General features: G+C 63.5%; 50 protein-coding genes. 31 read left to right on the top strand and 19 right to left on the bottom strand.

Annotated features, from left to right (window positions below; translation table 11 throughout):
* Nucleotides 1–121: 121 nt before the first annotated feature.
* From ACT9T4_RS14935 to ACT9T4_RS14950, 4 genes are all read left to right on the top strand, one after another.
* Nucleotides 122–358 carry a DUF1653 domain-containing protein gene (locus tag ACT9T4_RS14935; RefSeq protein ID WP_042555817.1) on the top strand — a complete coding sequence of 79 codons (237 nt, stop codon included), beginning with the start codon at nt 122–124 and terminating at the stop codon, nt 356–358.
* A 267-nt stretch (nt 359–625) separates the two neighbouring features.
* The gene (gene topA / locus ACT9T4_RS14940; protein ID WP_179538584.1) at nt 626–3,232 is read left to right on the top strand and encodes a type I DNA topoisomerase; all 2,607 of its coding nucleotides are present in this window, start codon (nt 626–628) and stop codon (nt 3,230–3,232) included.
* A 54-nt stretch (nt 3,233–3,286) separates the two neighbouring features.
* The gene (locus tag ACT9T4_RS14945) at nt 3,287–3,808 is read left to right on the top strand and encodes a DUF6586 family protein (RefSeq protein ID WP_499117698.1); all 522 of its coding nucleotides are present in this window, start codon (nt 3,287–3,289) and stop codon (nt 3,806–3,808) included.
* Nucleotides 3,809–3,920: 112 nt separating this feature from the next.
* Nucleotides 3,921–4,157 carry a hypothetical protein gene (locus ACT9T4_RS14950; protein ID WP_042555598.1) on the top strand — a complete coding sequence of 79 codons (237 nt, stop codon included), beginning with the start codon at nt 3,921–3,923 and terminating at the stop codon, nt 4,155–4,157.
* An 83-nt stretch (nt 4,158–4,240) separates the two neighbouring features.
* Here ACT9T4_RS14950 and sulA read toward each other — a convergent pair whose 3' ends face one another.
* Together sulA and lexA are read right to left on the bottom strand one after the other, a co-directional pair.
* On the bottom strand, nt 4,241–4,699 hold the full coding sequence (sulA, locus tag ACT9T4_RS14955; RefSeq protein ID WP_499117701.1) for an SOS-induced cell division inhibitor SulA: 459 nt from the start codon (nt 4,697–4,699) through the stop codon (nt 4,241–4,243).
* A gap of 10 nt (nt 4,700–4,709) precedes the next feature.
* A complete protein-coding gene (gene lexA / locus ACT9T4_RS14960) occupies nt 4,710–5,321 on the bottom strand; it encodes a transcriptional repressor LexA (protein WP_042555600.1) in 612 nt (203 codons plus the stop codon).
* Nucleotides 5,322–5,584: 263 nt separating this feature from the next.
* Here lexA and ACT9T4_RS14965 point away from each other — a divergent pair, with 263 nt between their 5' ends.
* Together ACT9T4_RS14965 and nagZ are read left to right on the top strand one after the other, a co-directional pair.
* On the top strand, nt 5,585–6,289 hold the full coding sequence (locus tag ACT9T4_RS14965) for a TetR/AcrR family transcriptional regulator (RefSeq protein WP_042555601.1): 705 nt from the start codon (nt 5,585–5,587) through the stop codon (nt 6,287–6,289).
* Between the two features lie 310 nt (nt 6,290–6,599).
* Nucleotides 6,600–7,598, top strand: a complete 999-nt coding sequence (gene nagZ, locus ACT9T4_RS14970) for a beta-N-acetylhexosaminidase (RefSeq protein ID WP_499117741.1) — start codon at nt 6,600–6,602, stop codon at nt 7,596–7,598.
* Nucleotides 7,599–8,139: 541 nt separating this feature from the next.
* Here the strand turns inward: nagZ and mfd are convergent.
* Nucleotides 8,140–11,583: a transcription-repair coupling factor gene (gene mfd / locus ACT9T4_RS14975; RefSeq protein ID WP_042555603.1), complete on the bottom strand. Its 3,444-nt coding sequence runs from the start codon at nt 11,581–11,583 to the stop codon at nt 8,140–8,142.
* A 152-nt stretch (nt 11,584–11,735) separates the two neighbouring features.
* Between mfd and ACT9T4_RS14980 the strand changes: the two genes are divergently transcribed.
* The 10 genes from ACT9T4_RS14980 to sthA all read left to right on the top strand — a co-directional run bounded on the left by ACT9T4_RS14980 (nt 11,736) and on the right by sthA (nt 22,164).
* Nucleotides 11,736–13,184: a glyceraldehyde-3-phosphate dehydrogenase gene (locus ACT9T4_RS14980; RefSeq protein ID WP_042555604.1), complete on the top strand. Its 1,449-nt coding sequence runs from the start codon at nt 11,736–11,738 to the stop codon at nt 13,182–13,184.
* A gap of 352 nt (nt 13,185–13,536) precedes the next feature.
* Nucleotides 13,537–14,874: a Na(+)-translocating NADH-quinone reductase subunit A gene (locus tag ACT9T4_RS14985; protein WP_179538583.1), complete on the top strand. Its 1,338-nt coding sequence runs from the start codon at nt 13,537–13,539 to the stop codon at nt 14,872–14,874.
* A gap of 3 nt (nt 14,875–14,877) precedes the next feature.
* On the top strand, nt 14,878–16,089 hold the full coding sequence (locus ACT9T4_RS14990) for an NADH:ubiquinone reductase (Na(+)-transporting) subunit B (RefSeq protein ID WP_179538582.1): 1,212 nt from the start codon (nt 14,878–14,880) through the stop codon (nt 16,087–16,089).
* Complete coding sequence (locus tag ACT9T4_RS14995; RefSeq protein ID WP_042555607.1) at nt 16,082–16,867, top strand: Na(+)-translocating NADH-quinone reductase subunit C; 786 nt, start codon at nt 16,082–16,084, stop codon at nt 16,865–16,867. The genes ACT9T4_RS14990 and ACT9T4_RS14995 overlap by 8 nt, the downstream gene beginning before the upstream one ends.
* 3 nt (nt 16,868–16,870) lie before the next feature.
* On the top strand, nt 16,871–17,539 hold the full coding sequence (locus ACT9T4_RS15000) for an NADH:ubiquinone reductase (Na(+)-transporting) subunit D (protein WP_179538581.1): 669 nt from the start codon (nt 16,871–16,873) through the stop codon (nt 17,537–17,539).
* The gene (nqrE, locus tag ACT9T4_RS15005; protein WP_042555609.1) at nt 17,540–18,148 is read left to right on the top strand and encodes an NADH:ubiquinone reductase (Na(+)-transporting) subunit E; all 609 of its coding nucleotides are present in this window, start codon (nt 17,540–17,542) and stop codon (nt 18,146–18,148) included.
* A gap of 10 nt (nt 18,149–18,158) precedes the next feature.
* Nucleotides 18,159–19,382, top strand: a complete 1,224-nt coding sequence (gene nqrF, locus ACT9T4_RS15010) for an NADH:ubiquinone reductase (Na(+)-transporting) subunit F (RefSeq protein ID WP_042555610.1) — start codon at nt 18,159–18,161, stop codon at nt 19,380–19,382.
* Nucleotides 19,379–20,413 (top strand): FAD:protein FMN transferase, encoded by a 1,035-nt coding sequence (locus ACT9T4_RS15015; protein WP_499117704.1) that lies wholly within the window; start codon nt 19,379–19,381, stop codon nt 20,411–20,413. The genes nqrF and ACT9T4_RS15015 overlap by 4 nt, the downstream gene beginning before the upstream one ends.
* Nucleotides 20,410–20,643, top strand: coding sequence for a (Na+)-NQR maturation NqrM (gene nqrM / locus ACT9T4_RS15020; RefSeq protein WP_042555612.1), 234 nt, complete (start codon nt 20,410–20,412; stop codon nt 20,641–20,643). The genes ACT9T4_RS15015 and nqrM overlap by 4 nt, the downstream gene beginning before the upstream one ends.
* Nucleotides 20,644–20,769: 126 nt before the next feature.
* A complete protein-coding gene (gene sthA / locus ACT9T4_RS15025; RefSeq protein ID WP_042555613.1) occupies nt 20,770–22,164 on the top strand; it encodes a Si-specific NAD(P)(+) transhydrogenase in 1,395 nt (464 codons plus the stop codon).
* Nucleotides 22,165–23,307: 1,143 nt separating this feature from the next.
* Here sthA and ACT9T4_RS15030 read toward each other — a convergent pair.
* From ACT9T4_RS15030 to ACT9T4_RS15040, 3 genes are read right to left on the bottom strand one after another with little or no spacing between them, the layout of a single operon-like run.
* Nucleotides 23,308–24,027 (bottom strand): glycerophosphodiester phosphodiesterase, encoded by a 720-nt coding sequence (locus ACT9T4_RS15030; RefSeq protein WP_042555614.1) that lies wholly within the window; start codon nt 24,025–24,027, stop codon nt 23,308–23,310.
* A 9-nt stretch (nt 24,028–24,036) separates the two neighbouring features.
* The gene (locus ACT9T4_RS15035) at nt 24,037–24,333 is read right to left on the bottom strand and encodes a phosphodiesterase (RefSeq protein ID WP_499117707.1); all 297 of its coding nucleotides are present in this window, start codon (nt 24,331–24,333) and stop codon (nt 24,037–24,039) included.
* Nucleotides 24,330–24,902 (bottom strand): PilZ domain-containing protein, encoded by a 573-nt coding sequence (locus tag ACT9T4_RS15040; protein WP_499117709.1) that lies wholly within the window; start codon nt 24,900–24,902, stop codon nt 24,330–24,332. The genes ACT9T4_RS15035 and ACT9T4_RS15040 overlap by 4 nt, the downstream gene beginning before the upstream one ends.
* Nucleotides 24,903–24,997: 95 nt before the next feature.
* On the opposite strand from ACT9T4_RS15040, the gene ACT9T4_RS15045 reads away from it, so the two are divergent.
* The 11 genes from ACT9T4_RS15045 to murB all read left to right on the top strand — a co-directional run bounded on the left by ACT9T4_RS15045 (nt 24,998) and on the right by murB (nt 35,138).
* Entirely contained in the window at nt 24,998–26,248 is a 1,251-nt protein-coding gene (locus tag ACT9T4_RS15045) for a lipoprotein-releasing ABC transporter permease subunit (RefSeq protein WP_042555617.1), read from the top strand.
* Nucleotides 26,241–26,945, top strand: coding sequence for a lipoprotein-releasing ABC transporter ATP-binding protein LolD (gene lolD / locus ACT9T4_RS15050; protein WP_042555618.1), 705 nt, complete (start codon nt 26,241–26,243; stop codon nt 26,943–26,945). The genes ACT9T4_RS15045 and lolD overlap by 8 nt, the downstream gene beginning before the upstream one ends.
* The gene (locus ACT9T4_RS15055) at nt 26,945–28,189 is read left to right on the top strand and encodes a lipoprotein-releasing ABC transporter permease subunit (RefSeq protein ID WP_042555619.1); all 1,245 of its coding nucleotides are present in this window, start codon (nt 26,945–26,947) and stop codon (nt 28,187–28,189) included. Before lolD ends, ACT9T4_RS15055 begins: the two co-directional genes overlap by 1 nt.
* Before the next feature lie 91 nt (nt 28,190–28,280).
* Nucleotides 28,281–30,503, top strand: coding sequence for a DNA internalization-related competence protein ComEC/Rec2 (locus tag ACT9T4_RS15060; RefSeq protein ID WP_499117743.1), 2,223 nt, complete (start codon nt 28,281–28,283; stop codon nt 30,501–30,503).
* 72 nt (nt 30,504–30,575) lie between these two features.
* Nucleotides 30,576–31,232, top strand: coding sequence for a flagellar polar localization protein PocA (locus ACT9T4_RS15065; protein ID WP_042555620.1), 657 nt, complete (start codon nt 30,576–30,578; stop codon nt 31,230–31,232).
* Nucleotides 31,229–31,657, top strand: coding sequence for an ExbD/TolR family protein (locus ACT9T4_RS15070; RefSeq protein ID WP_499117711.1), 429 nt, complete (start codon nt 31,229–31,231; stop codon nt 31,655–31,657). The genes ACT9T4_RS15065 and ACT9T4_RS15070 overlap by 4 nt, the downstream gene beginning before the upstream one ends.
* Nucleotides 31,657–32,664 carry a tetraacyldisaccharide 4'-kinase gene (lpxK, locus tag ACT9T4_RS15075; protein WP_179538579.1) on the top strand — a complete coding sequence of 336 codons (1,008 nt, stop codon included), beginning with the start codon at nt 31,657–31,659 and terminating at the stop codon, nt 32,662–32,664. The genes ACT9T4_RS15070 and lpxK overlap by 1 nt, the downstream gene beginning before the upstream one ends.
* Before the next feature lie 42 nt (nt 32,665–32,706).
* Nucleotides 32,707–32,892, top strand: coding sequence for a Trm112 family protein (locus ACT9T4_RS15080; RefSeq protein WP_042555623.1), 186 nt, complete (start codon nt 32,707–32,709; stop codon nt 32,890–32,892).
* Between the two features lies 1 nt (nt 32,893).
* On the top strand, nt 32,894–33,658 hold the full coding sequence (gene kdsB, locus ACT9T4_RS15085; protein ID WP_042555624.1) for a 3-deoxy-manno-octulosonate cytidylyltransferase: 765 nt from the start codon (nt 32,894–32,896) through the stop codon (nt 33,656–33,658).
* Entirely contained in the window at nt 33,658–34,122 is a 465-nt protein-coding gene (locus ACT9T4_RS15090; protein ID WP_042555625.1) for a low molecular weight protein-tyrosine-phosphatase, read from the top strand. The genes kdsB and ACT9T4_RS15090 overlap by 1 nt, the downstream gene beginning before the upstream one ends.
* Nucleotides 34,119–35,138: a UDP-N-acetylmuramate dehydrogenase gene (gene murB, locus ACT9T4_RS15095; protein WP_499117715.1), complete on the top strand. Its 1,020-nt coding sequence runs from the start codon at nt 34,119–34,121 to the stop codon at nt 35,136–35,138. Before ACT9T4_RS15090 ends, murB begins: the two co-directional genes overlap by 4 nt.
* Nucleotides 35,139–35,356: 218 nt before the next feature.
* On the opposite strand, the gene rne is transcribed toward murB, so the two are convergent.
* Nucleotides 35,357–38,584: a ribonuclease E gene (gene rne, locus ACT9T4_RS15100; protein WP_499117717.1), complete on the bottom strand. Its 3,228-nt coding sequence runs from the start codon at nt 38,582–38,584 to the stop codon at nt 35,357–35,359.
* 742 nt (nt 38,585–39,326) lie between these two features.
* On the opposite strand from rne, the gene rluC reads away from it, so the two are divergent.
* The 3 genes from rluC to sppA are packed head-to-tail and all read left to right on the top strand — an operon-like array spanning nt 39,327 to nt 41,935.
* Entirely contained in the window at nt 39,327–40,280 is a 954-nt protein-coding gene (gene rluC, locus ACT9T4_RS15105) for a 23S rRNA pseudouridine(955/2504/2580) synthase RluC (protein WP_042555819.1), read from the top strand.
* Nucleotides 40,273–40,968 carry an HAD-IA family hydrolase gene (locus tag ACT9T4_RS15110; RefSeq protein ID WP_499117719.1) on the top strand — a complete coding sequence of 232 codons (696 nt, stop codon included), beginning with the start codon at nt 40,273–40,275 and terminating at the stop codon, nt 40,966–40,968. The genes rluC and ACT9T4_RS15110 overlap by 8 nt, the downstream gene beginning before the upstream one ends.
* Nucleotides 40,958–41,935 carry a signal peptide peptidase SppA gene (gene sppA / locus ACT9T4_RS15115; RefSeq protein ID WP_499117721.1) on the top strand — a complete coding sequence of 326 codons (978 nt, stop codon included), beginning with the start codon at nt 40,958–40,960 and terminating at the stop codon, nt 41,933–41,935. The genes ACT9T4_RS15110 and sppA overlap by 11 nt, the downstream gene beginning before the upstream one ends.
* A 217-nt stretch (nt 41,936–42,152) precedes the next feature.
* Here the strand turns inward: sppA and ACT9T4_RS15120 are convergent, their stop codons facing one another.
* Together ACT9T4_RS15120 and fnr are read right to left on the bottom strand one after the other, a co-directional pair.
* The gene (locus ACT9T4_RS15120) at nt 42,153–42,701 is read right to left on the bottom strand and encodes an adenine phosphoribosyltransferase (protein ID WP_499117723.1); all 549 of its coding nucleotides are present in this window, start codon (nt 42,699–42,701) and stop codon (nt 42,153–42,155) included.
* Between the two features lie 245 nt (nt 42,702–42,946).
* The gene (fnr, locus tag ACT9T4_RS15125) at nt 42,947–43,681 is read right to left on the bottom strand and encodes a fumarate/nitrate reduction transcriptional regulator Fnr (RefSeq protein ID WP_042555631.1); all 735 of its coding nucleotides are present in this window, start codon (nt 43,679–43,681) and stop codon (nt 42,947–42,949) included.
* A 141-nt stretch (nt 43,682–43,822) separates the two neighbouring features.
* Between fnr and ACT9T4_RS15130 the strand changes: the two genes are divergently transcribed.
* A complete protein-coding gene (locus tag ACT9T4_RS15130) occupies nt 43,823–44,308 on the top strand; it encodes a hypothetical protein (protein ID WP_052493846.1) in 486 nt (161 codons plus the stop codon).
* Between the two features lie 32 nt (nt 44,309–44,340).
* Here the strand turns inward: ACT9T4_RS15130 and hemN are convergent, their stop codons facing one another.
* The 10 genes from hemN to ACT9T4_RS15180 all read right to left on the bottom strand — a co-directional run.
* A complete protein-coding gene (hemN, locus tag ACT9T4_RS15135; RefSeq protein ID WP_499117726.1) occupies nt 44,341–45,723 on the bottom strand; it encodes an oxygen-independent coproporphyrinogen III oxidase in 1,383 nt (460 codons plus the stop codon).
* A gap of 121 nt (nt 45,724–45,844) precedes the next feature.
* On the bottom strand, nt 45,845–46,528 hold the full coding sequence (locus ACT9T4_RS15140; protein ID WP_499117728.1) for a sulfite exporter TauE/SafE family protein: 684 nt from the start codon (nt 46,526–46,528) through the stop codon (nt 45,845–45,847).
* A complete protein-coding gene (ccoS, locus tag ACT9T4_RS15145) occupies nt 46,521–46,721 on the bottom strand; it encodes a cbb3-type cytochrome oxidase assembly protein CcoS (RefSeq protein WP_179538571.1) in 201 nt (66 codons plus the stop codon). Before ccoS ends, ACT9T4_RS15140 begins: the two co-directional genes overlap by 8 nt.
* Entirely contained in the window at nt 46,718–49,123 is a 2,406-nt protein-coding gene (locus tag ACT9T4_RS15150) for a heavy metal translocating P-type ATPase (protein ID WP_499117730.1), read from the bottom strand. Before ACT9T4_RS15150 ends, ccoS begins: the two co-directional genes overlap by 4 nt.
* A gap of 23 nt (nt 49,124–49,146) precedes the next feature.
* On the bottom strand, nt 49,147–49,653 hold the full coding sequence (locus ACT9T4_RS15155) for a FixH family protein (protein ID WP_042555635.1): 507 nt from the start codon (nt 49,651–49,653) through the stop codon (nt 49,147–49,149).
* 134 nt (nt 49,654–49,787) lie between these two features.
* On the bottom strand, nt 49,788–51,197 hold the full coding sequence (ccoG, locus tag ACT9T4_RS15160; protein ID WP_179538569.1) for a cytochrome c oxidase accessory protein CcoG: 1,410 nt from the start codon (nt 51,195–51,197) through the stop codon (nt 49,788–49,790).
* A gap of 180 nt (nt 51,198–51,377) precedes the next feature.
* Complete coding sequence (ccoP, locus tag ACT9T4_RS15165) at nt 51,378–52,325, bottom strand: cytochrome-c oxidase, cbb3-type subunit III (RefSeq protein WP_042555637.1); 948 nt, start codon at nt 52,323–52,325, stop codon at nt 51,378–51,380.
* Nucleotides 52,322–52,513 carry a cbb3-type cytochrome oxidase subunit 3 gene (locus tag ACT9T4_RS15170; RefSeq protein ID WP_499117733.1) on the bottom strand — a complete coding sequence of 64 codons (192 nt, stop codon included), beginning with the start codon at nt 52,511–52,513 and terminating at the stop codon, nt 52,322–52,324. Before ACT9T4_RS15170 ends, ccoP begins: the two co-directional genes overlap by 4 nt.
* A 4-nt stretch (nt 52,514–52,517) precedes the next feature.
* Nucleotides 52,518–53,126, bottom strand: a complete 609-nt coding sequence (gene ccoO / locus ACT9T4_RS15175; protein ID WP_499117735.1) for a cytochrome-c oxidase, cbb3-type subunit II — start codon at nt 53,124–53,126, stop codon at nt 52,518–52,520.
* Nucleotides 53,123–53,614 (bottom strand): cbb3-type cytochrome c oxidase subunit I (locus ACT9T4_RS15180; RefSeq protein WP_499117736.1); only part of this gene is annotated, 492 nt, incomplete at its 5' end. The genes ACT9T4_RS15180 and ccoO, both read right to left, overlap by 4 nt.

Consider the following 53,614-nt stretch of genomic DNA (forward strand, 5'->3'; position numbering starts at 1 on the left):
TGCCCCGGTTTTTGTTTTTTGGTCCTGCGCCCAGGATGCAGGTCATTGCGGTTCGGTTCGCTGCCTGAAATGCAGCCCGAGCCTTTTTATCGAACGAAAAATATTTCCAGGAAATTGAATGATGTCGCTGCAGCCCGGTCTCTACCGTCACTACAAAGGTCCCGAGTACCGTGTACTGGGTGTGGCCCGGCATTCCGAGACGGAAGAGGACGTGGTCGTCTACCAGGCGCTGTACGGCGAATACGGCCTGTGGGTACGCCCGTTGGAGATGTTCCAGGGCGAGGTCGAACTGGACGGCAAGCGGGTTCCGCGCTTTGCTTTTATCGAGGGCGAACCGAGCGTTTTGCGTCGTCCCTGAGGCGGCGGCAAAAAACACTCGCCCTTGACCTCGGCTTGACCGCCACTATATATAGCGGGGCCAAAGCAGGTCGCAGGGCACTCGTGGTCCGTTGGATGACGACAGGATCGATGTGGTACAAGCGGCAGCGCCACGTTTTTTCGGTGTTCGCTCTGTCGAGCGGACGCTTTCATCGTCGATGCAGCGTGCGTCGAACCGAGACACCCAATAGTTCTTTCAGGCGCTAGCCCGCCTTTCAATTACCGAATTTCAGGAATTTTCCAATCCATGGGTAAATCGCTGGTCATCGTGGAATCCCCGGCCAAGGCCAAGACCATCAACAAGTATCTGGGCAGCCAGTACGTGGTGAAGTCGAGCATCGGCCACATCCGCGACCTCCCCACCAGTGGCGGGGCGGCAGCCAAAGAGCCTGCCAAGCGCGGCAAGGCTGCAGCTGGCGAAACGCCGGCCCTGTCGCCCAAGGAAAAGGCCAAGCGTCAGCTGTTCAACCGCATGGGCGTCGATCCCGAGCACGGCTGGAAGGCCAAGTACGAGATCCTGCCCGGCAAGGAAAAGGTGGTCGAGGAACTGCGTCGCCTGGCCAAGGAAGCCGACACCATCTATCTCGCGACCGACTTGGATAGAGAGGGGGAGGCGATCGCCTGGCACCTGCGCGAGTCCATCGGTGGCGACGACAGCCGCTACAAGCGCGTGGTGTTCAACGAAATCACCAAGAAGGCCATCCAGGAGGCGTTCTCCGCCCCGGGCGAGCTGGATATCAATCGGGTCAATGCCCAGCAGGCGCGCCGCTTCCTCGATCGCGTGGTGGGCTACATGGTTTCGCCGCTGCTGTGGGCGAAGATCGCCCGTGGCCTGTCCGCCGGCCGGGTGCAGTCCGTTGCCGTGAAGCTGGTGGTCGAGCGTGAGAAGGAAATCCGCGCGTTCGTCCCTGAAGAATACTGGGAAGTGCACGCCGACCTGGGCACCGCCAAGGGTGCCAACGTGCGCTTCGAAGTGGCCCGCGAGAACGGTGCGGCCTTCAAGCCGCTCAACGAAGCCCAGGCCATGGCAGCGCTGGCGACCCTCAAGGCGTCGAGCTACAGCATCGCCAAGCGTGAGGACAAACCGACCAGCAGCAAGCCGTCGGCACCGTTCATCACCTCCACGCTGCAGCAGGCCGCGAGCACGCGCCTCGGTTTCGGTGTGAAGAAGACCATGATGATGGCCCAGCGTCTCTACGAGGCGGGCTACATCACTTACATGCGTACCGACTCCACCAACCTGTCGGCCGATGCCATCGAAATGGTGCGCGGCTTCATCGATGGGGAGTACGGCAAGAAATACCTCCCGGAGAAGCCCAACGTCTACTCCAGCAAGGAGGGCGCCCAGGAGGCGCACGAAGCGATTCGTCCTTCCGACGTCAATCTGCGGCCGACCCAGCTGTCCGGCATGGAGCGCGATGCCGAGCGCCTGTACGAGCTGATCTGGCGCCAGTTCGTTGCCTGCCAGATGCTGCCGGCCGAATACCTGTCGACCACCGTCACCGTCACTGCCGCCCAGTTCGAGCTGCGTGCCAAGGGCCGTATTCTCAAGTTCGACGGTTACACCCGCGCATTGCCGCAAATCAGCAAGCCGGGCGACGACGCCGTGCTGCCGGAAATGAAAGAGGGCGAGGCGCTCAAGCTGATCAAGCTCGACCCCAGCCAGCACTTCACCAAGCCGCCGGCACGCTACTCGGAAGCCAGCCTGGTCAAGGAAATGGAGAAGCGCGGGATCGGTCGTCCGTCCACCTACGCAGCGATCATTTCCACCATTCAGGATCGTGGCTACGTGGCGTTGCACAACCGCCGCTTCTATTCGGAAAAAATGGGCGACATCGTCACCGAGCGCCTTTCCGAGAGCTTCTCCGACCTGATGGACTACGGCTTCACCGCCGGCATGGAAGAGAACCTCGATGACGTGGCCCAGGGCGAGCGAGAGTGGAAGCACTTGCTCGACGAGTTCTACGGCGACTTCAAGAAGAAGCTCGAAGTGGCCGCCGATGGCGACAATGGCATGCGTGCCAACACGCCAACGCTGACCGATATCGCGTGCCGCGATTGTGGCCGGCCGATGATGATCCGTACCGCCTCCACCGGCGTGTTCCTCGGCTGCTCGGGCTATGCCCTGCCACCGAAGGAGCGCTGCAAGGCCACCGTCAACCTGGTGCCCGGTGACGAGATCGCCGCGGATGACGAGGGCGAGTCCGAGTCCCGTGTACTGCTTGGCAAGCACCGCTGCCCGATCTGTGCGACGGCCATGGATGCCTATCTGCTGGACGAAACGCGCAAACTGCACATCTGCGGCAACAACCCGGACTGCGCCGGTTATGAGATCGAGCAGGGCCAGTTCCGCATCAAGGGCTACGAAGGGCCGAGCCTGGAGTGCGACAAGTGCGGCAGCCAGATGCAGCTCAAGACCGGGCGCTTCGGCAAGTTCTTCGGCTGCACCAACAGCGAGTGCAAGAACACCCGCAAGCTGCTGCGCAGCGGCGAGCCCGCGCCACCCAAGATGGATGCGGTGAAGATGCCGGAGCTCAAGTGCGAGAAGGTCGATGACACCTACGTGCTGCGTGATGGCGCCTCGGGCTTGTTCCTGGCTGCCAGCCAGTTCCCGAAAAACCGCGAGACCCGTGCACCGCTAGTGCTCGAACTGATCCCGCACAAGGACGAGATCGATCCGAAGTACCACTTCCTGATCGATGCGCCGGCCAAGGATCCTGAAGGTCGCGCTGCGGTCATCCGTTACAGCCGCAAGACCAAGGAGCAGTACGTACAGACCGAAGTGGACGGCAAGCCCACCGGCTGGAAGGCGTTCTTCGACGGCGGCAAGTGGAAGGTCGAAGACAAGCGTTGATCCGCGCCAGGCACGCTCTCGTGGAGCGTGCCTGAGGCTATCTGGAGAGTGCATATGGCTGGCGAACTGTATACCCGCACCAATCAGAAGATTTTCTACGCCGGGCTCTCTCTGGAGTCCTGGCGCAAGGCCGAAGAGGGCCGGGCGATGAATGCCCAGGCGCTGGTGCAGGCCGAGCGAGAGGCCACGCTGTTTCACCTGTATGGGGCGCTATTGGGCCTCTGCCACGAGATCGCCGGCTTCTATCGCTTGCCGAACAGCGGTGCCGCGCGGGCCGAGCTGCTGCTGGATCGCCACAACCTGGCGGCTGCACCGACCCCGGAGCTTGCCGAACTGGTGGAGCTGTCCGAGAACGCGCACACCTGGCTCGGCCAGTTGCTGGCGGCCCATGCGCAACTGTTCAAGCCACCGCGTCCACCACGTGAGGCCAAGGCCGATCCTGGCGCTACATCGCTGATCGAAGCGGTGAGCCTGGATGAGGAGTTGCCGGTTCTCGAGCGGGAAACCCTGGAGAGCTGGCGGCAGGAGCTCAAGGCGCTGGCGCAGCGTTTTCGCGTCGGCCTCAGCGAATGGTAAGCGTGTCGCTTGCCGTTGATTGAAAGCCCGTTCAGCACCTGGCGGTTTTTTCGCCAAGCGATCGAGCGGAGCGGCTGCTACAATGCGCGGCCTTTCGTGGAGAATCCGAGTTATGCCTACTTCCTTCCTTGAAATCGTCGAACTGCCCGATGGGCGTATTGCCCTGCGTCGAGCCGATGATGAGGAAGCACTGGTGGTGCTGGACTTCTCCGAAGATGCCAAGGCCTTTCTCCAGGGCCAGCATGTGGAAGTCGCCAAGGCGATGCTCAATGTCGGCGTGCAAATGGCCGGCAGAATGGCAGAGGGCGATTTCGAGCAGGAAGACGAGCAGCCTCGCGTCCTGCACTGATTCGGTTTTCTACCCGCGCCCCTCGAGGGAGAGCAGGTAGAAAAGCGAGGCTTCAGTTGTGATCATTTCTCTTTAACTGCGGATCAGCCCAGGCTGATGTTCAGGCTTTGCGCCTGACCGAGGCGTGCTGCCGATTCCAGTTGCTGGCGCGCGTGCTGGGGCAGGGGATGCAACCAGCTCACTACCGTATGGCTACGGCCAAGCTTCAAGGCTTCCTGAGCCAGCAGCAGGGCGCTCTGGCTGTTGCGCGGGTGCAACAGCAGAATCCGTTCACGGTTCAGGCCTGCATCGCGCAGCCAGCTCTGGGTCAGGCTGGCCGGTGGGGCGATCAGGGTCAGCCAGCGTTCGTCGTCCTTCTCGCTCAGTTCCCGCAGCATGGGAGCCAGCAGTGTCAGACAGTTACCCGCAGCACCTCTCAGCGACACCTCGCTGAACGTGGTTTCCTGGGCTACCGGTTCGGGCTCGACCACTGCGAGGGTCGAGGCCAGAAAGGCATCGAACAGCGGAAGTTGGGTACGGCTCAGTGACTGAGGGAACTGCATAAAGCCTCCATTAGCGGCGTATGACGCCGACACTCAAGCCTTCGATGATCAGCTCCTGTTCTTCCAGGTTCACTTCGATCGGGGCGAATTCTGGGTTCTCGGCCAGCAACCAGACGGTGTTGCCTTCACGCTTGAAGCGCTTGACCGTTACCTCGTCATCGATGCGCGCGACCACGACCTGGCCGTTGCGTGCTTCGCTGGTGGTGTGTACGGCAAGCAGGTCACCGTCGACGATGCCGATGTCCTTCATGCTCATGCCGCGCACTCGCAGCAGGTAATCGGCCTTGGGGCGGAAGAAGTCCGGGTTGATCCGGCAGGCTTCCTCTATATGCTGTTGAGCGAGGATCGGCGCACCGGCAGCGACCCGACCGATCACCGGCAGTCCTTCTTCCTCGACCTGATTGGGCTCGAAGCCAGGAATGCGGATGCCGCGAGAGGCGCCCGGGGTCATCTCGATCGCGCCTTTGCGTGCAAGGGCCTTGAGGTGTTCCTCGGCGGCGTTCGGCGACTTGAAACCGAGCGCCTGGGCGATCTCTGCACGAGTCGGCGGGTAGCCATTGTCTTCCAGGCATTGCTTGATGAAGGCGAGGATTTCGGCTTGGCGGGGCGTCAGCTTGATCATGTGGGCGGCTCTGTCTTTTTATACAGTGACTGGGATTATATACAGTAAGCGGCGCTTGGCAATCCATTGATGTGCGTTGCGCCTGTGTTATCCGCCAGGCGGCGTTCCGGGCTATGCTCAGCGTGCCTTTGTGCAAACCCGGCCGGGATGGCCGCGACGCTATCGCCAAATGATGACTGAGCATCCAGAATACGGCCTGCGCGACTTGACAGGCGTGCGCGCTGAAACGTATGTTTCAAACACTTGTTTGTCGGATGGATGTCATGGCGCAATCGGAAACCGTTGAACGCATTCTGGATGCCGCGGAACAATTGTTCGCGGAGAAGGGGTTCGCCGAGACGTCGTTGCGCCTGATCACCAGCAAGGCTGGGGTCAATCTGGCCGCCGTCAATTACCACTTCGGCTCGAAGAAGGCCCTGATCCAGGCGGTCTTCTCGCGTTTTCTCGGGCCATTCTGCGCGAGCCTCGAGCGTGAACTCGACAAGCGCCAGAGCAAGCCCGGAGTGACCTTCAGCCTCGAGGAACTGCTCGAGTTGCTGGTCGAGCAGACCCTGGCGGTGAAGCCGCGCAGTGGCAACGACCTGTCCATCTTCATGCGCCTGCTTGGCCTGGCTTTCAGTCAGAGCCAGGGGCATCTGCGCAAATACCTCGAAGAAGTCTACGGCAAGGTGTTCCGCCGCTACATGCTGCTGGTGCACGAGGCCGCGCCTGGCATTCCCCCGCTGGAACTGTTCTGGCGTGTGCATTTCATGCTCGGCGCCGCGGCGTTCAGCATGTCCGGTATCAAGGCGCTGCGCGCCATGGCCGAAAGCGACTTCGGCGTGGATACCTCCATCGAGCAGGTCATGCGCCTGATGGTGCCGTTTCTCGCCGCGGGCATGCGCTCCGAAAGTGGCGTGACCGACGAGCGTCTGGCCGCCGCGCAGATCATCCCGCGCAGCAAGGGCCCGGCCATCACCAAGGCCTGATCGCCTTGCCCGGCTTGCCGGTGGCTTGTCGCTGCCCCTAAGCTAGCGCCCCTGTCAGTCGCTGCTTCCTGCATCGCCCAGGTTCGGGCGAGCGTTTGCCAATCGCTGTGCCTGCTCGCTCGCCGAATACGGAACCTGTGCGTGCGATGCGGTCCCATGGCTGTTCCTGCATGTATGCAGGCAGAACCGCAGAGCTGCTGCAAGACTTTCCCTGGTGCCCGCTCGAGGCGTGGCGCTGATCGATGAAGCGCCTCGCTCCGGTCGAGCGGGGCGGCCACTCAATTAAGGATTACCCGTTGTGAGTACCCCCCTGTATGGCTCCCTGATGGTGGATATCGCCGGCACCTGGCTGACTGCCGAAGACCGGCAGTTGCTGCGCCAGCCGGAAGTCGGCGGCCTGATCATCTTCGCCCGCAATATCGAGAACCCGCGTCAGGTGCGTGAGCTGTCGCAGGCCATTCGTGCCGTGCGCCCGGATCTGTTGCTCGCCGTGGATCAGGAGGGCGGCCGCGTGCAGCGTCTGCGTGAAGGCTTCGTGCGTCTGCCAGCGATGCGCGCCATTGCGGGCTGCGCCGATGCGCAGAATCTGGCGCGACAGTGCGGCTGGCTGATGGCGACCGAAGTCCTGGCAGTGGGCCTGGACCTGAGTTTCGCGCCGGTGCTGGACCTCGATCACCAGCGCAGTGCGGTGGTCGGCCACCGAGCCTTCGAGGGCGACCCCGAGCGTGCCACCCAGTTGGCTGGGGCGTTCATTCGCGGCATGGCGGAGGCAGGCATGGCGGCGACCGGCAAGCACTTCCCCGGTCATGGCTGGGCGGAAGCCGACTCCCATGTGGCGATTCCAACCGACGAGCGCAGTCTGGATGAAATCCGTCAGACCGACCTGCGACCCTTCGCGGCCCTGAGCCGTGACCTGGCGGCAGTGATGCCGGCCCATGTCATCTACCCGCAGGTCGACAGTCAGCCTGCTGGCTTCTCGCGCCGCTGGCTGCAGGACATCCTGCGCGGCGAGCTGGGTTTCGAGGGGGTGATTTTCAGCGATGATCTGTCGATGGCTGGCGCCCATGTAGTTGGCGACGCCGCCAGCCGCATCGAGGCGGCCCTGACGGCCGGTTGCGACATGGGGCTGGTGTGCAACGACCGTGCAGCTGCAGAGCTCGCGCTGTCGGCAGCCCAGCGCCTGGGTGTGGTTGCGCCCAAAGGCCTGGCCGGCATGCGCCGTCGCGCCTTCCCCGGCACCGACTATCGCCAGGACCCGCGCTGGGCTCAGGCGTTGTCGGCATTGCGGGCAGCGCAGTTGGTGGAGTGAGCGCAAAGCCGGTATGGGTGGTGATATGGCCAGTTGGTGGGCTGAAACCCACCCTACAGCTCTAAGGATCGCAGCGGATCAATGTGGGAGCGGGCCTGGCGCGCCGCTACTCTCGATGCTTGCCGGAATCTGAGGTGGTGGCGGGGCAGTTGGTGGGCTGAAGCCCACCCTACAGCTCTAAGGCTCGCAGCGGATCAATGTGGGAGCGGGCCGTGCCCGGGATTCGCGCCTGGCTCGCTGCCACTCTCGGTGCTTGCCGGGATCTGAGGTGGTGGCGGGGCAGTTGGTGGGCTGAAGCCCACCCTACAGCTCTAAGGCTCGCAGCGGTTCATTGTGGGAGCGGGCCATGCCCGCGATTCGCGCGCCTGGCGCGCTGCCACTCTCGGTGGCTGAGGTGGCGGCGGGGCTGATGTGTAGGGTGGGCTTTAGCCCACCAATCGAGTGTCGAAGCTGGTATAGGCCGTTTTACCAAGCCTCGGTCATCCCTTCGCTCGATACTGGCCACAAGCGATCAGGGCCGCTTGTGCGGCCCTGATCGTTTTCAGTCCTTCACCGTCGCCAGCAGGCGTTCGAGCAAGGCTTCCAGCGTGTTGAAGCGTTCTTCCGCCCGCTCCATGGGGATGGAGAAGCGGAACAGCGTGGCGCCTTCGAACTTGTAGCGGTTCGGCGCGCTCTGGATCAGCTTGATCAGCGTCAGCGGATCGACCGGGGTTTCCGCTGCGAACTCGATGCGCCCACCCTGCGGCCCGGCATCGATCTTCTTGATGCCCAGGCGCTCGGCCTGCAGCTTGAGCAGGGTCAGGCGCACCAGATGCTTGGCCGGCTCGGGGAGCAGGCCGAAGCGGTCGATCATTTCCACCTGCAGTTCTTTGAGGCCGTCCTCGTCGGTGGCGTTGGCGATGCGTTTGTAGAGGATCAGGCGGGCGTGCACGTCCGGCAGGTAGTCCTCGGGGATCAGTGCCGGCACGCGCAGGTTGATTTCCGGCCCGCCGCCCAGCGGTTGGTCGAGGTTGGGCTGCTCGCCCTTGCGGATCGACTTGACCGCGCGCTCGAGCATTTCCATGTACAGGGTGAAGCCCACGGCCTGGATCTGCCCGCTCTGGCCGTCGCCGAGCAGTTCGCCCGCGCCGCGGATTTCCAGGTCGTGGGTGGCGAGCACGAAGCCGGCACCGAGGTCCTGGGCATTGGCGATGGCTTCGAGGCGTTTCTGCGCGTCGTCGGTCATTTGCTTGCGCGGTGGCGTCAGCAGGTAGGCATAGGCCTGGTGGTGGCTGCGCCCGACGCGGCCGCGTAGCTGGTGCAGCTGAGCCAGGCCGAATTTGTCGGCGCGCTCGATGATGATGGTGTTGGCGCTGGGCACGTCGATGCCCGTCTCGATGATGGTCGAGGCGATCAGTACGTTGAAGCGCTTGTGGTAGAAATCGCCCATCACCTGTTCCAGCTCGCGCTCGTGCATCTGCCCATGGCCGATGCCGATGCGCGCTTCAGGCACCAGGGCGGCCAGATCCGCGGCGCACTTCTCGATGCTCTTCACGTCGTTGTGCAGGTAGTACACCTGGCCACCGCGCAGCAGTTCGCGCAGCAGCGCCTCCTTGATCGTCGGGTTGTTCTGCTCCATGACGAAGGTGCGCACCGAAAGGCGGCGGGCAGGCGGCGTGGCGATGATCGACAGGTCGCGCATGCCGGAGACGGCCATGTTCAGGGTGCGCGGAATCGGCGTGGCGGTGAGGGTGAGGATGTCCACCTCGCTGCGCAGCGCCTTGAGGACTTCCTTCTGGCGTACCCCGAAGCGGTGTTCTTCGTCGATGATCACCAGGCCCAGGTTCTTGATCTTGACGTCATCCTGCAGCAGCTTGTGGGTGCCGATGATGATGTCGATCTTGCCGTCGGCGAGCTGCTCGATCGCCGCGTTGACTTCCTTGGCGCTCTTGAAGCGGCTCATCACCTCGACGGTTACCGGCCAGTCGGCGAAGCGGTCGCGGAAGCTGTTGTAGTGCTGCTGGGCGAGCAGGGTAGTGGGCACCAGAATCGCGACCTGGCGACCGCCGTGTACGGCGATGAAGGCCGCGCGCATGGCCACTTCGGTCTTGCCGAAGCCGACGTCGCCGCACACCAGGCGATCCATCGGTTTGGGGGCGAGCATGTCGTCGCGTACCGCCTCGATGGCGCTCTGCTGGTCCGGCGTCTCTTCGAACGGGAAGCCAGCGCTGAAGGTTTCGTAGTCCGCCTTGGGGTCGTTGAAGGCATAGCCTTCGCGGGCGGCGCGACGGGCATAGATGTCGAGCAGCTCGGCGGCGACGTCGCGGACCTGCTCGGCGGCCTTGCGCTTGGCCTTCTGCCAGACTTCCGAGCCGAGGCGGTGCAGCGGCGCCAGGGCATCGTCGCTGCCGGTGTAGCGGGCGATCAGGTGCAGGCTGGCGACCGGCACGTAGAGCTTGGCTTCCTCGGCGTACATCAGGGCGAGGAACTCCGCGGCCTGACCATCGAACTCCATCGTCACCAGGCCCAGGTAACGGCCCACGCCATGATCGATATGCACCACCGGCGCGCCTTCGCGCAGCTCGGTAAGGTTCTTGATGACGTTGTCGCCGCCGTCGCGGGTCTTTTCACGACGCCGGCGCTGCATGACGCGTTGGCCGAACAGCGGACTTTCCGCGATCAGCGCGATGTTTTCGAGCTGCAGACCTTCGTCGAGTGGCGCGATGGTGATGCCCAGGCGCTCCTTGCTCGCGCAGAACTGCGGCCAGCCATCGACTTCCTTGGGTTTGAGCTTCAGGCGCGCCAGCAGCTCCAGCAGCACTTCACGGCGCCCGGCGGATTCCGCGCAGAACAGCACGCGGCCCGGGTATTCCTCGATGAAGCGGCGCAGCGCGGCCAGCGGCTCGCTGGTTTTCGCCTGGATCGCCAGATCGGGCAGGGCGCTGGCTTCGAAACGCGTGCGGCCGACGCCCGGCTCGATGTCGTCGGCGCTGACGACCACGCGCGGCCAGTCCTTCAGGCGTGCGAAGCAGTCCTCGACCGGCAGGAAGATATCCGCCGGTGGCAACAGCGGACGCTCCGGATCGACGCGGCGTTCGTCATAGCGGTTGCGCGCGTCGGCCCAGAACTGCTCGGCGGCCTTTTCGATGCCGGGCAGCGAGAACACCTGGGTGTCCTGGGGCAGGTAGTCGAAGAGGGTGGCGGTTTCTTCGAAGAACAGCGGCAGGTAGTACTCGATACCGGCCGGGGTAATGCCGGTGGAGAGATCCTGGTAGATCGGGCAGCGCCTGAAGTCGACGTCGAAGCGCTCGCGAAAGCGCCCGCGGAAATCGGTGACGGCCTTCTTCTCGAGCGGGAATTCGCGTGCCGGCAGCAGCTTGATCGACTCGACCTTGTCGATGGAGCGCTGGGTCTCCGGGTCGAAGGTGCGCAGGGTTTCGATCTCGTCATCGAACAGGTCGATGCGGAACGGCAACTTGCTGCCCATGGGGAACAGGTCGATCAGCGCGCCACGCACGGCGAATTCACCGTGCTCATAGACGGTATCCACGCAGCGGTAGCCGGAGGCTTCCAGGCGCAAGCGCATGTCGTTGACGTCGATGCGCTGGCCGACGTCCAGCACCAGGCTGCTACCGAGCAGAAAGCGCGTTGGTGCCAGGCGATGCAGTGCCGTGGTGATGGGCACAACCAGTACGCCGTGCTTGAGTTCGGGCAGGCGATACAGCGCCGAGATGCGCTGGGAGATGATGTCCTGATGCGGCGAGAACAGGTCGTAGGGCAGGGTTTCCCAGTCGGGGAAATGCAGCACCGGCAACTCCGGCGCGAAGAAGCTCAGTTCCTGCTCCAGGCGCTCGGCACTCTGGCTATCGGCGGTGAGCAGCAGGGTGAAGCGCTTCGCAGCGCTGGCCGCTTCGGCAATGGCCAGGCTCAGCGCGGCACCGGGCAGGTTGCCCCAGTGTTGTTTACCGGCGGTGGCCGGCAAGGACGGCAGACGCAGTACAGGCACAGGTGGCTCGCGATTGGTAACGATTTGGCCCCCGATTGTAACTATCCGCGAGGATGGCTGTCAGTGTTTCGACCGCTGCAGATTGCCGACCAATGTGTGTGTCGTCATAATGTAGCCCCTTTTTTCAGCCCCTACATGTGGAAGGTATTGCCGTGACTCAGAAGCCCGACCAGTGTCTTGGTGAATGGATTGACCGTGAAGCCCTCGCCGAGGCGATGATTCCGCTGATTGGTCAGCTATACCGCAACAACAATGTGGTGCTGTCGATCCATGGCCGCAGCCTGATCAACCGTTCGGTCATCGAGATCCTCAAGGCGCATCGCTTCGCTCGCCACCGTCAGGCTGACGAGAATGGCCTGGCCGTCCATGATACTTACGCCGTACTCAAGGCCATGAGCGAGCTCAAGCTGGGTGCAGCTTCCGTCGACCTGGGCAAGATGGTCGGCAAGTTCAAGGCCGAAGGCCAGGGCCGCAGCATCGAGCAGTTCGTCCGTGACGAGCTCGCCGACGTGGCAAACCAGCAGAACGCCTCGCCGCGCAAAGGCACCGACGTTGTCCTGTATGGCTTCGGTCGTATCGGCCGTCTGCTGGCCCGCATTCTGATCGAGCACACCGGTGGTGGCGACGGCCTGCGTCTGCGCGCCATCGTCGTGCGCAAGGGCGCCGAGAATGACCTGGTCAAGCGCGCCAGCCTGCTGCGCCGCGACTCGGTGCATGGCAAGTTCGATGGCACCATCACCATCGACGAAGAAAACAGCACCCTGACCGCCAACGGCAACCTGATCCAGGTGATCTACGCCAAGGATCCGTCGGCCATCGACTACACCCAGTACGGCATCAAGGATGCGCTGCTCGTCGACAACACCGGCGTATGGCGTGATGCCGAGGGCCTCGGCCAGCACCTCAAGTGCCCAGGTGTCGATCGCGTCGTGCTGACCGCTCCGGGCAAGGGCGCTCTGAAGAACATCGTGCATGGCATCAACCACGGCGAAATCACCGCTGATGACAAGATCGTCTCGGCCGCTTCGTGCACCACCAACGCCATCGTGCCGGTGCTCAAGGCCGTCAACGACAAGTACGGCATCGTCAATGGCCACGTCGAAACCGTTCACTCGTACACCAACGACCAGAACCTGATCGACAACTTCCATAAAGGCAGCCGTCGTGGTCGTAGTGCCGCGCTGAACATGGTCATCACCGAAACCGGCGCGGCCACCGCTGCTGCCAAGGCGCTGCCGGTTCTCAAGGGCAAGCTGACCGGTAATGCGATCCGCGTTCCGACGCCGAACGTGTCCATGGCGATTCTCAACCTGAACCTCGAGAAGGCCACCAGTCGCGAAGAAATCAACGAGTACCTGCGCCAGATGGCCATGCACTCCGACCTGCAGAAACAGATCGATTTCGTCAGCTCCCAGGAAGTGGTGTCCACCGACTTCGTCGGCTCGCGCCACGCCGGTGTGGTCGATGCCGAAGCCACCATCGCCAACGACAACCGTGTCGTGCTCTACGTCTGGTACGACAACGAGTTCGGCTACAGCTGCCAGGTGGTTCGCGTGATGGAAGACATGGCAGGCGTCAACCCACCTGCATTCCCGCGCTGATCACGGCGACCCGCAGCACGAGATAGGAGCCTTCGGGCTCCTATTTTTTTTGCCTGCTGTTTTGTCCGTGTCACTGCTGTCTTTGATGCCGGGAGGAGGGCGGTGCGGCGTTATGTCGCCGGTCGCCGAGCTCGTCGGCGTTAATTTCCTGTTGCGTTCTGTAACGGAAATCCGAAAAAAGCCAACCGCTTGGGTGGCGTCAGGTTGTCGCACAACTTTATAATCCCGGAGATTTCTTACCTGCGCTCAACATCTCCCGCGGCAATAGTGATATTGGCGTGCGTCCTGCCTTTTGGCTGACGTTTCGTTGAGTGCGTATCAAAAATTTTAAGCTCAGTGGTTAGGCAGACCTATGATCAAAATAAAACGTGGGCTGGATTTGCCCATAACAGGCGCGCCGGCTCAGCAGATCGAAGCATCGAGGCCGGTGCGCAGCGTCGCTGTCATAGGCTTCGATTATCACGGTATGAAACCCACCATGGCAGTTCAGGTGGGTGACCGGGTCAAGCTGGGTCAGATTCTTTTCTCCGACAAACGATCCGAGGGGATCCAGTACACGGCTCCAGGCGCTGGCATCGTCAGCGCGATTCACCGTGGCGAGAAGCGGGTGCTGCAATCGGTGGTCATCGATCTCGATGGCGACGAGCAGGAAACCTTCGCGCAATTTCCCGACGCCCAGTTGAGCAGCCTCGACGCTGCACAGGTTCGCGAGAATCTGCAGCAGTCGGGCCTGTGGACGGCGTTGCGCACGCGGCCATTCAGCAAGGTACCGGCCATCGATGCCGTACCGAGCTCGATCTTCGTCAGCGCCATCGATACCCACCCGTTGGCGGCCGACCCTGCGCCGATCATCGCCGAGCACGCGGCCGATTTCGAGAGCGGTCTCAAGGTGCTGGCTCGTCTGGGCCAGGTATTCCTGTGCAAGGGCCCGGATGTGAACCTTCCGGGCGAACAGGCCGAGGGTGTTCGCAGCCAGGCTTTCGCCGGCCCGCACCCGGCCGGTCTGGCGGGCACCCATATCCATTTCCTCGATCCGGTCAGCGCCAGCAAGAGCGTCTGGACGATCAACTATCAGGACGTGATTGCTGTCGGCAAACTGTTCACCACCGGTCGGCTGTGGGTCGAACGCGTGGTCGCCCTGGCCGGCCCGGTCGTCGAGCGGCCACGTCTGCTGCGTACCCGTCTGGGTGCCAACCTCGATGAGCTGACTGCCGGTGAGCTCGCCACGGGCGAGAATCGGATCATTTCCGGCTCCGTGCTGGGGGGGCGTACGTCCCGGGGTTCCTGTTCCTACCTGGGTCGCTACCACCTGCAGGTGTCTTGCCTGGCCGAGGGCAGCGAGCGCGAGTTGATGCATTACCTGCGCGCAGGGGTGAACAAACACTCGGTCCTCAATATCTTCGTGTCCAAGCTCAACGCCGCAAAGCGGTTCGCGTTCTCGACCACCACCAATGGCAGCCCGCGCGCCATGGTGCCGGTCGGCAACTACGAAGAGGTGATGCCGCTGGACATCCTGCCGACGCAACTGCTGCGTTCGCTGATCGTCGGCGATACCGAGATGGCCCAGCAGCTTGGCTGCCTGGAGCTCGACGAGGAAGACCTGGCGCTGTGCACTTACGTGTGTGCCGGCAAATACGAATACGGTCCGATCCTGCGGGATAGTCTGGCCCTCATCGAGAAGGAGGGTTGACCCGTGAGCGTGCGTGAATTCCTCGACAAGATCGAACACAACTTCGAAAAAGGCGGCAAGTACGAGAAGTGGTACGCCCTCTATGAGGCCGTGGACACCTTCTTCTATCGTCCTGCCAGCGTTACCAAAACCACCGCCCACGTGCGTGACGGCATCGACCTCAAGCGCATGATGATCACCGTCTGGGCCTGTACCTTCCCGGCGATGTTCTTCGGCATGTGGAACACCGGCTACCAGGCCAACCTGGTCTATGCGCAGAGCCCGGAACTGCTGGCCGCTCAAGACGGCTGGCGCTTCGCGCTGATCGGTGCGCTGGGCGGTTTCGACCCGAGCAGCCTGTGGGACAACTTCATCCAGGGGGCGGCGTACTTCCTGCCCGTCTACCTCACGGCGTTCATCGTCGGGGGTTTCTGGGAGGTGCTGTTCGCCTCGATCCGTCGCCATGAAGTGAACGAAGGCTTCTTCGTGACCTCGGTGCTGTTCGCGCTGATTCTGCCGCCGAGCATTCCGCTCTGGCAGGTCGCGCTGGGCATCAGCTTCGGCGTGGTGATCGGCAAGGAAGTATTCGGTGGTACCGGCAAGAACTTCCTCAACCCGGCTCTGGTCGGTCGTGCCTTCCTGTTCTTCGCCTATCCGGCGCAGATCTCCGGTGATGGCGTGTGGACCGCCGTGGACGGCTATGCCGGCGCCACCGCGCTGACTGCCGTCGCTGGCGGTGGCGTGGAGAGCCTGATCGACAACGGCCTGACCTGGACCCACGCGTTCATCGGCCTGATGCCGGGTTCCATCGGCGAGACCGGCACTCTGGCGATCCTGCTCGGTGGCGCGGTGCTGCTGATCACCAAGATCGCCTCCTGGCGGATCGTCACCGGAGTCATGCTTGGCATGATCGCCACCGCCACGCTGTTCAACGCCATCGCCTCGGAAAGCAATCCGCTGTTCGCCATGCCCTGGTACTGGCATCTGGTCACCGGGGGCTTCGCCTTCGGCATGATCTTCATGGCTACCGACCCGGTGTCGGCGTCCATGACCAATACCGGCAAGTGGATCTTCGGCATCCTCATCGGCCTGCTGGTGACCATCATTCGTGTGGTCAACCCGGCGTTCCCGGAAGGCATGATGCTGGCGATCCTGTTCGGCAACCTGTGTGCGCCCCTGATCGACCACTACGTGGTACGGGCCAACATCAAGCGGAGGCTGGCGCGTAATGTCTAAGATTAAAGAAACTCCGACACGCACCCTGGTCGTGACCCTGGTGATGTGCCTGGTGTGCTCGATCGCGGTATCGGCCGCCGCGCTGATCCTGCGTCCGACCCAGCAGGAAAATGCGCTGGTCGACCGTCAACGCGCGGTGCTGGTGATCGCCGAGCTCTGGCAGCCGGGCATGTCCAGCGATGAAGTGCGCGAAATGTTCTCCTCGCGCGTCACCCCGCGTCTGGTCGATCTGCGTACCGGCGAGTACAGCGACGCCTTCGACCCGCATACCTTCGACCAGAACAAGTCGATCGCCGATGCCTCCTTGTCCAGCCAGATTCCGGAAGGGCAGGACATCGCCTCGATTCGTCGCCGGGAGCACTACGCTGTGGTCTACCAGATCGAGCAGGACGGGCAGATGGACCGCCTGGTGCTGCCGGTGCGCGGCTACGGCCTGTGGTCGACCATGTATGGTTTCGTCGCCCTGCAGAGTGACCTGGAGACCGTCGCCGGCCTGGGCTTCTACCAGCATGGGGAAACCCCGGGGCTGGGTGGCGAGATCGACAACCCCAACTGGCAGGCCAAGTGGGTCGGCAAGAAGGTCTACCAGAATGGTGAACCGGCGCTGCGGGTCATCAAGGGCAGTGTCAATGAACAGAGCCCGCAAGCCGATTACCAGGTCGATGCCATCGCCGGTGCGACCATCACCGCCAACGGCGTGACTCACATGATTCACTTCTGGCTTGGTGAGGACGGCTTCGGCCCGTTCATCAAGAAGCTCGGCGCAGGGGAGGCTTGATCCATGTCCAAATCCAACATGAAAGAGCTGTTGCTCGATCCGATTCTCAACAAGAACCCGATCGGTCTGCAGATCCTCGGCATCTGCTCGGCACTGGCGGTCACGTCCAGCCTGAGCACGGCGCTGGTGCTGTCCATCGCGCTGACCGTGACCACGGCGTTTTCCAGCTTCTTCATCTCGATGGTGCGCCACCAGATTCCGGGCTCCATCCGCATGATCGCCCAGGTGGTGATCATCGCTTCGCTGGTGATCGTCATCGATCAGTTCCTCAAGGCCTATGCCTATAGCCTGAGTCAGCGGCTGTCGGTATTCGTCGGCCTGATCATCACCAACTGCATCGTCATGGGGCGCGCCGAAGCCTTCGCCATGTCCAACCCGCCGGTGGCGTCGTTCGTCGATGGCCTGGGCAACGGGCTGGGCTACAGCGCCATGCTGGTGGCGCTGGGTATCGTGCGCGAGCTGTTCGGTGCCGGTTCGCTGATGGGCGTGCAGATTCTGCATACCGTCAACAACGGCGGCTGGTATCAGCCCAATGGCTTGCTGCTGCTGCCACCGTCGGCGTTCTTCCTGATCGGCCTGTTCATCTGGGCACTGCGTAGCTACAAAAAGGAGCAGGTCGAGAAGGTCGAGTACCGCATGGCGCCGCAAGTGAAGAACGAGGAGGCTTACTAAATGGAACATTACATCAGCCTGTTCGTCCGTGCGGTGTTCATCGAGAACATGGCCCTGGCGTTCTTCCTGGGCATGTGCACCTTCCTGGCGATTTCCAAGAAGGTCGAAACCTCGTTGATGCTGGGTCTGACGGTGATCGTGGTGATGATCATCACCGTGCCGCTGAACAACCTGCTCTATGTCTACCTGCTCAAGGATGGCGCGCTTTCCTGGGCTGGTCTGCCGGAAGTCGACCTGAGCTTCCTCGGTCTGATCTGCTACATCGGCCTGATTGCCGCCGTGGTGCAGATCATGGAAATGGTGCTCGACAAGTACCTGCCTGCGCTCTACAACGCGCTGGGCATCTTCCTGCCGCTGATCACCGTGCACTGCGCCATCTTCGGCGGCACCCTGTTCATGGTCGAGCGTGACTACAACTTCACCGAGAGCGTGGTCTACGGCGCTGGTGCCGGTGTCTCCTGGGCACTGGCCATCGTGCTGCTGGCGGCGATCCGCGAGAAGCTCAAGTACAGCGATCCACCCGCCGGTCTGCGTGGGCTGGGTCTGACCTTCATCACCGTTGGCCTGATGTCGCTGGGCTTCATGTCGTTCTCCGGCGTACAGCTGTAAGGGGTTGCCAATGGCTTTCGAGATTCTAGTAGCAGTCTCCATGTTCACCGTGGTGATCATCCTCCTCGTGGCGGTGATCCTCATGGCGCGTGCACGCCTGGTTTCCGCGGGCGACGTGAACATCGAGATCAATGGTGAGCGCACCATCACCGTTCCGGCTGGCGGCAAGTTGCTGCAGACCCTGGCCGAGAACGAGATCTTCCTGTCGTCCGCCTGTGGCGGCGGTGGGACCTGTGCGCAGTGCAAATGCATCGTGGAAAGCGGCGGCGGCGAGATGCTGTCCACCGAGGAGTCGCACTTCAACAAGCGTGAAGCCCGTGACGGCTGGCGCCTGTCCTGCCAGACCCCGGTCAAGCAGGACATGAAGATCGAAGTGCCCGAAGAAGTCTTCGGCGTGAAGAAGTGGGAATGCACGGTGGAGTCCAACCCCAACGTCGCCACCTTCATCAAGGAGCTGACCCTCAAGTTGCCGGAAGGCGAGAGCGTCGACTTCCGCGCCGGTGGCTACGTGCAGTTGGAGTGCCCACCGCACACCGTGCAGTACAAGGACTTCGACATCCAGGAGGAGTACCGCGGCGACTGGGACAAATTCAACCAGTGGAAGTACGTGTCCAAGGTCGATGAGACCGTGATCCGTGCCTACTCCATGGCCAACTACCCCGAAGAAGTCGGCCTGGTGAAGTTCAATATCCGCATCGCTTCGCCGCCACCGGGCAAGGACCACCTGCCGCCTGGCCAGATGTCTTCCTGGGTGTTCAGCCGCAAGCCCGGTGACAAGGTCACGGTGTACGGCCCGTTCGGCGAGTTCTTCGCCAAGGACACCGATGCCGAGATGGTCTTCATCGGTGGTGGTGCCGGCATGGCGCCGATGCGTTCGCACATCTTCGACCAGCTCAAGCGTTTGAAGTCCACCCGCAAGATCAGCTTCTGGTACGGCGCGCGCTCGATGCGCGAGGCCTTCTATACCGAGGAATACGACCAGTTGCAGGCGGAGAATCCGAACTTCGAATGGCACCTGGCACTGTCCGATCCGCAGCCGGAAGACAACTGGACCGGCCTCAAGGGCTTCATCCACAACGTGCTGTACGAGAACTACCTGAAGGACCACCCGGCACCCGAAGACTGCGAGTTCTACATGTGCGGCCCGCCCATGATGAACGCCGCGGTGATCAAGATGCTCACCGACCTGGGTGTCGAACAGGACAACATCCTGCTCGACGACTTCGGCGGATGATTCCACGGGCTGCAATACTGCAGCCCGCCCTTGTCACGGCCCTGGCTGTGGCATTGGCGGGCTGCGGCTTTTCCGAGCGTGTCGAAGAGTTCGGCGGCCCTGCTCAGGGCAGCACCTATTCGGTCAAGTACGTGAGCACTGCGTCCGCGCCGGACAAGGCGGCGCTCAAGGCCGAGGTCGAGGCGATCTTCTCCGAGGTCGACGAGCAGATGTCCACCTACCGTGACGACTCGCTGATCGAGCAGTTCAACCGCGCCCCGGCAGGCACCTGCATGCCCATGCCCGAAGGCGTGTTGAAACTGGTGCGCACCGGTGATGAGTTGCACCGCGACAGTGGCGGAGCCTTCGATCTGACCCTGGAGCCTCTGCTCGATCTGTGGGGCTTCGGCCCGCGCGGTAACGGCGAGCGCCAGGTTCCGGATGCCGAGGCCCTGAAAGAGGTGCGCGGGCGCATCGGCCAGCAGCATTTGCATATCGAGGGTGATCGCCTGTGCAAGGATCTCGACCTGCAGGTCGACTTCAACAGCATCGCTGCCGGATATACGGTTGATCGAATCATCGAGCGTCTTGTCGAACGGGGTGTGCGCAGTTACCTGGTGGAAGCCACCGGCGAGCTCAAGGCGGTAGGGCGCAAGCCCGATGGTCAGCCCTGGCGGATCGCCCTGGAAGCGCCCCGTGATGATCAGCGCACCATCCAGCGGGTCATCGAACTGGATGGCTACGGCATTTCCACTTCGGGTGACTACCGCAATTATTTCGAGGAGCAGGGCGTGCGTTACTCCCACACCCTCGATCCGCAGACCGCCGCACCGATTCAGCACACCCTGGCGGCGGTCACCGTGGCTGCACCATCGACGCTGATGGCTGATGGCCTGTCCACCGTGCTGCTGGTGCTCGGCCCCGAGAAGGGCTACTCGTATGCAGAGCGTGAAGGTATAGCGGCGTTTTTCGTGACCCGTGAGGGTGACGGATTCGTCACACGCAGTACCGCCACTTTCGAGCAGCTCTTCGCTGCGGGAGGCAAACAATGACATTCGTAATCGTTTTTCTGGTCATGCTGACGGTCGTCGGCCTGATGGCCGTTGGTGTGATGATGGGTCGCAAGCCCATCGCCGGCTCCTGCGGCGGCATCGCCAATCTGGGGATCGAGAAGAAATGCTCGATCTGCGGCGACGACCGCGAGCTGTGTGAAGAAGTGACGCGAAGTAACGAAGACAAGGGCGCCTCCGGCGTGCAGAGCTTCGACGCGAGCAAGCGCTGATCGCCATTTGCGGTCTGGCCCGGTAGGCTATGCGCTGTTGCGAAATGTTGCGTACCAGGCCGCACGGTCGGTCTGGTTCTGCCGAGAATGCCCGATAAGCGTTCCGGCGTGATCTGAGGAGAGAACATGGCGGTCTACAACTACGATGTCGTGGTATTGGGTTCCGGCCCGGCGGGAGAAGGGGCTGCGATGAACGCGGCCAAGGCCGGTCGCAAGGTGGCGGTGGTCGATGACCGCCGCGAAGTCGGCGGCAACTGCACCCACCTGGGCACCATCCCGTCCAAGGCGCTGCGCCACTCGGTGCGGCAGATCATGCAGTTCAACACCAACCCCATGTTTCGCCAGATCGGCGAGCCGCGCTGGTTCTCCTTTCCGGACGTGCTGAAAAGCGCCGAGCGGGTAATCGCCAAGCAGGTCACCTCGCGCACCGGCTACTACGCCCGTAACCGTATCGACGTGTTCTTCGGCACTGGCAGTTTCGCCGACGAGCAGACCATCGAAGTGGTGTGCCCCAACGGCGTACTGGAAACCCTGTCGGCCAAACAGGTGATCATCGCCACCGGCTCGCGCCCGTATCGCCCGGCGGATATCGACTTCAACCACCCGCGCGTCTACGACAGCGACACCATCCTCACGCTCAGCCACACGCCGCGCCGTCTGATCATCTACGGAGCCGGGGTGATCGGCAGCGAGTACGCATCGATCTTCAGCGGCCTGGGCGTGCTGGTCGACCTGATCGACAACCGTGACCAGTTGCTCAGCTTCCTGGACTCGGAAATTTCCGACGCCCTGAGCTACCACCTGCGTACCAACAACGTGCTGATTCGTCACAACGAAGAGTACGAGCGCATCGAGGGCCTGGATAACGGTGTGATCCTGCACCTCAAGTCCGGCAAGAAGATCAAGGCCGATGCGCTGCTGTGGTGTAACGGGCGTACCGGTAACACCGACAAGCTGGGCCTGGAAAACATCGGTATCAACGTCAACAGCCGTGGTCAGGTGCAGGTCGACGAGCATTACCGTACCGAAGTCGACAACATCTACGCTGCCGGTGACGTGATCGGCTGGCCAAGCCTGGCCAGTGCCGCGGCTGACCAGGGTCGCTCCGCGGCCGGCAGCATCGTCGACAACGGCAGCTGGCGGATCGTCGATGACATTCCTACCGGTATCTACACCATTCCCGAGATCAGCTCGATCGGCAAGAACGAGCACGAGCTGACCAAGGCGCAGGTGCCGTACGAAGTCGGCAAGGCGTTCTTCAAGAGCATGGCCCGTGCGCAGATTTCCCACGAGCCGGTGGGCATGCTGAAGATCCTCTTCCACCGCGAAACCCTGGAAGTGCTCGGCGTGCACTGCTTCGGCTACCAGGCTTCGGAGATCGTGCACATCGGCCAGGCGATCATGAACCAGAAGGGCGAGGCGAATACCCTGAAGTATTTCGTCAACACCACCTTCAACTACCCAACCATGGCAGAGGCCTACCGGGTAGCGGCGTTCGACGGCCTCAACCGGCTTTTTTGAGCGGCTCCGGCCGGCGGCCTGAGCCGGTCGGGGATCCTTTCGCCGACTCCCGCGACTGGCGCTGGCCAAACCGCGAGAGCGTCTGAGCAGGCCCGAAAACCGATCCCTTGTGGATCGGTTTTTTTATGGACGGCACCTGTCGAAAGCAGACAGGGCAGCCGGGGCCGAACGCAGCGATATCCAGGATTATCTGATTCAAGCTTATCGCTGCCCTCGACCCCGTGCGGTGGCTCGTCATGCGCGAATCGCGGGCATGGCCCGCTCCCACAGCGTCAGGCCGAGCTTGGCTCACGAGGCAAAAACAACGGTGCGGCCACCGATCGCCTGCAAGCAGGCTCCTACGCGATGTTGGCGCAGATCCGTAGGAGCCCGCTGCGGGCGATGCGCCGGTGGCCATCTTGCCGCTGCCCTTGGACCGAGTGCGGGAACGCGCCATGCGCGAATCGCGGGCATGGCCCGCTCCCACAGCGTCTGGCCGAGTTTGGCTCACGAGGCAAAAACAACGGTGCGGCTACCAATCGCCTGCAAGCAGGCTCCTACGCGACGTTGGTGCAGATCCGTAGGAGCCCGCTTGCGGGCGATGCGTCGGTGGCCATCTTGCAAAGATTGAGCGCAGCCACACCCAGGATCGTTGATTCACGCTTATCGCTGCCCTCGGACCGAGTGTGGGAGCGCGCCATGCGCGCGAATCGCGGGCATGGCCCGCTCCCACAGCGGTCGGCCGAGCTTGGCTCACGACACAAAAATAACGGCGCGGCCACCAATCGCCTGCAAGCAGGCTCCTACGCGATGTTGGCGCAGATCCGTAGGAGCCCGCTTGCGGGCGATGCGCCGGTGGCCATCCTGCAAAGATTGAGCGCAGCCATCCTCGGGATCGTCGATTCGCGGTTATCGCTGCCCTCGACCGAGTGTGGGAGCGGGCCATGCGCGCGAATCGCGGGCATGGCCCGCTCCCACAGCGTCTGGCCGACGCCTGGCTCACGACACAAATAACGGTGCGGCCACCAATCGCCTGCAAGCAGGCTCCTACGCGACGTTGGCGCAGATCCGTAGGAGCCCGCTTGCGGGCGATGCGCCGGTGGCCATCCTGCAACGTCGCGGCATGGCCACCGATCGCCTGCACGGCGGCAGGCTGTGGAGGACTCAGCCGCGCAGGGTGCTCACTGCGATACCGGGGAAGTCGGTGATGATGCTGTCCACACCGAAGTCTGCGAGGCGGCGCATGAGGGCGGGTTCGTTGACTGTCCATACCGACACGTGCAAACCGGCCTTCTGGGCCTTGAGCAGGCGTTCCGGGGTGCACAGCGTCCAGTTCAGGGCCAGCAGGTCGCAGCCATAGTTGCGGGCGACCTTGAGCGGATCCAGCCAGGCGTATTCGGCGACCAGGCCGCGGGCCAGGTGCGGTGTCAGGCGCTGGGCGGCGCTCAGGACCTCACGGGAGCTGGAGGTGATGGTGATCTTGTCGTCCAGACCAAAACGCCGGCTGAGCAGGGCGATGGCCTCCACCGTACGGGCGGCGCGGACCTTGGAGGCGCTCTTGACCTCCAGTTGCCAGTGCTCGAAATCGCACTGCTCGAACAGTTCGCTCAGGCGCGGAATGGGGCAGGGGTGGCGCCAGCCCGGGCCGCCACGGCGGGCGTCGTAATGCACCAGGTCGGCGGCGTCATGCTCGACCACCTTGCCGCGCTGGCCGGTGGTGCGCTTCAACGTCGGGTCATGGATGACCATCAGCTCGCCATCACGGGACAGGTGCAGGTCCAACTCGCAGCGACGCACGCCGTGCTCGAGGCATTGCTGAAAGCTGGTCAGGGTATTTTCCGGGGCTTCGCCCTTGGCGCCGCGGTGGCCGTAGATCAGGGTCACGGTTGCTCCTTACTCGGTTCGTGTGGTGCGCGGTTGTTGATGGCGCACGCTGTTGATCACGTGGTCGTATTCGAAGTAAACGCTGAATTCACGGTAATCCCAGCGGGTAATCGGTGGCTTGCCGACTGCGGGATGCTCTTCGTCAGCCAGGCCGAAGCGCTCCAGCACCGAGCGCTTTGACTGACCGAGCTGTGGCAGATCGGTGAGGTCAGCGCCTTGTTGGCCGATGGGGATTGTCAGGGTGTCGGCATGGCTTGTCAGTGGTAGCAACAAAACCAGTGACAAAAATAATCGACGTGCAGTCATACGGAATCCTCGCGAGCCTGACGGCGCTCCTGCGCCTGGCGTTGCAGGATATGTCGGGCGAGCAGTTGGCGCTGTGCGTCAGTCAGCGCTTCGAATTCGGCGCCGATCTCGAATTGCCCTTCGTGGTCCTGGCAATGCAGCACCCTGGCACGCAGCAGCAGGCCCAGTGCCTGGGGCATGAGCACCATCTTCAGCGCCAGGTGCGTGTCGACCGGCAGGGGCTGGGCATTGAGGAAACTGATGCCGCCCTCCGACAGGGTGACGCGTTTCGGCGGGCCGATATCGCGCAGCAGGCTCTGGGCCATGGCCTGACCGAGCAGGTCGATGCGTTTGTTGACCACCTTGAGGTAATTGGCCAGGGTGCGGTCGCGCTCGCTGATGTTGCGCAGCAGGTGCTGGGACTCGAAGTCCATCAGATGCAGTTCGCTGAGCAGGTTGAACAGCGGTGAAGCGTCGTGAAGCTCGTCACTGGCCAGGGCTTCGGCACCAGCCAGTGGGGTGAAATCCAGTGCGATCGTGTCCTCGATACGGTAGTATTCGCGGCGATCATTTTCGTCTTGAGTCGACATGGCGAACCCATGGCAGCGGTGGTGGTCAGAGTGTAAGGCCGCTCGCCAGGCCCCGCCACAAGGACGTTTCTCTTTCCCTCGAACAAGCGCCCCACATGTTCAGACCCCTGTCCGTTTTTCTCGGTACGCGCTACACGCGGGCCAAGCGTCGCAACCACTTCGTTTCGTTCATATCCCTGACCTCGATGATCGGGCTGGCACTCGGTGTGCTGGTGATGATCCTGGTGTTGTCGGTGATGAACGGCTTCGACCATGAAATGCGTACCCGCGTGTTGGGCATGGTGCCCCACGCCACGGTCGAGAGCTCCCAGCCGATCAGCGACTGGCGCCGCCTCGCCGACCGTGCGTTGCAGAACCCCCAGGTCATCGCCGTGGCGCCGTTCAGCCAGATGCAGGGCCTGCTGACCAACGATGGCAAGGTACAGAAGGTGCTGATCAATGCCGTGGATCCCGTCGAGGAGCCCAAGGTATCGATCATCGGCGACTTCTTCCGCGAGGGCCGGCTGGAGGATCTGCAGCCTGGCACCTTCGGCATCGTCATCGGTGACAAGGCGGCCGAGAAGCTCGGTGTTGGCCTGGGTGACAAGCTGACCTTCGTGGCACCGGAAGTCACCGTCACCCCTGGCGGCATGTTTCCGCGTCTCAAGCGTTTCACCGTGGTCGGCATCTTCCATGTCGGTGCCGGTGAAATCGACGGTTTCATGGCCATGACCCACATTCAGGATCTGGCCCGCCTGCAGCGCCACCAGGCCGATCAGGTGCAGGGCATCCGCCTCAAGTTCGCCGACCTGTTCCAGGCGCCGCGCACCGCCTGGCAACTGGCGCAAAGCTTTGGCGAGCAGGACTACCTGGCCCGCGACTGGACGCGCACCCACGGCAATCTGTATCAGGCCATCCGCATGGAAAAAGCCATGATCGGTCTGTTGCTGCTGCTGATCGTCGCCGTGGCAGCCTTCAATATCATCTCCACCCTGGTGATGGTGGTGACCGACAAGAAGGGCGATATCGCCATTCTGCGTACCCTGGGCGCCACGCCGATGCAGATCATGGCCACCTTCATGGTGCAGGGCACGGTGATCGGGGTGATCGGTACCCTGATCGGCGCGCTGCTGGGCATCCTCGCCGCGCTCAACATCAGCTCGATCATCGCCGGCGTCGAGCGCCTGCTCGGCTTCAAGTTTCTCAATGCCGATGTGTACTTCATCGACTACCTGCCGTCGCAACTGATGCTCGCCGACGTGGTGCAGGTCTGCGGTGCGGCATTGGTCCTGAGTTTCCTCGCTACTCTTTATCCGGCCTGGCGCGCGGCGCGCACCCAGCCCGCGGAGGCATTACGTTATGAGTGATCCGGTCGTGCAGGCGCAGGCAAGCGCCGTGCTCAGCTGCCGCAACCTGAGCAAGCGCTACGAAGAAGGCCCACAGTCGGTGGTGGTCCTCGACGACCTGCAACTGGAGCTGTTGCCCGGTGAGCGGGTGGCCATCGTCGGCAGTTCGGGCTCCGGCAAGAGCACCCTGTTGAACATGCTCGGCGGCCTGGATACGCCGAGCAGCGGCAGCGTCTGGCTGGCCGGTGAGGAGCTGTCGGCGCTCAACGAGAAACAGCGCGGCCTGCTGCGTAACCGCGCGCTGGGGTTCGTCTATCAGTTCCACCACCTGCTGGCCGAGTTCACCGCGCTGGAGAACGTGTGCATGCCACTGCTGATCGGCAAGACCTCGATCAGCGAGTCGCGTCAGCGTGCCACCGAGTTGCTCGAGCGGGTCGGCCTGGGCCATCGCCTGAGCCACAAGCCTGCCGAGCTTTCCGGTGGTGAGCGGCAGCGCGTGGCGATTGCCCGGGCGCTGGTCAATCGCCCGGGGCTGGTGCTGCTCGACGAGCCTACCGGCAACCTCGACAACCACACCGCTCAAGGTATTCAGGACCTGATGCGCGAACTCAGCACGCAGTCGCAGACCGCCTTTCTGGTGGTGACCCACGACCTGCAGTTGGCGCGGCAGATGGACCGGGTGCTGAGCCTGGAAGACGGCAAGCTGGTGCACGCCTGATGTTTCGCCCGCTGAGTGTCTTCATCGGCCTGCGTTACACCCGCGCCAAGCGCCGCAACCACTTCATCTCGTTCATTTCCCTGACCTCGATGATCGGCCTCTCTCTGGGCGTGCTGGCGATGATCGTGGTGCTGTCGGTGATGAATGGTTTTCACCGGGAAATGAGCTCGCGCATTCTCGGCATGGTGCCCCATGCGACCATCGCCGGTTCGCCAGCCCTGGCCGACTGGCAGGCGCCAGCCAAGGTCGCCCTGGAAAATCCCCAGGTGGAAGCGGCCGTGCCCTTCGCCGAGCTGGAAGGCATGCTGTCTTACCGCGGCGTGATGCAGCCGATTCAGCTGCACGGCATCGACCCCGAGCTGGAACCGAAGGTCTCGATCATCGGCGATCACATGGTGCAGGGCCGTCTGAGCGATCTGCGCGAAGGCGAGTACGGGGTGATCATCGGTGAGATCACTGCACGCCGTTTCCAGCTGCAGGTTGGTGATCGGCTGGCGCTGATCGTGCCGGAAATCAGCTCGGTACCGGGTGGTATCACGCCGCGCATGCAGCGTCTGAACGTGGTCGGCATCTTCAAGGTGGGCGCCGATCTGGACAGCTCCCTGGCCCTGATCAACGTAGCCGATGCCGCGCAGATTCAGCGCCTGGAACCCGGCTCGGTGCAGAGCATCCGCCTCAAGCTGAAGGATCTCTACCAGTCGCCGCAGGTTGCCGCCGGCATTGCCGCGCAACTGGGCGAGGGTTACCGCGCCAGCGACTGGACGCAGACCCAGGGCAGCCTGTTCAGCGCCATGAAGATGGAGAAGACCATGATCGGTCTGCTGCTGCTGCTGATCGTCGCGGTGGCTGCCTTCAACATCATCGCCACGCTGATCATGGTGGTCGCCGACAAGGGCGCCGACATCGCCATCCTGCGCACGCTGGGCGCCACGCCGCGGCAGATCATGGGGGTGTTCATGGTGCAGGGCACGGTGATCGGGGTGATCGGTACCCTCATCGGTGGCGTGCTCGGTGTGCTGGCAGCGCTGAACGTCAGTGAGCTGGTGGGGTGGCTCGAGCGTATCAGCGGGCAGCATGTGTTCAGCTCCGACGTGTACTTCATCAGCACCTTGCCGTCCGAGCTGCAGGTCGCCGACGTGGTGCTGATCTGCAGCGCTGCGCTGACCCTCAGCTTCCTCGCCACGCTCTATCCTTCCTGGCGTGCGTCGCGCACCCAGCCAGCCGAGGCGCTGCGTTACGAATGAGCTGCTAAGCTGAAGGAGGCCGCTATGGATAGCGGCCTTTTCGTTTGTGTCGTGAGCAGGACAACCCATGGAAGGGACTCGATCAGGCAACCTGCGCAACGGGTTGCTGGGCTTGGCGGCAGGGCTGTTGCTGCTGCGCTTCTTGCCGCAACTACCCCCCGCGTCGCTGGTGCTGGCCGCCGCTCTGGTGGGGCTGGCTCTACTGCCGTTTCGCAGCTATCCCGTCGCTCTGTTTCTGCTCGGCTTGAGTTGGGCCTGCACCTCTGCGCAATGGGCGCTGGATGATCGTCTCGATCCAGCGCTGGACGGCCGCACCCTTTGGCTGGAGGGCAGGGTGGTGGACCTGCCGGATGTGCGTGAGGGGGTGGTGCGCTTCCATCTGCAGCAGCCGCAGTCGCGACGCGCGCAGTTGCCGCAGTTACTGCGGTTGTCCTGGTATGGCGGCCCCGAGATTCGCGCTGGCGAAACCTGGCGGCTGGCGGTCAATCTCAAGCGACCCCATGGTCTGGTCAATCCGCAGTCCTTCGATTACGAAGCCTGGTTGCTGGCGCAGCGCATCGGTGGCGTGGGCACGATCAAATCCGGGCAGCGCCTTGACGATGCAGTCGGTGGCAGTGCCTGGCGAGACCGTCTGCGGCAGCGCATGCTCGCCGAGGACGCCCATGGGCGCGCCGGAGGGTTGGCCGCACTGGTGCTGGGCGATGGCTCCGGGCTGTCGGTGGCCGACTGGCGCGTGCTGCAGGATACCGGCACGGTGCACCTGCTGGTGATTTCCGGCCAGCACGTGACATTGGTGGCCGGCATGTTCTACGGCCTGGTGTTCTGGCTGGCGCGGTTGGGCTGCTGGCCACGGTTTCTGCCCTGGTTGCCGACAGCGTGTTTGCTGGCGTTCTCGTCGGCGCTGGGCTACAGCCTGCTGGCCGGCTTCGACGTGCCGGTGCAGCGGGCCTGCGCCATGATCGGCCTGGTGCTGCTGTGGCGCTGGCGCTTTCGTCATCTGGGCATTGCCTTGCCGTTGCTGGTGGCGCTGGTCGCGGTGCTGCTGTTCGAGCCGCTGGCGGTGTTGCAGCCGGGGTTCTGGCTATCGTTCGGGGCAGTGGGGCTGCTGATCCTGATCTTCGCTGCCCGCCTTGGGGCCTGGGCCTGGTGGCGTACCCTGGGGCGTGCGCAATGGGCGATGACCGTGGGCTTGCTGCCGATGCTGCTGGCCCTCGGGTTGCCGATCAGCGCCAGCAGTCCCCTGGCCAATCTGATCGCCGTGCCCTGGGTGGGATTCGCGGTGGTGCCGCCCGCATTGCTTGGCACGCTGTTGCTGCCTGTGCCCTGGCTGGGTGAGGCTCTGCTCTGGTGGGCGGGCTTCGCCCTCGAATGGCTGTTTCGCCTGCTGGCGCTGATAGCCGCCTGGCTGCCGGCCTGGATACCCAGCGCGTTGCCGTTCTGGGCCTGGCTGCTGGTGGCACTGGGCGCGCTGCTGATCCTGCTGCCCAGCGGGGTGCCGCTGCGCGGACTGGGCCTGGTGCTGCTCTTGCCCTTGCTGTTCACCCCGGTGCAGCGGCCGGCCGAACAGCGCGCCGAGGTATGGATGTTCGATGTCGGGCAGGGCTTGTCGATGCTGGTGCTGACTCGCGAACACGCGTTGCTCTACGACGCCGGGCCACGCTTTGGCGACTTCGATATCGGCGAGCGGGTGGTCGTGCCGTCGCTCAGGGCGCTCGATGTGCGCAGGCTGGACATGATGGTGCTCAGCCATTCGGACAACGACCATTCCGGTGGTGCCGAGGCGGTGGCCCGCGGCATGACGGTGAGCCAGGTGCTCAGCGGCGAGGCGCCCGAGTTGCCGACGGTGCTGGGCGCGCAACCCTGTGGCGAGGACAGCTGGATCTGGAATGGCGTGCACTTCAGCACCTGGCGCTGGGCGCAGGCGCGGGACAGCAACCAGTCATCCTGCGTGCTGATGATCGACGCGGGGGGAGAGCGCGCTCTGCTGACCGGGGATATCGATGTGCGTGCCGAGCGCGCCCTGATCGACACGGGGCGGGATTTGCGGGCCGACTGGCTGTTGGCTCCCCACCACGGCAGCCGCAGCTCTTCCTCGGCGATTTTTCTGGCCGCTGTCAGGCCTGGAGCGGTGCTGTATTCGCGCGGCAGGCACAATGGCTACGGGCATCCTCACCCCACGGTGCTCTCACGTTACGCCGCGATGGGCGCCAGGGCTTACGACAACGTCGAGACCGGCGCGCTGCGTATCGATCTCGGTACATTCGGTGAGCCGCACGCCTTGCGTAAAATACCGCGTTTCTGGCGGGAAAAATGAGAACCGCAGCCGTCGGCGACATCACGACCCTATGCTAGAGTGGCGCCACTTTTGTGAAGGGGATCTGCCACCGTGTGGGAACTGGTTATAGCTGGCGGCTGGGTGATGCTGCCGATCGTTCTGTGTTCAATCGCTGCCCTGGGCATCATTGCCGAGCGGCTGTGGACGTTGCGCGTCAGCCGAGTCACGCCGCCCAACCTGCTTGGGCAGGTGTGGCGCTGGATCAAGGACAAGGAGCTGAACAACCAGAAGCTCAAGGAGCTGCGCGCCGATTCGCCGCTGGGAGAAATCCTCGCCGCGGGTCTGGCCAACTCCAAGCATGGTCGTGAAGTGATGAAGGAGTGCATCGAGGAGGCTGCGGCCCGTGTGGTGCACGAGATGGAGCGCTATCTCAATGCGCTGGGCACCATCGCCGGAATCACGCCGCTGCTCGGCCTGCTCGGTACGGTGATCGCCATGATCGATATCTTCGGCTCGTTCATGGGGGGCAGCACGGCCAACCCGGCGTTGCTCGCCGGCGGTATCGCCAAGGCGCTGATCACCACCGCATCGGGTCTGACAGTGGCGATTCCGGCACTGTTCTTCCACCGTTTCCTGCAGCGCCGCGTCGATGAACTGGTCGTCGGCATGGAGCAGGAAGCGATCAAGCTGGTGGAGATGGTGCAGGGCGAGCGTGATGTCGACCTGGCCGAGGAGCCCAAGCCGGCCAAGGGGAGCAAGAAGGCGTGAAGTTCAGACGTAGACGGCGTGAGCAGGTCGAGATCAATCTCGCCTCGCTGATCGACGTGGTGTTCATCCTGCTGCTGTTCTTCGTGGTGAGCACTACCTTCACGCGTGAAACCCGTATGCAGGTCGACCTGCCCGAGGCTGCCAGCGGTACACCGCCCGAGCAGAGCGAACTCAAGCAACTGGAAGTGGTGATATCGGCAGAGGGCGGCATCTCGCTCAACGGCCAGGCCCTGATCAAGAATGATCTGGATAACCTGATGGCGGCCTTGCAGAAGGAGTCCGGTGGCGACAACAGCCTGCCGCTGACCATCAGCGCCGACGCCAAGACCAGCCACCAATCGGTGGTCACCGCCATGGATGCAGCCGGCAAGCTGGGCTTCGCGCACCTGCGCATCACCACGGTCGAGATTCAGGCCGCGCCCTGATGGCGAGCTTTTCCGACCGTCTGGTGCGGGCCTGGTACGAAGGGCATCCGGCTCTGGCGCTGTTGCGGCCGCTGGAGGCGCTGTACCGCGGTGTGGTGCAGCGCAAGCGCGCGCGCTTTCTCGCCGGTGCGGGTGAAAGCTACCGCGCACCGGTGCCGCTGATCGTGGTGGGTAACGTCACCGTCGGCGGCACCGGCAAGACCCCACTGATTCTCTGGCTGGTCGAGCAGTGCCAGGCCCGCGGCCTGCGCGTTGGCGTGATCAGTCGCGGGTATGGCGCCAAGCCGCCGAGCCTGCCCTGGCGGGTCAGGGCCGAGCACACTGCCGAGCAGGCTGGCGACGAGCCGCTGCTGATCGTGCAGCGCAGTGGCGTGCCGCTGATGATCGACCCGGATCGTGGTCGCGCCGCTCGCGCCTTGCTGGCCGAGGAGCCCCTGGACCTGCTGCTCAGCGACGATGGCCTGCAACACTACCGCCTGGCCCGTGATCTGGAACTGGTCCTGATCGACGCCGCGCGGGGGCTGGGCAATGGCCGCTGCCTGCCCGCCGGGCCGTTGCGCGAACCCGCTGAGCGCCTGCAGAGCGTGGATGCCTGCCTCTACAACGGCGCGCCGAGCGATCCCCTGGGTGGGTATGCCTTTACCCTGGTACCCAGCGCCCTGATCAACCTGCGCAGCGGCGAGCGCCGTCCGCTCGATCACTTTCCGCCCGGTCAGGCCGTGCATGCGGTGGCCGGTATCGGCAACCCGCAGCGTTTCTTCACGACCCTCGAGGCGCTACACTGGCGGCCTGTCGCGCATGCCTTCGCCGACCATGCTGCCTACAGCGCCGAGCTGCTGAATTTCTCGCCGGCGCTGCCGCTGGTAATGACGGAAAAGGACGCGGTGAAGTGCCGGGCCTTCGCGGCTGACGACTGGTGGTATCTGGCCGTCGATGCCCAGCCCTCCGTCGCGTTTCGTGACTGGTTCGAGGCTCGCCTGGATCGTCTGCTCGGCGAGCGGCAGTAACCGCGTCACGCGCTCACTCCTCTTGTTCTCAAGGATTTTCCCATGGACCCGAAACTGCTCGATATCCTGGCCTGCCCGATCACCAAGGGCCCGCTCAAGCTCAGCCAGGACAAGACCGAACTGATCAGTAAAGGTGCCGGCCTGGCCTATCCGGTCCGCGATGGCATTCCGGTCATGCTGGAAAGCGAAGCCCGCACCCTCAACGATGACGAACGCCTGGACAAGTAAGATGAGCAACGCCTTTACCGTGGTGATTCCGGCGCGCTATGCGTCCACACGCCTGCCAGGCAAGCCACTGCAGGATATCGCCGGCAAGCCGATGATCCAGCATGTCTGGGAACAGGCCTGCAAAAGCAGTGCAACCCAGGTCGTGGTAGCCACCGATGATGCGCGCATCGTCGAGGCCTGCCAGGGGTTCGGTGCCCAGGTGCTGCTGACCCGCGTCGATCACAACTCCGGCACCGACCGCCTGGCCGAAGTGGCCGCTGCGCTGGGCCTGGCTGCCGATGCCATCGTGGTCAACGTGCAGGGTGACGAGCCGCTGGTGCCGCCCGCGATCATCGATCAGGTGGCCGCCAATCTGGCCGGCAACCCCCAGGCCGCCATCGCCACCCTGGCCGAGCCCATCGACGATGTCGCCGCGCTGTTCAACCCCAATGTGGTCAAGGTCGCCAGCGATCTCAACGGTCTGGCGCTGACCTTCAGCCGTGCGCCGCTGCCGTGGGCGCGTGATGCCTTCGCTGTCGATCGCGATACCTTGCCTGCCAATGTTCCCTATCGCCGGCATATCGGCATCTATGCCTATCGCGCTGGCTTCCTGCAGGACTTCGTCGCCTGGGGCCCGTGCTGGCTGGAAAATACCGAGTGCCTGGAGCAGTTGCGCGCGCTCTGGCACGGTGTACGTATCCACGTCGCCGACGCGCTGGAAGCGCCGCCCGCCGGGGTCGACACTCAGGAAGACCTCGACCGCGTACGTCGGTTGCTGGGCGCCTGATGCGCGTTCTGTTCGTTTGCCTGGGCAATATCTGTCGTTCCCCCACTGCCGAGGCGGTATTGCGTCAGCGTCTGCAGCAGGCGGGGCTGGCCGAGCGCATCGAAGTCGACTCCGCTGGCACCGGCGACTGGCACGTGGGCAAGGCTCCGGACCCGCGTACCCAGGAGGCTGCCAGTCGACGAGGCTATGACCTGTCCGGCCTGCGCGGCCGTCAGGTCTCTGCCGACGATTTCTCGCGCTTCGATCTGGTGCTGGCCATGGATGGCGCCAATCTGCGCGACCTGCAGCGCATGCGTCCTGCTCAAGCGCGGGGCGAGCTGGACCTCTATCTACGCCGCTACGACCTGGCCGTGGATGAGGTGCCCGATCCCTATTACGGCGGTACCGAAGGTTTCGAGCAGGTGCTGGATCTGCTCGAGCAGGCCAGCGACGCATTGCTGATCGAACTCAAGGGGCGTTTATGAAGGTGGTGGTCCAGGCCGGCGTTTCGCTCAAGGCTTACAACACGTTCGGCGTGGATGTGGCGGCGCGCTACTTTGCCGAGGCGGCCGACGACGACCAGGTGCGCCAGGCACTGAGCGCTTCCCGTGAGCGGCAGGTGCCGCTGCTGCTGCTGGGAGGCGGTAGCAACCTGCTTCTGACCGCGGATGTCGAGGCGCTGGTGCTGCGCATGGCCAGCCGCGGTATTCGTCTGCTGGCCGATGATGGCCAGCGGGTGGAGATCGAGGCGGAGGCGGGCGAGCCCTGGCATGGCTTCGTGCAGTGGACCTTGCGCCAGGGCTTTGTCGGCCTGGAAAATCTCAGTCTTATTCCGGGTACGGTCGGTGCCTCGCCGGTGCAGAACATCGGTGCCTATGGCGTCGAGCTGAAGGACTGTTTCCTTGGGCTGACGGCGCTGGATCGACACAGTGGTGAGGTCAGAGCGTTCGATCTGCAGGATTGTGCCTTCGCTTATCGCGACAGCCTCTTCAAGCGTGAAAGCGGGCGATGGATCATTCTGCGCGTGCGTTTCACCCTGAGCCGCAATGCACCCTTGCACCTGGATTACGGCCCGGTACGCCAGCGCCTGGCGGAGCAGGGCATCGAGGCGCCGAACGCCAGCGATGTCAGCCGGGCCATCTGCGCCATTCGCAGCGAGAAGCTGCCAGACCCTGCCGTGCTCGGCAACGCAGGCAGCTTCTTCAAGAATCCGCTGGTGCCGGCCGAGCTGGCCGAGCGTCTGCAGCACATTCACGCTGATCTGGTGGCCTATCCCCAGGCCGACGGCCAGGTGAAACTGGCGGCTGGCTGGCTGATCGAAAGGGCGGGCTGGAAGGGCTTTCGTGATGGCGATGCCGGCGTGCATCGCCTGCAGGCGCTGGTGCTGGTCAATTACGGTCAGGCCAGCGGTCAGCAACTGCTCGCATTGGCACAGCGCATTCAGGCGGATATCGCCGAGCGCTTCGGCGTGAGCCTGGAAATCGAGCCGAACGTGCTCTGATCCTACATGCCGCGCAGCCTCGCCATGCTGGCGGAGCTGTGAAGGCCTGATCGCTCCATCCTTTTCGTTTTCGGGCATCACTGCATTCAACAGCGCGCTGTGTTCTGGGCGCTTGCAGGTTCTGTTGACGTTTTGCGCTGAAACGTCAGCAGACCCTGAAAATCACAGGCAATAAAAAGGGGATGCCGAAGCATCCCCTTTTCTTTTGCGCTACCTAATCAGGCGTGCGGCTTGGGCGCGTCCTGATCGCGCTGAGCGCTCTCGTCGACCGGCGTGACGATGACGTCATCTTGCTCGACGGGCTCGCTGGCCGGTTGAGTGTCGACAACGGCTTCACTCTCGACTGCCGGAGCAGCGGGCTCAGCTTCCACCACCGCTGCGGCTGGAGCGGCCTTGGCGGCCTCTTCAGCTTCGCGGGCCAGGCGCTCTTCTTCACGCTTGCGGCGACGCACTTCACGCGGGTCGTTCGGTGCGCGGCCGTTGCTTGCAACCAGTGCGGCTGAAGCGGCTTGCTCTTCGATCGCTGGCGCCTCGACCACAGGTGCTTCCACTGCAACTTCCTCGGCTGCCGGAGCGGCCTCGGGTGCGGCAGTGAAAGTGGTTTCGGCTACCGGAGCTTCGATGGCCGGTGCTTTGAACACTGGCGTTTCGGCAACGGGTGCTTCGACGACGACCGCTTCGCTGACTGGCTCGGCCGCGACCGGAGCTTCCTGCTGCACTGCTTCGAATTCCGCTGCCGAAGCACGTGGGCGTTCGATTTCAGGCAGGGGCTCGATCACTGCATCGGCACGCTCGGCAACTGTTTCTGCCGGCACTTCGACTGGCGCAGGCGCTTCTTCGACCACAACGGCAGCAGCTTGTGGGGGCTGCTCGGTCTCGACCGCTGGCTGTACGTCCTGTACGGCGACAGGTGCTGCGGTTTCGGTGGTGGCAAAGATGTCTGCTTGCTGAGCGACCGGCTGTTCGGCTGGTTTCTCGGTTTCAGCGATAACGGCTGCCACGGTAGCGGCTGCAGCGATGCTGCCGTTGTCTACCGGCTCTTCCGCATTCTCGTCGCTGCCTTCGATCGGGTTGCCGTCGGCATCACGCTGACGCTCGCGACGATTGCTGCGGCGACGCTGACCGCGGGAGCGGCGACGTGGGCGATCACCGCCTTCGTTACCTTCCTGCTCGTCGTCTTGCTGCTCGTCGTTGTTCAGCACTTCGTCTTCAGCAGCGTCTGCCTGAGCCTGTTCGGCGCGAGGTTGACGTTCTTCACGAGGCTGGCGTGGCTGGCGCGGTTCACGTTGCGGGCGTTCGGCGCGAGCTTCTTCACTGGCGACGGCTGCGGTTTCGTTCTGCGGCTCGGCATCCAGCGGAGCGCGCAGTTCGCGCGGCTGACGCTCTTCACGCGGGCGACGTTCACGGCGGTTTTCCTGACCTTCACGCGGTTCGCGCGGCGGGCGGGATTGACGCACTTCCTGAGGCTCGCGAACTTCCACGTTCTCACGCGGCTGGCGATCTTCACGCGGGGCGCGAGGCTGACGCTCTTCACGCGGTGCACGCTCTTCACGAGGCGCACGTTCCTCGCGGGCTGCGCGATCTTCACGTGGGGCGCGTTCTTCACGCGGCTTGCGATCTTCATCGCGGCGGTTGCCACGGTTGCGGTTCTGCTGGCGACCGTTACGACGCTCGTCGCCACGAGGCTGACGCTCGCCCGGCTTCTTCTCGACCACGGTTGGTTTCTGCTCTTCGGCACTGGCGAACAGGCCTACCAGGGACTTCACCAGGCCTTTGAACAGGCCGGTTTGCGGTGCGGCGGCAACGGGTGCGGCAGCAGGCGCAGCTACGGCAACTTCCGGAGCAGGAGCGCTGCGCGGCGGAGCGGCCTTGATCGCAGCTTCCTGGCGAACCAGGGTGCGGGTGGCTGCAGCCGGTTTCTCTTCCTCGACTTCGACCGTGGCCATTTCGTAGCTGGTCTGGGTGCTCTGGGCTTCCGGGCTGTCGTCACGGATGCGCTGCACTTCGAAGTGCGGCGTTTCCAGGTGGTCGTTCGGCAGGATGACGATGCGCGCACGGGTACGCAGTTCGATCTTGGTGATCGAGTTGCGTTTTTCGTTGAGCAGGAACGCGGCGACCGGGATCGGCACCTGGGCGCGAACCTCGGCGGTACGATCCTTTAGGGCTTCTTCTTCGATCAGGCGCAGAATCGCCAGGGACAGGGATTCGACGTCACGGATGATGCCTTGACCGTTGCAGCGCGGGCAGACGATGCCGCTGCTTTCGCCCAGCGATGGGCGCAGGCGCTGACGGGACATTTCCAGCAGGCCGAAGCGCGAAATGCGACCGACCTGTACGCGGGCACGGTCGGCTTCCAGGGCTTCACGTACTTTCTCTTCGACAGCGCGCTGGTTCTTGGCTGGCGTCATGTCGATGAAGTCGATGACGATCAGGCCGCCGATGTCGCGCAGGCGCAGCTGACGGGCGATCTCTTCGGCGGCTTCCAGGTTGGTCTGCAGCGCGGTTTCTTCGATGTCGCTGCCTTTGGTGGCACGCGCCGAGTTGATGTCGATGGACACCAGGGCCTCGGTCGGGTCGATGTAGATCGAACCGCCGGATGGCAGCTTCACTTCACGCTGGAATGCGGTTTCGATCTGGCTTTCGATCTGGAAGCGGTTGAACAGCGGCACGCTGTCTTCGTACAGCTTGATCTTGCTGGCGTACTGCGGCATCACCTGGCGGATGAAGGTCAGGGCTTCTTCCTGGGCTTCGACGCTGTCGACCAGTACTTCGCCGATGTCCTGGCGCAGGTAGTCGCGGATGGCGCGGATGATGACGTTGCTTTCCTGATAGATCAGGAACGGGGCAGGGCGGTCCTGGGACGCTTCCTTGATGGCGCTCCACAGTTGCAGCAGGTAGTCGAGGTCCCACTGCATTTCTTCGCTGGAACGGCCCAGGCCGGCGGTGCGCACGATCAGACCCATGTCATTGGGGATGTCGAGACCATTGAGAGCTTCGCGCAGTTCGTTGCGCTCTTCGCCTTCGATGCGGCGGCTGATGCCACCTGCACGCGGGTTGTTGGGCATCAGCACCAGGTAGCGGCCGGCGAGGCTGATGAAGGTGGTCAGGGCTGCGCCCTTGTTGCCACGCTCTTCTTTCTCGACCTGAACGATGACTTCCTGGCCTTCCTTGAGCACGTCCTTGATGTTGACGCGGCCTTCGGGGGCCTTGCTGAAGTATTCGCGGGAGATTTCTTTGAGGGGGAGGAAGCCGTGACGCTCGGAGCCGAAGTCGACGAATGCCGCTTCGAGGCTGGGTTCTACGCGGGTAATGCGACCTTTGTAGATATTCGATTTCTTCTGTACACGGGCGCCGGACTCGATGTCCAGATCGTACAGGCGCTGGCCATCTACCAGCGCAACACGCAACTCTTCGGGTTGAGTCGCGTTAATCAACATTCTTTTCATGTGGTACCAATGGTTTCCGGTGCTGCCGGAAGCCGCGTTAGGCACACACGACGCTCAGGGTCGGTGTCAGGCGCGTCAGAAACGGTCGTAAATCGTTTCATTGTCGAGCGGCAGCAGCCAGTTGTGCTGGGCCGCGACGGACGTCTCCTGCTTGCTGTATGTGACAGAAAGCACTCAGAACTCGCTGGCGATCGGCTAAGCACTGGCCCTGCTGCGTTAAAACCTGCTTGGAAGATCGTTTACCTGGGTAAGCGAGCTTCTTTGCCTGCCCCGGATCGGGGGCTGTCACTAACGTAGCGTCTTGCGTGGCGCTAACTTGCGAGACCGTAAACGGGTTCTCAGTCAGGAGGAGGAATCAAGGGTCGGTAGCGGACGATATGACGCGTCTCTGATAAAGCTGTTTGCTACGCAGGCCGACCGTTGTGCATCTCCACCCTACACGTATCGCTGAAAATCGGGTGCCGCTCACGAAAAATCCGCAGCGGGTTGGCATTACCGCGACCCTCCATAAGGGCTGGTCGCGCATCTGTGTCTCAGGCCTTATTTCCGAGTTTCTCGAGCAGCCATGCAGGCCTATCGCTCTCTGAGACGCCCGTCGGACGGCCTTACGTCCTGAATGGGTTGCTTGATTCACGATGGCGGTTTGGCAACATCCGCGAATCAGGCCGCTTTTGGCGGCATTCGCGACTATAGCAGCAATGATTAAGTGCTTCAAATGCATAAAAATTGTATGATCTCGGCCATGACGACACCCACTACTCCAACCTCCGGCGTTCAGCTGCTCGAGGTCGCGCCTGAACTTGCGGGTCAGCGCATCGACAACTTCCTTCGTACCCAGCTCAAGGGCGTACCCAAGACCTTGATCTACCGCATCCTGCGCAAGGGTGAGGTGCGGGTCAACAAAGGTCGGATCAAGCCCGAATACAAGCTGCAGCCTGGTGACATCGTGCGCGTGCCGCCGCTGCGCCTGGCCGAGCGCGACGAGCCCGAGCCGCTGGCCCAGGGCCTGCTGCAGCGCCTGGAAGCGGCCATCGTCTATGAAGACAAGGCGCTGATCGTTTTGAACAAGCCGGCCGGCATCGCCGTGCACGGCGGCAGTGGTCTCAATTACGGTGTGATCGAGGCCTTTCGCCAGTTGCGACCGGATGCCAAGGATCTGGAACTGGTGCATCGCCTCGACCGCGATACTTCCGGGCTGCTGATGATCGCCAAGAAGCGCAGCATGCTGCGTCATCTCCATGAAGCACTGCGCGGTGACGGCGTCGACAAGCGTTACATGGCCCTGGTGCGTGGCCACTGGGCGACCGCCAAGAAGCAGATCAACGCACCGCTGCTCAAGAGCAATCTGCGTTCCGGCGAGCGCATGGTCGAGGTCAACCCCGAAGGCAAGGAGGCGCTCACCGTGTTCCGCGTGCTGCGCCGTTTCGGCGAATTCGCGACCCTGGTCGAAGCCAAGCCGGTGACTGGCCGGACCCACCAGATTCGCGTGCATGCCCAGTACGGCGGGCATTGTATTGCCGGTGACAGCAAGTATGGCGATGACGACTTCACCCGGGAGATTCGCGAGTTGGGCGGCAAGCGCCTGTTCCTGCATGCCTACGAGTTGAACATTCCGCTGCCCGAGGGCGGCGTGCTGAAGCTCGAGGCGCCGGTCGACGAGATGTGGGCTCGCACGCTGGAGCGCCTGAGTGCGTGATTATCGGCTGCTGATCTTCGACTGGGACGGCACGCTGGTCGACTCCATTGGCCGTATCGTCGCGGCCATGCACCAGGCGGCCGACCAGTGTTCCCTGCCGCGGCGCAGTGACGAGGCGGTCAAGGGCATCATCGGCCTGGCGCTGCCCGAGGCGATCACCACGCTTTATCCGGAACTCGTCGAAGCCGCACACGTCGAACGCTTCCGTGTCAGCTACAGCGACTGTTATGTGGCCATGGATCAGACCCCCTCGGCGTTCTTCGCGCAGGTGGAGCAGAGTCTGGCGCAGTTCCGCGCGCAGGGTTATCAGTTGGCCGTTGCCACCGGCAAGAGCCGCCGTGGCCTGCAGCGGATTCTCGACGCGCTGGGCTGGCAGGAATATTTCGACATCACGCGGTGCGCCGATGAAACGGCGAGCAAGCCCGATCCGCGCATGCTGCATGAAATTCTTCAGCATTGTGGCGTGCCGGCCGGGCAGGCACTGATGATCGGTGATTCCTCGTTCGATCTGCTGATGGCGCAGCGCGCGGGTATGGATTCTGTGGCAGTGGGTTACGGTGCGCAGACGCTGACGGCGTTGAGTGCCTATGAGCCGAAGCTGTCGATCAACCATTTCATGGAACTGAGTGCCTGGCTGAACCAGACGGTGGCCGAGCCCCAAACCGAGGAGAGTGAGCATGTGGGGTGATAGAAAGACGCCGGTCGTGGCCGAGAGCGACCCGAAGAGCTGGAAACTCCTCGAGAAGACGCTGCTGGCCAGCGTTCACGAGCAGCGCCGCTCGCGCCGCTGGGGGATCTTCTTCAAGCTGCTGACCTTCATTTATCTGTTCGGTGCCCTGGCGCTGTTCTCGCCGCTGCTCAATCTGCAGAAGGGTGCCAGCAGCACGCCGCACACCGCGGTGATCGACGTGCGTGGCCTGATCGCCGACAAGGAAGCGGCCAGCGCCGACAATATCGTCGGCAGCCTGCGCGCAGCCTTCAAGGACCCCAACACCAAGGGTGTGATCCTGCGCATCAACAGCCCCGGTGGCAGCCCGGTGCAATCGGGCTACATCTATGACGAAATCCGCCGTCTGCGCGGCGAGAACCCGGACACCAAGGTGTACGCGGTGATTTCCGATCTGGGGGCTTCGGGTGCCTATTACATCGCCAGCGCTGCCGACCAGATCTATGCCGACAAGGCCAGCCTGGTGGGTTCCATCGGTGTCACTGCGGCCAGTTTCGGTTTTACCGGTCTGATGGACAAGCTCGGCGTTGACCGCCGCGTCTATACCTCGGGCGAGCACAAGGCGTTTCTCGATCCGTTCCAGCCGCAAAAGCCTGAAGAGGCGGCGTTCTGGAAGACCGTGCTGGAAACCACTCACAAGCAGTTCATCGACAGCGTGAAGAAGGGCCGCGGCGATCGCCTCAAGGATGCCGAGCATCCCGAGCTGTTCTCCGGCCTGATCTGGTCTGGCGAACAGGCGCTGGACCTGGGCCTGATCGATGCCCTGGGCAGCACCAGCTATGTGGCGCGTGACGTCATTGGCCAGGAAGAAATGGTGGATTTCACCGTCCAGGAAAGCCCGCTGGATCGCTTCACCAAGAAACTGGGCGCCAGTGTGGCGGAGCAGTTGGCGATGTGGATGGGGTTCCAGGGCCCGGCACTGCGCTGATAGCCTGATATGCAATAAAGAGCCCCGGCACTTGGCCGGGGCTTTTTATTGGCCGATCGCTTTCAAGGTGGGCAGTTGGGCGCGCATGAAGCCGATGGCCGGATGAAGCGCCAGTTTCGCGCCCGATCCAGCCTACGCACGACCCCAGCACATCAGCCTGACGGCAGAGGTTCTGGTCGCGCGAAGATCACTTGACGCTTGTAACTTGCTACTGCTCTTAGCGCTCATCGAGTGCGAAGGCCGTCAGGCTGTAGGTGGGAATGCCCATGTCCTGCAGTTTGCGCGAGCCACCCAGCTCCGGCAGGTCGATGATCGCGGCCGCTTCATGAATGCCTGCCCCCATGTGTTTGACCAGTTGCACGGCGGCCAGCAGGGTGCCGCCGGTGGCGATCAGGTCGTCAACGATGAGCACCTTGTCGCCTTCGCACAGACTGTCGGCGTGCACCTCCAGAAAGGCTTCGCCGTATTCGGTCTGGTAACCCTGGCTGAGGACGTCGGCTGGCAGTTTGCCTTGCTTGCGGAACAGTACCAACGGCTTGTTCAGCTCATAGGCGATGATCGAACCGATCAGGAACCCGCGCGCATCCATGGCGCCGACGTGGCTGAAATCGGCCTCGACATAGCGCTGGATCAGGCTGTCGATCACCATGCGCAGGGCGCGCGGCGACTGGAACAGCGGGGTGATGTCGCGAAACACCACGCCCGGTTTCGGGAAGTCGTTAACCGGGCGAATGAGGGTCTTGATACTGAATTCGTCGAAAATCATCGGTAATCCTTGTAGCGGTCAAAATTGAGCCTTGGAACCTGTTCATGACTTTGCGAGCTAGAGCCATGCAAGGGCTAGGCGCCCCTGCAAAAACAAGCGAGGAAGCGGACTGGGCTCGCACGCGAGTTTACGAGCTGTGAATGAGCATTCCGACGGGAACGCCTAGCTTGGGCTGGCAATCCCGCTTGTTTTCAACGCAGCAGGGCCGACGCGCAGCAGATCATGAACGGGTTCTCGAGGCCCTATCAGCCATTAAGGTTACCACCCGCCAGAGCGCACAGCTCGATCGGGTCGAGAATATGCACTTCCTTGCCTTCGGCTTCGAGCAGTTTGCTCTGCTGGAAGCGGGTGAACACCCGCGACACGGTTTCCACCGCCAGGCCCAGGTGGTTGCCGATTTCATTGCGCGACATCGCCAGGCGGAACTGGTTGGCAGAGAACCCGCGGGCACGGAAGCGCGCCGACAGGTTGACTAGGAAGGTAGCGATGCGCTCGTCGGCGGTTTTCTTCGAGAGCAGCAGCATCATCTGCTGATCGTCGCGGATTTCACGACTCATGACGCGCATCAGCTGGCGGCGCAACTGCGGCAGGCTCGCCGACAGTTCGTCGAGGCGCTCGAACGGGATTTCGCAGACCGAGGTGGTTTCCAGCGCTTGCGCCGATACCGGGTACAGCTCGGTATCCATGCCGGAGAGGCCGACCAGTTCGCTGGGCAGGTGAAAGCCGGTGATCTGCTCTTCGCCCGCATCGCTGATGCTGAAGGTTTTCAGTGCGCCGGAGCGTACCGCGAAGACCGAGTTGAAGGTGTCGCCCTGACGGAACAGGAATTCGCCCTTTTTCAGGGGGCGGCCGCGTTTGACGATATCGTCGAGCGCATCCATGTCCTCGAGATCCAGCGACAGCGGCAGGCAGAGACTGGAGAGGCTGCAATCCTTGCAGTGTGCCTGATGAGTTGTACGCAGCTTGATGCTTTCGGACATCGCCCTTATCCCTGGTATAGACACAGAAGTCGTAAGGGTACCGCACCAGAGGGGGCACGGCCACCCAAGGGGGCGCGCTCAAGTGTCGCTCCCCCCTGCCGATAACGCTGAATCAGTGAGTTGACGGCCAGGAGCGTTGCAATGCGTGTAGATAATCCCGTTTCGCTCGAGCGCAGTATCGTGCCCTCCAGTTCGACTGCGACCGCCGCTGCGGCGCCTGCCGAAACCAGCGAAGAAACCTCGACTGCGGCGCCAGCGGCTGGCACCAGTGCCGAGCCGGGCGTCAAGGTCACGCTGTCCCTGGAGGGCCTGGCGCAGTCGAAGTCCGAGGATAAGAACAGCGATATCGACGAGAGCGACCTGCCTTCGAACATCAAGCAACTGCTCAAGATGATTCGTGAGCTGAAAGCCCAGCTCGCGCAGAAAATGGCCGAGTTGCAGGCGATCATGGCTCAGAGCGATATGGACGACGAAACGCGTCAGGCCAGTGCCCAGGCGCTGCAGACCGAGGTCAGCTCGATCAGCGGCGCCTTGAGCACGGCTAACGCCGAGCTGGTCAAAGCTATTCGCGACCAGGAACTCAGCACCGAGCAGAGCGTCACCGTCACATCGCTGATGATCAGCTGATTTTTTCTTCCTTGGCACGGCAGTAGCCGTACTCAGATCACCCGCGAGAAGCGCTGCAGGTTCTGCTCGCTGAGGTAGCGATCAAACAGCATGCACAGCGAGCGCACCAGCAATCGTCCCGCCGGCAGCACCTCGATGCTGCCATCTCGCAATTCGATCAGGCCCTCGCGGCTCATCTGCTGCAGGGCCGGCCAGGTGTCGGCGAAGTAGCTGCGGACATTCACCGCGAAGCGCCGTTCGATTTCCGCGAAGTCCAGCTGGAAGTGGCAGATCAGTTGCTGGATCACGGCGCGGCGAAGGCGATCGTCGTCGTTGCAGCCCAGGCCGCGCGAGGTCGCCAACTGGCGATTGTTCAGGTTGGCCTGGTAGGCGGCCAGATCCGAGCTGTTTTGGCAGTACAGATCACCGACCTGGCTGATCGACGACACGCCGAGGCCGATCAGGTCGCAATGCCCGTGGGTGGTATAGCCCTGGAAGTTGCGCTGCAGGCTGCCGTCTTCCTGAGCGCTGGCCAGTTCGTCGTCGGGCAGCGCGAAGTGATCCATGCCGATGTAGCGGTAACCGGCGCTCGCCAGTTGTTCGATGCTGCCCTGCAGCATGGCCAGCTTGTTCGCTGCACTGGGCAACTGGGTGCTGTCGATGCGCCGCTGCGGCATGAAGCGTTCCGGCAGGTGGGCGTAGTTGAACAGCGACAGGCGATCGGGTTGCAGGGCGATCACCTGCTGGACGGTGTGGGCAAAATTCTCTGGCGTTTGTTGTGGCAGGCCGTAAATCAGGTCGATGTTCACCGAGCGAAACTGCAGGGTTCGTGCGGCCTCGATGATGGCGCGGGTCTCTTCCAGGCTCTGCAGGCGGTTGATGGCGCGCTGCACGTTGGGGTCGAGGTCCTGCACGCCGAGGCTGACGCGGTTGAAGCCCAGTTCGCGCAGCAGGCCCATGGTCGACCAGTCCGCTTCGCGGGGATCGATCTCGATGCTGTAGTCACCGGAGTCGTCGTCGAGCAGGGTGAAATGCTCACGCAGTTGCGTCATCAATCGGCGCAGTTCGTCGTGGCTGAGAAAGGTCGGGGTGCCGCCGCCCAGGTGCAGCTGTTCGATGTGCTGGCGCTTGTCGACATGGCGGCTGACCAGTGCCATCTCCACTTCCAGCGCCTGCAGATAAGGCTGGGTGCGGCCGCGATCCTTGGTGATCACCTTGTTGCAGGCGCAGTAGTAGCAGATGTTGGCGCAGAACGGCAGGTGAACGTACAGCGACAGCGGGCGCAGGGCACGACGGCTTTCGCGCAGGGCGTGGAGCAGATCGAATGAGCCGACGCCGTCATGAAATTGCACGGCGGTCGGGTACGAGGTGTAGCGCGGGCCGGCTTGATCGTATCGGCGGATCAGGTCGGAATCCCACTGGATGGCGTCGAGCATGGCGAGTTCCGCTTCAGCGTTGAGTGCTCGGCAGTCTAGGGCGGGCCTGGGCGGGGCTCTTTGATCTGAGTCATGGGGGCGCAGTGGGGGTGTGACCGCTGGGGCGCCGACAGATCGAGCCTCAGTGCCCCATCAGCCAATGCTGGTGCGGACCGGGCAGTGTCCACAGACCGAACAGCATCACCAGCAGGCCGCCTGCCACGCGCACGCCACGCTTGCGCAGCAGGCTGCCCAGGCGCTCGGCCGCCAGGCCGGTGGCCAGCAGCACCGGCAGGGTGCCGACGCCGAATGCGAGCATCAAGGCGGCGCTGTGCAGGGCATTGCCCTGGCTGGCCGCCCACAGCAGGGTGCTGTAGACCAGGCCGCAGGGCAGCCAGCCCCACAGGCCGCCGAGGAGCAGTGCGCGCGATGGACTGGTGATCGGCATGAAACGGCGGGCGAGCGGTTGCAGATGTCGCCAGAGGCCGCGGCCCAGCGCCTCGATGCGCGTCAGACCGCTCCACCAGCCTGCCAGATAGAGCCCCATGACGATTAGCAACAGCCCGGCGATGCCTCGCATCACGATGGCCAGCGGGCCGCTGGCCAGTGCCCAGCCTGCCAGGCCGAGCAGCAGGCCGGCCAGGGCATAGCTGAGAATGCGCCCGGCGTTGTAGGCCAGCAACTGGCGCAGACGCTGATCACGCCGCTCGGGCGCAATGGCCAGGCTCAGGGCGCCCATCAGCCCGCCGCACATGCCCAGGCAGTGGCCACCGCCGAGCAGGCCCAGAATCAAGGCGGACAGCACGTGTGGCAGCAGCTCAGTCATGGGGTTTCTGGTCGGGCTCGCTGGCCTGCTGCACGGCGGCCTGGTGGCGCGGGTCATCGTCGTCGAAGAGGATGCGGTGAGCGGGGCTGTCGAGGTCGTCGTACTGACCGCTGTCGACCGCCCAGAAGAACAGCCACACGGCGAAGGCGACCAGCAGCAGGGCAACGGGAATCAGGATGTACAGCGCGGTCATGATGATTTCCCCAGGCGCAGTGCATTGAGCACCACCAGCAACGAACTGAACGACATGCCCAGCGCGGCCCAGATCGGGGTGATCAAGCCGAGGGCCGCGAAGGGCAGTACCAGGCCATTGTACAGCCCGGCCCAGGCCAGGTTCTCGATGATGATGGTGCGGGTGCGGCGGGCCAGGCGCAGCGCGTCGACCAGGCTGCCTAGGCGATTGGACAGCAGCACCGCGTCGGCGCTGGTTTTCGCCAGGTCGGATGCCGTACCCATGGCCACGCTGATATCGGCTCCGGCGAGTACCGGCACGTCGTTGACGCCGTCGCCGAGCATCAGTACGCGGCGCCCCTGTTTCTGCAGGTCATGAAGGATGGTCAGTTTGGCGTCCGGAGTCAGCCCGCCGTGGGCCTGTTCGATACCCAGCTCGGCCGCCACTTCGCCGACCATGGGCGAGCTGTCGCCACTGAGCAGGAGAATCTGCCAGCCACGAGCCCGGGCGGCGTCGATCAGCGCAGGGGCATCGTCACGCAGGCGATCATCGAGCACGAACCAGGCCAGCGGGCCCAGCTCATCACCGAGCAGCAACCACTGGCCCTGATCCCCCGGGATAGCGGGGGGCGGGCTGGCACCGAGTGTGCTGACGAACGCGGCCTGACCGATGCGCAGGCGACGGCCATCAACCGTGCCCTGCAAGCCTAGGCCGGGGAAGCTCTGCAGTGCCTCGACAGGCGCTGCAGCATGGCCAAAGGCACGGGCGATGGGGTGCTCGGAGCGACTTTCCAGGGCGGCGGCGAGGGCCAGGCAGGCATCGGCATCCAGTGTGCCCAGCGTGTGCACGGCGCGCAGGGTGAGGCGGCCGTCGGTGAGGGTGCCGGTCTTGTCGACGATCAGCGTGTCGATCTGCTCCAGGCCTTCGAGTACATGACCGCGGGTCAGCAACATGCCCTGTTTGTGCAGGGTGCCGGTGGCGGTGGTCAGGGCGGTTGGCGTGGCCAGGGCGAGGGCGCAGGGGCAGGTGGCGACCAGCAGGGCGAGGACCACCCAGAAGGCGCGCGAAGGGTCGAGCTGCCACCAGACCAGGCCGACGATGGCGGCCACCACCAGAACGATCAGCAGGAACCATTGCGCGACCCGGTCGGCGATTTCTGCCAGGCGCGGTTTTTCGCTCTGCGCGCGTTCCAGCAGGCGCACGATGGCCGACAGCCGCGTGGTGTCGCCCAGAGCCCGCACCTCGACGGTCAGTGGGCCCTCGACATTGAGGGTGCCTGCGGTGACCCCATCACCGACCGTACGAGGTTGCGGCAGGTACTCACCGGTGAGCAGCGATTCATCGATGCTGGAGTGGCCCTGCAGAACCTGGCCGTCCGCAGGTAGCAGCGCCCCAGGCGGAACCAGCACGTGGTCACCGAGACGCAGTTCGCTGAGCAGGATGCGCTGGCTCTGGCCGCGTTCATCCAGGCGCAGGCAGGAGGCCGGCAACAGCTTGACCAGTTGCGCGGTCGCCGCTGCGGTGCGTTCCCGGGCACGGCGTTCCAGGTAGCGGCCGCTGAGCAGAAACAGGGCGAACATGCCCACCGCGTCGAAATACAACTCGCCGTGGCCCGTTACCGTGGACCAGATGCCCGCTGCGTAGGCGCCGCCGATGGCCAGCGACACCGAGACGTCCATGCTCAGGTGGCGGGTGCGCAGGTCACGCAGGGCGCCACGGAAAAACTGGCCGCAGCAATAGAAGACGATGGGGGTGGTGAGAAACAGGCTGACCCAGCGCAGGATGCTGTCCAGTTCCGCGCTCAGGTCGATATTGAATTCCGGCCAGGTGGCCATGCTCGCCATCATCACCTGCATCCACAGCAGCCCGGCCACGCCCAGTTCGCGCATGGCTCGGCGATTTTCTCGGGTCAACTGCTCGGCAGCGGCATCGGCCTGCCAGGGGTGGGCCGCATAGCCGATACGGCGGATCGCGCCGAGCAGTTCGCTGAGCGGCAGGGCGCTCGCGTCCCAGCGCACCAGCAGGCGGTGGCTGGACAGGTTGAGGTGCGCCTCGGCCACGCCTGCCAGGGTATTCAGGTGTTTCTCGATCAGCCAGCCGCAGGCCGCGCAGCTGATGCCTTCGATGAGCAGATTGGCCTCGCTCAGCTCGCCCTGCTGTTCGACGAAGGGCTGCTGCACGTCGCGACGGTCGTACAGCACCAGCTCATCCGGCAGTACCTGAGGCAGTTGCCGCGGATTGCTGGCAGCCTCGCTGCGGTGCCCGTAGTAGTGCTCCAGGCCGCTCTGCACGATGGTCTGCGCCACCGCCTGGCAACCGGGGCAGCACATTTCGCGGGGCTGCCCCAGCACCACGGTCTGGAAATGCGCGCCGGCGGGCACCGGCAGGCCGCAGTGGTAGCAGGGCGTGGGGACGGCATGCACCGCCCCGGAGGCTGAAGCGTCGATCAGTGTTCATCCCCGAGCTGGATGCTCTGGCCGGGTTGCAGGGTTTCTTCCTCGAACAGGCGCCAGTCCTGACCGCCTTCCTGGCCGATCAGCTCGACGAAGCGCCGGCCCTGCACGCTGTCCTGCAGGTTGCCGCGATACAGGCCGTCACCCTGATGCTGCAGTACCACGCGACGGTCGCGCTCGGGCTGGGTGGGCGATACCAGATTGAGCACCAGTTGCGCTGGCGCGCTGCTGCCCCGCAGGTGCAGCTCGGCGATGCCGCGCTGGTCATCGAGGTCGAGGCTGGCGCGCAGCTGCAGGCGCACGGCCAGGTTCTCGCGTTCCAGCGACTGGTTGATGCCCTTGCCGACGTCGTAGTAATCGTCGGAGATCAGCCCCGGTGGATTGCGTGTGGCCACGGTCAGCAGGGTCAGCCCCTGAATCACCGAGTAGCCGAGCAGGGCGATCAGAAACCAGGGCCAGAACTGCTTGTACCAGGGCGCGGGTTGGGTCTCTTCGTTCATGGCTGGCCTGCTTTCTCTTCTCGGTGTTGGTGCTTGGCTTGGGTCATTCGCTTTGGCGTTTCGCTTTGGTGGGCTGAAGCCCACCCTACGGAGTTACGGCTGTAGGGTGGCGGGGAGGCGATCCAGCCGTTCAGCTATCTCACGCTGGGGCCGATAAACCGGCTGCTGGCGTCGTTGTGGATGCTCTCGTCATCCGTGGCACGGATGCGGAAGGTGATCTCGTTGGTGCTGGACGGCAGTTTCTCGGCGTCGATGGACAGCTCCACCGGAATCGCGAGCACTTCGCCGGCCAGCGCGCGGACCTCGCGGCGGCCTTCGTAGACCAGACCGTCCAGACCATCGGCCTCGATACGGTAGACGACGTCCTGTTGCGCCTTGTTCATGATCTTCAGGGTATAGACGTTCTCGATCCGGCCCTGCTCGTTCTCCCGGTAGAGCACCCGGTCCTTGAGCACGTCCAGCTCCACCAGCGGGCGGTCGTTCAGCGCCCAGCCGAACACCGCGAACATGGCCAGCAGTGCCAGCGCATAGCCGATCAGGCGCGGGCGCAGCAGCTGGGTCTGCTGCCCGGAAAGGTTGTGCTCGGTGGTGTAGCTGATCAGCCCGCGTGGGTAGTTCATCTTGTCCATGATGCTGTCGCAGGCATCGATGCAGGCGGCGCAGCCGATGCATTCGATCTGCAGGCCATCACGGATGTCGATGCCGGTCGGGCAGACCTGCACGCACAGGGTGCAGTCGATGCAGTCCCCCAGGCCCAGGGCCTGATGATCGGCGCTTTTCTTGCGCGCTCCGCGGGCTTCGCCACGGCGCGGGTCGTAGGAAACGATCAGGGTGTCCTGGTCGAACATCACGCTCTGGAAGCGCGCGTAAGGGCACATGTGAATGCACACCTGCTCGCGCAGCCAGCCGGCGTTGCCGTAAGTGGCGAGGGTGAAGAAGGCGATCCAGAACAGCGCCCAGCCACCGGCCTCGAAGCTGATCAGCTCGGCGAGCAGTTCGCGGATCGGCGCGAAGTAGCCGACGAAGGTCACCGCGGTGATCAGCGAAACGCCCAGCCAGATGCCGTGTTTGGCGAAGCGGCGCAGGAACTTGCCTGCGCTCATGGGCGCCTTTTCCAGCTTCATGCGTTGATTGCGGTCGCCCTCGGTGACCTTTTCCGCCCACATGAAGATCCACGTGAAGACGCTCTGCGGGCAGGTGTAGCCGCACCACACACGGCCGGCGAAGACGGTGATGAAGAACAGTCCGAAGGCGGCGATGATCAGCAGCGCCGAGAGCAGCACGAAATCCTGGGGCCAGTAGGTGGCGCCGAAGATGTGGAACTTGCGGTCCGGAAGGTTCCACCACACCGCCTGGTGGCCGTTCCAGTTCAGCCATACGGTGCCGAAGTAGAGGATGAACAGCAGCGCACCGCCGGCCCGTCGCAGGTTGCGGTAGAAACCACTGAAGGCGCGGGTGTGGATTTTCTCGCGACTGGCATAGAGGTCGATGGTCTCGCCGGCGGCAACCGGCGTGACGTTCTTGACGGGGATCTGTTGGCTCATCGAGGGCTACCACAACGGTTGGTCGGGCATGTCGCGACCGATACCTGCCGGTCGCAATCGTTCGCTGCGCCGATGGTACGCCTCCAGCCCTCATCGGGCTTGCGGCCACCCGTCGCAGGGATCAGGCGTGACCATCCTAGACGCAGCATCGGCAGCCCGCCCTGACCCAGATCAGTGCACTCACTCTTTCTCCCGGTCTGGCTCCGCCGCCGGTTCTTCGGCACGCTGCGACAGGCTGTACACGTACGCGGCCAGCAGGTGCACCTTGTCGTTGCCGAGGAAGTCCTCTTGCGCCGGCATCTGGCCGCTGCGCCCGTAGCGGATGGTCTGCTGCACCTGAGCGAAGCTGGAGCCGTACAGCCAGACCTTGTCGGTCAGGTTGGGCGCGCCGAGCACCTGCATGCCCTTGCCGTCGGGGCCGTGACACATGGCGCAGTTGGTGGCGTACAGCTGTTTGCCTTTGTCCATGTCCGCGGCGCTATCCGCCGGGTTCTCCAGGCCGGAGAGGCTGCGTGTGTAAGCGGTGACGTCACGCACGCCGTCATCGCCCAGCACTTCCTGCCAGCCGGGCATCACGCCCTGGCGACCCTGCATGATCGAGGTCTTGATGGTGTCCGGGTCGCCGCCGTACAGCCAGTCATCGTCGGTCAGGTTGGGAAAACCGTAGGCGCCCTTGGCATCCGAGCCGTGGCACATCGAGCAATGGTTGGCGAACAGGCGGCCACCTATCTTCAATGCCCGTTCGTCCTTGGCCAGGTCGGCGATGGGCATGGCGGCGTACTGGGCGAACAGCGGGCCGTAACGGGCATCGGCGACGGCCATCTCGCGCTCCCATTGGGCGACTTGCGTCCAGCCGTCGTCGTAGCCCGGCAGCAGCCCCCTGAAGTTGCCGAGGCCGGGGTAGAGCAGCAGGTAGCCGAAGGCGAACATCAGGGTGCCGACGAACAGCAGGAACCACCAGCGTGGCAGCGGGTTGTCGTATTCCTCGATGCCATCGAAGCTGTGGCCGACGGTCTGGTCGGTGTTGTCGGGGCGCTGGCCCTTGCGGGTGGCGAAGATCAGCCAGGTCACGGCCAGCAGCGTACCGAGGGTGAGCAGGGCGATGTAGCCCCCCCAGAAGCCACTCATGGCTTGTCGCTCCCGGTACCGTCCTTGCGAGCCTCCGGCTCGTCGGCGAAGGGCAGGTTGGCCGCCTCGTCGAAGCTGGATTTGCGCTTGTTGCTATAGGCCCAGAGCACCACAGCGACGAATGCGATGAACACCACGGCGGTGCCGATGCCGCGGATGGTGCCGATGTCGGTCAGAAAGGCTGGCATCGGTTCACCGCTTGTTCTGAATGGCGGTGCCGAGCACCTGCAGGTAGGCGACCAGCGCGTCCAGCTCGCTTCGCCCTTCGACCGCTTCCCTGGCCCTGGCGATGTCCTGATCGCTGTAGGGAATGCCGAAGTCGCGCATCACCTTCATCTTCTCGGCGGTCAGCGTACCGTCCAGTTTCTTCTCGGCGAGCCAGGGATAGGCCGGCATCTTCGATTGCGGTACCAGGTCGCGCGGGTTGAGCAGGTGCACGCGGTGCCACTCGTCCGAGTAGCGGCCGCCGACCCGCGCCAGGTCCGGCCCGGTTCGCTTGGAGCCCCACAGGAAGGGGTGATCCCACACGCTTTCGCCAGCCACCGAGTAGTGGCCGTAGCGCTCGGTCTCGGCGCGGAACGGGCGGATCATCTGCGAGTGGCAGCCGACGCAGCCCTCCTTGATGTACACATCGCGGCCTTCGAGTTGCAGCGCGGTGTAGGGCTTCATGCCGGCCACCGGCTCGTTGACCACGTCCTGGAAGAACAGCGGGACGATCTGCGTCAGGCCGCCGATGCTCACCGCAATGACCATCAGCAGGGTCATCAGGCCGAGGTTCTTTTCGATGAGGTCGTGTTTCATCCCTTGGCGCTCCCTGACTGGGCAACGGGAATCCGTGCTGCGGCCTCGTACTGCGCCGGCTGGGCGCCACCGATGGTGCGCCAGGTGTTCCAGGCCATCAACAGCATGCCGGCGAAGAAGATCGCGCCGCCGATCATGCGCACCACGTAGCCGTAGTGGCTGGCCTCAAGGGATTCGACGAAGGAATAGGTGAGCGTGCCATCCTCGTTCACCGCCCGCCACATCAGGCCCTGGGTGATGCCGTTGACCCACATCGCGACGATGTACAGCACGGTGCCGATGGTCGCCAGCCAGAAATGCACGTGGATGGCCGCCAGGCTGTGCATCTGCTCGCGGCCGAACACCTTCGGAATCAGGTGATACAGCGAGCCGATGGTGATCATCGCCACCCAGCCAAGGGCGCCGGCATGCACGTGGCCGATGGTCCAGTCGGTGTAGTGGGAGAGGGCGTTGACCGTCTTGATGGCCATCATCGGCCCCTCGAAGGT

The organism is Pseudomonas sp. SZ40 (assembly GCF_052958135.1).

What these genes read in the sequence shown, in the direction of transcription:
- ACT9T4_RS15120 (WP_499117723.1), bottom strand. Translation starts at nt 42,701, where the DNA reads ATGATTTTCGACGAATTCAGTATCAAGACCCTCATTCGCCCGGTTAAC.
- ACT9T4_RS15130 (WP_052493846.1), top strand. Translation starts at nt 43,823, where the DNA reads ATGCGTGTAGATAATCCCGTTTCGCTCGAGCGCAGTATCGTGCCCTCC.
- ACT9T4_RS15155 (WP_042555635.1), bottom strand. Translation starts at nt 49,653, where the DNA reads ATGAACGAAGAGACCCAACCCGCGCCCTGGTACAAGCAGTTCTGGCCC.
- ACT9T4_RS15170 (WP_499117733.1), bottom strand. Translation starts at nt 52,513, where the DNA reads ATGCCAGCCTTTCTGACCGACATCGGCACCATCCGCGGCATCGGCACC.
- lexA (WP_042555600.1), bottom strand. Translation starts at nt 5,321, where the DNA reads ATGATCAAGCTGACGCCCCGCCAAGCCGAAATCCTCGCCTTCATCAAG.
- sulA (WP_499117701.1), bottom strand. Translation starts at nt 4,699, where the DNA reads ATGCAGTTCCCTCAGTCACTGAGCCGTACCCAACTTCCGCTGTTCGAT.
- ACT9T4_RS15055 (WP_042555619.1), top strand. Translation starts at nt 26,945, where the DNA reads ATGTTTCGCCCGCTGAGTGTCTTCATCGGCCTGCGTTACACCCGCGCC.
- nqrM (WP_042555612.1), top strand. Translation starts at nt 20,410, where the DNA reads ATGACATTCGTAATCGTTTTTCTGGTCATGCTGACGGTCGTCGGCCTG.
- ACT9T4_RS14935 (WP_042555817.1), top strand. Translation starts at nt 122, where the DNA reads ATGTCGCTGCAGCCCGGTCTCTACCGTCACTACAAAGGTCCCGAGTAC.
- ACT9T4_RS15090 (WP_042555625.1), top strand. Translation starts at nt 33,658, where the DNA reads ATGCGCGTTCTGTTCGTTTGCCTGGGCAATATCTGTCGTTCCCCCACT.
- ACT9T4_RS15140 (WP_499117728.1), bottom strand. Translation starts at nt 46,528, where the DNA reads ATGACTGAGCTGCTGCCACACGTGCTGTCCGCCTTGATTCTGGGCCTG.
- hemN (WP_499117726.1), bottom strand. Translation starts at nt 45,723, where the DNA reads ATGCTCGACGCCATCCAGTGGGATTCCGACCTGATCCGCCGATACGAT.
- ACT9T4_RS14985 (WP_179538583.1), top strand. Translation starts at nt 13,537, where the DNA reads ATGATCAAAATAAAACGTGGGCTGGATTTGCCCATAACAGGCGCGCCG.
- ACT9T4_RS15035 (WP_499117707.1), bottom strand. Translation starts at nt 24,333, where the DNA reads ATGACTGCACGTCGATTATTTTTGTCACTGGTTTTGTTGCTACCACTG.
- ACT9T4_RS14995 (WP_042555607.1), top strand. Translation starts at nt 16,082, where the DNA reads ATGTCTAAGATTAAAGAAACTCCGACACGCACCCTGGTCGTGACCCTG.
- ACT9T4_RS14950 (WP_042555598.1), top strand. Translation starts at nt 3,921, where the DNA reads ATGCCTACTTCCTTCCTTGAAATCGTCGAACTGCCCGATGGGCGTATT.
- ACT9T4_RS14945 (WP_499117698.1), top strand. Translation starts at nt 3,287, where the DNA reads ATGGCTGGCGAACTGTATACCCGCACCAATCAGAAGATTTTCTACGCC.
- sppA (WP_499117721.1), top strand. Translation starts at nt 40,958, where the DNA reads ATGTGGGGTGATAGAAAGACGCCGGTCGTGGCCGAGAGCGACCCGAAG.
- ACT9T4_RS15040 (WP_499117709.1), bottom strand. Translation starts at nt 24,902, where the DNA reads ATGTCGACTCAAGACGAAAATGATCGCCGCGAATACTACCGTATCGAG.
- ccoG (WP_179538569.1), bottom strand. Translation starts at nt 51,197, where the DNA reads ATGAGCCAACAGATCCCCGTCAAGAACGTCACGCCGGTTGCCGCCGGC.
- ccoP (WP_042555637.1), bottom strand. Translation starts at nt 52,325, where the DNA reads ATGAGTGGCTTCTGGGGGGGCTACATCGCCCTGCTCACCCTCGGTACG.
- ACT9T4_RS15000 (WP_179538581.1), top strand. Translation starts at nt 16,871, where the DNA reads ATGTCCAAATCCAACATGAAAGAGCTGTTGCTCGATCCGATTCTCAAC.
- sthA (WP_042555613.1), top strand. Translation starts at nt 20,770, where the DNA reads ATGGCGGTCTACAACTACGATGTCGTGGTATTGGGTTCCGGCCCGGCG.
- ACT9T4_RS14965 (WP_042555601.1), top strand. Translation starts at nt 5,585, where the DNA reads ATGGCGCAATCGGAAACCGTTGAACGCATTCTGGATGCCGCGGAACAA.
- nqrF (WP_042555610.1), top strand. Translation starts at nt 18,159, where the DNA reads ATGGCTTTCGAGATTCTAGTAGCAGTCTCCATGTTCACCGTGGTGATC.
- rluC (WP_042555819.1), top strand. Translation starts at nt 39,327, where the DNA reads ATGACGACACCCACTACTCCAACCTCCGGCGTTCAGCTGCTCGAGGTC.
- ACT9T4_RS15080 (WP_042555623.1), top strand. Translation starts at nt 32,707, where the DNA reads ATGGACCCGAAACTGCTCGATATCCTGGCCTGCCCGATCACCAAGGGC.
- ACT9T4_RS15045 (WP_042555617.1), top strand. Translation starts at nt 24,998, where the DNA reads ATGTTCAGACCCCTGTCCGTTTTTCTCGGTACGCGCTACACGCGGGCC.
- fnr (WP_042555631.1), bottom strand. Translation starts at nt 43,681, where the DNA reads ATGTCCGAAAGCATCAAGCTGCGTACAACTCATCAGGCACACTGCAAG.
- nqrE (WP_042555609.1), top strand. Translation starts at nt 17,540, where the DNA reads ATGGAACATTACATCAGCCTGTTCGTCCGTGCGGTGTTCATCGAGAAC.
- ccoS (WP_179538571.1), bottom strand. Translation starts at nt 46,721, where the DNA reads ATGACCGCGCTGTACATCCTGATTCCCGTTGCCCTGCTGCTGGTCGCC.
- rne (WP_499117717.1), bottom strand. Translation starts at nt 38,584, where the DNA reads ATGAAAAGAATGTTGATTAACGCGACTCAACCCGAAGAGTTGCGTGTT.
- topA (WP_179538584.1), top strand. Translation starts at nt 626, where the DNA reads ATGGGTAAATCGCTGGTCATCGTGGAATCCCCGGCCAAGGCCAAGACC.
- kdsB (WP_042555624.1), top strand. Translation starts at nt 32,894, where the DNA reads ATGAGCAACGCCTTTACCGTGGTGATTCCGGCGCGCTATGCGTCCACA.
- murB (WP_499117715.1), top strand. Translation starts at nt 34,119, where the DNA reads ATGAAGGTGGTGGTCCAGGCCGGCGTTTCGCTCAAGGCTTACAACACG.
- ccoO (WP_499117735.1), bottom strand. Translation starts at nt 53,126, where the DNA reads ATGAAACACGACCTCATCGAAAAGAACCTCGGCCTGATGACCCTGCTG.
- lpxK (WP_179538579.1), top strand. Translation starts at nt 31,657, where the DNA reads ATGGCGAGCTTTTCCGACCGTCTGGTGCGGGCCTGGTACGAAGGGCAT.
- ACT9T4_RS15015 (WP_499117704.1), top strand. Translation starts at nt 19,379, where the DNA reads ATGATTCCACGGGCTGCAATACTGCAGCCCGCCCTTGTCACGGCCCTG.
- lolD (WP_042555618.1), top strand. Translation starts at nt 26,241, where the DNA reads ATGAGTGATCCGGTCGTGCAGGCGCAGGCAAGCGCCGTGCTCAGCTGC.